The following is a 57,671-nucleotide window of genomic DNA, read 5'->3' on the forward strand; positions in this document are numbered from 1 at the left end:
GTCGTCTTTAATGTACTGTTCCTGCTTGCCTTTCTTCACTTTGTACAGCGGCGGCTGGGCAATGTAGACGTGGCCGCGCTCAACGATCTCCGGCATCTGACGATAGAAGAAGGTCAACAGCAGGGTACGAATGTGCGAGCCGTCGACGTCCGCATCGGTCATGATGATGATGCTGTGGTAGCGCAGTTTATCCGGATTGTACTCATCGCGACCGATACCGCAGCCCAGCGCGGTGATCAGCGTCGCCACTTCCTGGGAAGAGAGCATTTTATCGAAGCGGGCTTTCTCAACGTTAAGGATTTTACCCTTCAGCGGCAGGATCGCCTGGTTCTTGCGGTTACGACCCTGTTTAGCAGAGCCGCCCGCGGAGTCCCCTTCCACCAGGTACAGTTCGGACAGCGCCGGGTCGCGCTCCTGGCAATCCGCCAGTTTGCCCGGCAGGCCTGCCAGATCCAGCGCGCCTTTACGGCGAGTCATCTCACGGGCGCGACGTGCGGCCTCACGGGCGCGCGCGGCGTCAATAATTTTGCCGACCACGATTTTCGCATCGGATGGGTTTTCCAGCAGGTATTCGCTCAGCAGTTCGTTCATCTGCTGCTCCACCGCCGATTTCACCTCGGAGGAGACCAGCTTGTCTTTGGTCTGCGAGGAGAATTTCGGATCCGGCACCTTCACGGATACCACGGCAATCAGGCCTTCACGCGCATCGTCGCCGGTGGCGCTGACTTTCGCTTTTTTGCTGTAGCCCTCTTTGTCCATATAGGCGTTAAGGGTACGGGTCATCGCCGCGCGGAAGCCGGCGAGGTGAGTACCGCCGTCACGCTGCGGAATGTTGTTGGTAAAGCAGTAGATGTTTTCCTGGAAGCCGTCGTTCCACTGCAGGGCCACTTCCACGCCGATACCGTCTTTTTCGGTGGAGAAATAGAAAATATTCGGGTGGATCGGCGTTTTGTTCTTGTTGAGATACTCAACGAACGCCTTGATGCCGCCTTCGTAGTGGAAATGGTCTTCTTTGCCATCGCGCTTATCGCGCAGGCGGATAGAGACGCCGGAGTTCAGGAACGACAGCTCGCGCAGGCGTTTCGCCAGGATGTCATATTCAAATTCGGTGACATTGGTGAAGGTTTCCAGGCTTGGCCAGAAACGCACCATGGTGCCGGTTTTGTCGGTTTCGCCAGTCACGGCCAGCGGTGCCTGCGGCACACCGTGTTCGTACATCTGCTTGTGAACTTTGTTATCGCGCTGGATAACCAGCTCCAGCTTCTGCGACAGGGCGTTAACCACCGAGACGCCTACGCCGTGCAGACCGCCGGAAACTTTATAGGAGTTATCATCGAATTTACCGCCAGCGTGCAGGACGGTCATGATAACTTCCGCTGCGGAGACGCCCTCTTCCGGGTGAATGCCGGTCGGGATGCCGCGGCCGTCATCCTGGACGGAGACGGAGTTATCGCTGTGGATGGTGACAACGATATCTTTGCAGTAACCCGCGAGCGCTTCGTCGATAGCGTTATCCACAACCTCGAATACCATGTGGTGCAGACCGGTGCCGTCATCCGTGTCGCCGATATACATACCCGGGCGCTTACGCACCGCATCCAGCCCTTTCAGGACTTTGATACTGGAGGAGTCATAAGAATTCGACATCAACGTTTCTCGCTCATTTAATCTTGGGTTAATCCGTTATTTTACCTTTTTCCACGCGGAACATCTTCGAATTTTTGTCCGACATGTCCATAACGTGTTCAGCGCTGATCGCGCTGACGAAAACCTGCGACTGCGTCGCTTTCAGGCGGCTGGATAACAGACCGCGGCGGGCATCATCAAGTTCCGAGGCAAAATCATCTATCAGGTACAGGCAGCGCCGCCCGCTGACGCGGGTGAGGAATTCTCCTTGCGCCAGACGCAGGGCGCACATCAGCAGCTTAAGCTGCCCGCGCGACAAGGTATCTTCCACCGGCGCCCCGTCGGCGCGAATGCGAAAATCCGCTTTATGCGGGCCGTGGGCGGTGTAGGTTAACATTCTGTCGCGCTCGAAATTCCGCTCCAACACCTCCGCGTAGTCGGTCTCTTTTTCCCAGCCGCGCTGGAAAGAGAAGGTGAGCGTGAATTCCGGTAAAAATTGCTGACAGGTATCCGCCATGTCTTCGACGATAGCGGCGCTGTATTCGGCACGCCAGCGGCTGATCTGCTCCGCCAGCGGGATTAATTCCAGATCCCAAGGCCGCAGCTGGGCATAGCGGCTGACCTGACGCAGCGCGGCGTTGCGCTGCTTGACCAGGCGCTTCAGATTGCTCCAGGCGGTGAAGAATCCGGCTTCGTTATGAAAGCATCCCCAGTCAAGGAATGCTCTTCTGTATTTGGGGCCGCCGTTGAGTAAAGTAAACCCCTCCGGCGTAATCAGCTGCATCGGCATCAGGTGCGCCAGCTCCGCCACTTTGTGGCCGTCGGTGCCGTCGATACGCACCTTGCTGTCGCCCTGTTTGTCTTTGGTCAGGCCGATGGCGGTTTCCCGCTCTTCGCCCTGCAGACGGCCATGCAGAACAAACGCATCCTGCTCGTGGCGGATCACTCGGCCAATTTGCAAACTGCGAAATGCCCGGCCGTGGCCAAGCGTGTAGATAGCTTCCAGCACGCTGGTTTTGCCGCTGCCGTTCGCGCCAACCAGGAAGTTAAAGCCGGGAGATAAAGCGAGATCCGCATGTTCAATATTGCGGAAGTCTTTGATCAAGAGTCGGGATAGCGACATATCAGCTCGTCATCATTCAAGGGGCGTGGGTGTCGCAGCCAGTTCGTCTACCGCCAGCGCGCAGAAAGCGGAGCGTACACGAAGTACGTGAGCATTTGCTCGCTCCGCTCGTCCTTCGGACCGTCTTACAGACGTCCAAAACGCATAGCGTTTTGTCGAGCACTGCCGGAAGGCGAAATGGCAAGTAAACCAGCCCCTTTGCAGATTCTACAATCGCATAGGCATGACAACGTAGGCTGCGGATTGAGAGGCCGCATCCTCAATCTGCACGCTCGACACCGAATCCGTCAGCAGAATGCGTACATTCTCGCACTTCAGCGCATTCAGCACATCCAGCACATAGCTAACGTTGAAGCCAATCTCCATCTCCGTTCCGGCGTAGGTCACATCCAGAATCTCTTCCGCTTCTTCCTGTTCCGGGTTATTGGCGGTGATTTTCAGCTGGTTTTCGCTAACGTACAGCCGCACGCCGCGGAATTTCTCGTTGGAGAGAATCGCCGCGCGCGCAAAAGCCTGCTTCAGAATATCGCAGCCCGCTTCGAGGTGTTTATCCGGATTTTTCGGCAATACGCGGCGATAATCCGGGAAACGGCCATCCACCAGCTTAGAGGTGAAGATAAAATCGCCAACGTGGGCGCGGATATTGTTGCTGCCAATCTGCACGCGCAGCGGGGTATCGCCGCCGTCGAGCATCCGCATCAGCTCAATCACCCCTTTACGCGGCACGATCACCGAATGGTTCGGCAGCGACGCTTCCAGCGGCATCGAACAGACCGCCAGGCGGTGACCATCGGTGGCCACCGTGCGCAGTTCGCTGCCTTCGGTTTCAAACAGCATGCCGTTTAAGTAGTAACGAACATCCTGGTGCGCCATCGAGAACTGGGTGGCTTCGATCAGACGCTTCATGGTCGCCTGCGGCAGGGTAAACTCCACTTCACTCTGCCAGTCATCCAGATTCGGGAAATCGGCGGCGGGCAGGGTCGACAGCGAGAAGCGGCTGCGGCCGGAACGCACCAGCATGCGATCGCCTTCCAACTGAACCGCGATCTCCGCGCCTTCCGGCAGGCCGCGGCAGATATCAAAGAATTTCCGTGCCGGAACGGTCGTTGCGCCCGCTTCGTGCGGCTGAACCAGCGCCACGCGCGCCACCATCTCCATTTCAAGATCGGTACCGGTCAGCGACAGCGCGCCGTCCGCGACCTGAAGCAGCAGGTTACCGAGAATGGGCAGCGTCGGACGACCACCTAACGGACCGCTCACCTGTTGCAGCGGTTTTAATAAATGTTCACGTTCTACGGTAAATTTCATAGCGTCACGAGGATAATGTTCTGATTAAATTGGAAAAATCTTCTTTAATGTCGTGGCTTTCTTCACGCAGCTGCTCAATCTTGCGGCAGGCGTGCAGCACGGTGGTATGGTCTCGGCCGCCAAACGCATCGCCGATTTCCGGCAGGCTGTGGTTGGTCAGCTCTTTGGCCAGCGCCATCGCCATCTGGCGAGGACGCGCCACCGAACGGGAGCGGCGTTTGGACAGCAGATCCGCTACCTTAATCTTGTAGTACTCCGCCACCGTCTTTTGAATATTGTCGATGGTGACCAGTTTTTCCTGCAGCGCCAGCAGATCGCGCAGCGCTTCGCGCACGAAATCGATGGTGATCGCCCGGCCGGTGAAGTTGGCGTTGGCGATAACGCGGTTCAGCGCCCCCTCCAGCTCACGCACGTTCGAGCGCAGACGCTTGGCAATAAAGAACGCCACTTCGCCCGGCAGGCGGATGTCGTTCTCGTCGGCTTTTTTCATCAGGATCGCGACGCGGGTTTCCAGCTCCGGCGGCTCGATCGCCACCGTCAGCCCCCAGCCGAAGCGGGATTTTAGACGATCCTCAACGCCGTTGATCTCTTTTGGATAACGATCCGACGTCAGGATGATCTGCTGATTACCTTCCAGAAGCGCATTGAAGGTGTGGAAAAACTCTTCCTGGGATCGTTCTTTATTGGCAAAGAACTGAATGTCATCGATCAGCAGGGCGTCAACGGAGCGGTAGTAACGCTTAAACTCTTCGATGGCGTTGTTCTGCAGCGCTTTAACCATGTCCTGAACGAAACGCTCGGAGTGCATATAGACCACTTTCGCGTTCGGCTTACGCGCCACAATGCCGTTCCCCACCGCGTGCAGCAGGTGAGTTTTACCCAGACCCGTCCCGCCATAGAGGAACAGGGGGTTGTAGGCGCCGCCCGGGTTATCCGCCACCTGACGCGCCGCCGCGCGGGCCAGCTGGTTAGATTTACCTTCGACGAAGTTATCAAACGTGTGTTTCACGTTAACGTTAGAGCGGTAGGTCGGCTCCGCCGGCGCCGGGACATTATCCCAGCCAGGGCGCACGATCGTCGGCGCCGCGCGCGCGGTCTGCACCTGCGCCGCCGGAATGGCCGCCGCAGCCGGGCTTACCGCCCCTTTCTGCAGCGAGCTGGCGGGCTTAGCGCCCACCTCAAAACGCAGCTGCGGGGCGTCCGCACCGCAAAAATCATTGAGGAGTCCATTGATATTATTGAGGTATTTGTCCCTTACCCAGTCGAGCACAAAACGGTTTGGCGCATACAGTGCCAGCGTGTTATCGCTCAGTTCCGCCTGCAATGGGCGGATCCACATGCTGAATTCTGTGGCTGGTAACTCATCCTGCAATCGGGCAAGACACTGCTGCCAAAGCGAAAGTGACACGGCGGACTCCACTCGAACATAAAATCGATATCAAAGAAAAACTGAAACAATCGTGATTGTTGGCACACGTCGACAAGACCCTGCATTAGCCGAAAAGCCCCTGCACAAAAGGGGTGACGTGCGAACCGCTATCTGCGGTTATTACCCGCTGCGGATCCGGGGATCGCGATCGGGACCGGGGATCATAGCCTAAACTGAGAAAGAGATCTTGTGTTTCTCAACAGATTCTTCCCGATTTATCCACAGGAAGGATCGAAACCGGGTAAGTGTAATCGATCCTGCGGGGAGTGAAGCACGATTTCCGCCGCATATTGGAAAAATTAATGAGCTATGCCGCTTTTGGGCGGAAACGATCTAATAAAGATCCTTGCGGATCCTTGCGCTTTACTGGCCAGGCCGTATAATCCCCCACCCGGCGCGTAATGCCCGTTTTCGTCACGCGTCTCAGCTTATTTTTTGTGCGACGAGGTGCGAGAAATAAGGAAAGAGAATTGACTCCGGAGTGTACAATTATTACAATCCGGCCTCTTTAATCACCCACGCTGAGGCGTAAGTCGTTCGAAGTTCGTTCGGGTCTACGCAAAAGTCAGTGAATTTATTCAAGTTTAGGTAGAAATCGCCATGAAACGCACTTTTCAACCGTCTGTACTGAAGCGCAACCGTTCTCACGGCTTCCGTGCTCGTATGGCTACTAAAAATGGTCGTCAGGTTCTGGCACGTCGTCGTGCTAAAGGCCGCGCTCGTCTGACCGTTTCCAAGTAATAAAGCTAACCCTGCGTGGTTAAGCTCGCATTTCCCAGGGAGTTACGCTTGTTAACTCCCAGTCATTTCACTTTCGTCTTCCAGCAGCCACAACGGGCTGGCACGCCGCAAATCACCATCCTCGGCCGCCTGAATTCGCTGGGGCATCCCCGCATCGGTCTCACCGTCGCCAAGAAAAACGTGAAACGCGCACATGAACGCAATCGGATTAAACGTCTGACGCGTGAAAGTTTTCGTTTGCGTCAACATGAACTCCCGCCAATGGATTTCGTGGTGGTGGCGAAAAGAGGGGTTGCCGACCTCGATAACCGTGCTCTCTCGGAAGCGTTGGAAAAATTATGGCGCCGCCATTGTCGCCTGGCTCGCGGGTCCTGATCGGCCTGATTCGAGTTTATCAGCGCCTGATTAGTCCGCTACTCGGGCCGCATTGTCGTTTCACCCCAACCTGTTCTCAATACGGAATTGAGGCCTTACGCAGGTTTGGAGTGATAAAAGGCAGTTGGTTGACGATGAAACGCGTATTAAAATGCCACCCTTTACACCCTGGTGGTGACGATCCCGTCCCGCCTGGACCATTTGATACCAGAGAACACTAACGATGGATTCGCAACGCAATCTTCTTATCATCGCTTTGTTGTTCGTGTCTTTCATGATCTGGCAAGCCTGGGAGCAGGACAAAAATCCGCAGCCCCAGCAGCAGACCACGCAGACTACGACCACAGCAGCGGGTAGCGCCGCCGACCAGGGCGTACCGGCCAGTGGCCAGGGGAAACTGATTACGGTTAAAACCGACGTGCTTGAGCTGACTATCAACACCAACGGTGGCGATATTGAGCAGGCGCTGCTTCTGGCGTATCCAAAAACGCTGAAATCGACCGAACCGTTCCAGTTACTGGAAACCACGCCGCAGTTTGTCTACCAGGCGCAGAGCGGCTTAACCGGCCGTGACGGTCCGGATAACCCGGCAAACGGCCCGCGTCCGCTGTACAACGTCGATAAAGAGGCGTTTGTGCTGGCCGATGGCCAGGATGAGCTCGTTATCCCGCTGACCTACACTGACAAAGCCGGCAACGTCTTCACCAAAACCTTCACCCTGAAGCGCGGTGGCTATGCGGTGAACGTGGGTTACAGCGTGCAGAATGCCAGCGAGAAGCCTCTGGAAGTCTCAACCTTCGGTCAGCTGAAGCAGACCGCTGCGCTGCCGACCAGTCGCGATACGCAGACCGGTGGCCTGTCCACGATGCATACTTTCCGTGGCGCCGCGTTCTCCACTGCGGATTCGAAATACGAGAAATATAAATTCGATACCATTCTGGATAACGAAAACCTGAACGTCAGCACCAAAAACGGTTGGGTTGCCATGCTGCAGCAGTACTTCACCACCGCATGGGTGCCGCGGAATAACGGGACGAATAACTTCTACACCGCCAACCTCGGCAACGGCGTTGTCGCTATTGGCTACAAATCGCAGCCGGTACTGGTGCAGCCAGGCCAGACCGACAAACTGCAGAGCACGCTGTGGGTCGGCCCGGCTATTCAGGACAAAATGGCTGCCGTTGCGCCGCACCTGGATCTGACCGTCGACTACGGCTGGCTGTGGTTCATCTCCCAACCGCTGTTCAAGCTGCTGAAATTCATCCACAGCTTCCTCGGCAACTGGGGCTTCTCGATCATCGTTATCACCTTTATCGTTCGTGGCATCATGTACCCGCTGACCAAAGCGCAGTACACCTCCATGGCGAAGATGCGCATGCTGCAGCCGAAGATTCAGGCCATGCGTGAGCGTCTGGGCGACGATAAACAACGTCAAAGCCAGGAGATGATGGCGCTGTATAAAGCGGAAAAAGTAAACCCGCTGGGCGGCTGCTTCCCGCTGATTATTCAGATGCCGATCTTCCTTGCGCTGTACTACATGCTGAGCGCCTCGGTTGAACTGCGTCATGCGCCGTTTATCCTGTGGATCCACGACCTGTCTGCTCAGGACCCGTACTACATCCTGCCGATCATCATGGGCGCGACCATGTTCTTCATCCAGAAGATGTCGCCGACCACCGTGACCGACCCGATGCAGCAGAAGATCATGACCTTTATGCCGGTCATCTTCACGGTGTTCTTCCTGTGGTTCCCGTCTGGCCTGGTGGTGTACTACATCGTCAGCAACCTGGTCACCATTATTCAGCAGCAGCTAATTTACCGTGGTCTGGAGAAACGTGGCCTGCATAGCCGCGAGAAGAAGAAATCCTGATACTCTTCATTCTTCAAGCCAACGCATCTGCGACTTGGATAATTTAGAGTAGTTACGGTAACGTTAATGCCAGAGAAGGCGGTCAATGGACCGCCTTTTTTACATCTACATAGAGAGTCACCATGAGCCATAACGACACTATCGTCGCCCAGGCAACCCCTCCGGGACGCGGGGGTGTGGGCATCCTGCGTATCTCCGGCCTTAAGGCGCGCGACGTCGCGCAGGCGGTGCTGGGCAAGCTGCCGAAGCCGCGCTATGCCGACTACCTGCCGTTCAACGACGTTGACGGTACCCCGCTGGATCAGGGGATTGCGCTGTGGTTCCCCGGGCCGAACTCCTTTACCGGGGAAGATGTGCTTGAGCTGCAGGGCCACGGCGGCCCGGTCATTCTCGACCTGCTGCTTAAACGTATTCTGACCCTGCCGGGCCTGCGCATCGCCAGGCCGGGTGAGTTTTCCGAGCGCGCGTTCCTCAACGACAAGCTCGATCTGGCGCAGGCAGAGGCCATCGCCGACCTTATCGACGCCAGTTCAGAGCAGGCGGCGCGCTCGGCGCTGAATTCGCTGCAGGGGGTGTTCTCCGCGCGGGTGAATCATCTTGTGGAAGCGCTCACTCACCTGCGCATCTACGTGGAAGCGGCCATTGACTTCCCGGATGAAGAAATCGATTTCCTTTCCGACGGCAAAATTGAAGCCCAGCTGAACGAGGTGATGGCCGATCTCGACGCCGTCCGCGCGGAAGCTCGTCAGGGCAGCCTGCTGCGCGAAGGGATGAAAGTGGTGATCGCCGGGCGGCCAAATGCCGGTAAATCAAGCCTGCTGAACGCCCTGGCGGGCCGCGAAGCGGCGATCGTCACCGATATCGCCGGTACCACCCGCGACGTGCTACGCGAGCATATCCATATCGACGGCATGCCGCTGCATATCATCGATACCGCAGGCCTGCGCGATGCTAATGACGAAGTGGAACGTATCGGCATCGAGCGCGCCTGGCAGGAGATTGCCCAGGCCGATCGGGTGCTGTTTATGGTCGATGGCACCACCACCGGCGCCGTTGACCCGGCGGAGATCTGGCCAGACTTTATCGAGCGCCTGCCCGCTAAATTGCCGATTACCGTGGTGCGCAATAAAGCCGATGTCACCGGCGAAGCGCTCGGTATCAGCGAAGTAAATGGCCACTCACTTATTCGCCTGTCGGCACGTACCGGCGACGGCGTGGAGGTGCTACGTAACCACCTCAAGCAGAGCATGGGCTTCGATACCAATATGGAAGGCGGCTTCCTCGCCCGCCGCCGTCACCTGCAGGCCCTGGAAGAGGCGGCGAACCATCTGCAGCAAGGCAAAGCCCAGCTGCTGGGCGCCTGGGCCGGCGAGCTGCTGGCGGAAGAGCTGCGCCTCGCGCAGCAGGCGCTGAGCGAGATCACCGGGGAGTTCACTTCCGACGATCTGCTGGGCCGCATCTTCTCCAGCTTCTGTATCGGCAAGTAAGTTTTAGTCCCCCCTCGTCCGTGAACGTTCACTAACCCGTATTAACGCCGCGTTAATGCGGGTTTTTTCTTGCCCTTTGCGGCGCAACGTTCTCTACTTTTATCTCCCCCTCTGCCGCGAGACTAAAACATGACCGTTGAATATACCGTGATCGAGAAGGTGCCCTCCGCCGAAGCGTTTTGCCACCTGCGGGTAGCCGCCGGCATGTCGCCGCGCCCCCTGGAAGGCGCCAGAGCCGGACTGCCGCATAGCTGTTATGGCGTACATATCCTCTGGCAGGAGACGCCGATCGCGATGGGACGCATCGTCGGCGACGGCGCGATTAATTTCGATATTGTCGACGTCGCCGTCGATCCGGCTCACCAGGGAAAAGGCCTTGGCCGGCTGGTGATGGAGAAGCTGGTCGCCTGGCTGGACGCTAACGCCTTTGATGGCGCCTACGTTACGCTGGTGGCGGATGTGCCGGAACTGTACGCGAAGTTCGGCTTCGAAAGCGTTCGCCCGGAGAGCGAGGGGATGGCCCGCGTCTGGCGAACCCGCAGTCGTTAGCTCGCATTTCCTGCCAGGAAAAGAGCGTTGTCCAAATGGCAACTCGTCTTACGGCGCGTTCCTCACTATGCTGAACGCCATTCACATCGCGAGGATCCCATGACACGCTTTCTTCTCTGCAGCTTTGCCCTGGTTCTGCTCTACCCCTCCGGCATCGATATGTATCTGGTCGGCCTGCCGCGTATTGCTCAGGACCTGGGGGCCAGCGAGGCGCAATTACATATCGCCTTCTCGGTCTATCTGGCCGGTATGGCCTCCGCGATGCTATTTGCTGGCCGCATCGCCGACCGCTCGGGGCGTAAGCCTGTCGCTATTGTAGGTGCAGCGATCTTTGTTATCGCCTCCCTGATCTGCGCCCAGGCGCATACCAGCAGCCACTTCCTCATCGGACGCTTTATCCAGGGGATCGGCGCCGGCAGCTGCTACGTGGTGGCTTTCGCTATCCTGCGCGATACGCTGGACGACCGTCGCCGCGCCAAGGTGCTGTCGTTGCTCAACGGCATCACCTGCATTATCCCCGTCCTGGCGCCGGTGCTTGGCCACCTGATTATGCTGAAATATCCGTGGCAGAGCCTGTTCTACACGATGACCGGCATGGGCGTCATGATCGCTGTGCTGTCGGTCTTTATCCTGCGTGAAACGCGGCCGACGGCGCCTCCGCAGGCAGCGTCACCGCAGCATGACGCTGGCGAATCGCTGTTGAACCGCTTTTTCCTCAGCCGCTTACTCATTACCACCCTCAGCGTGACGGTGATCCTGACCTACGTTAACGTCTCGCCGGTACTAATGATGGAAGAGATGGGGTTCGACCGGGGAACTTACTCAATGGCGATGGCTCTGATGGCGATGATCAGCATGGCGGTCTCCTTCTCAACGCCGTTCGCCCTGTCGCTGTTTAATCCCCGCACCTTAATGCTGACCTCACAGGTGCTGTTTCTGGCGGCAGGCGTGACGCTGAGCCTCGCCACTCGCCAGGCCGTCACCCTGATCGGGCTGGGCATGATTTGCGCCGGCTTCTCCGTTGGGTTCGGCGTCGCGATGAGCCAGGCGCTGGGGCCGTTCACGCTGCGCGCGGGCGTCGCCAGCTCGGTCCTCGGCATCGCGCAGGTGTGCGGTTCATCGCTGTGGATTTGGCTCGCCGCCATCATCGGACTCAGCGCAATGAATATGCTGATCGGGATACTCATTGCCTGTAGCATAGTGAGCCTTGTTTTGTTACTGGTCGTCACCCCGCCGCGGGTTGCGCAATACGATGAAGAAGCCGCTGTCGAGTCTTGATCTTAATTTACTCCTCTGCCTGCAGCTCCTGACCCAGGAGCTCAGCGTTACCCGTACGGCGAAGCGGATGAACGTTTCGCCGTCAGCGGTGAGCAAGTCGCTGGCCAAACTGCGCGCCTGGTTTGACGATCCGCTGTTTGTGAAAACCCCGCTGGGCCTGGCGCCCACGCCGCTGGTCAGCAGCATGGAGCAGGATCTGGCGGACTGGATGCAGATGGGCAACCAAATCCTCGATAAACCGCACCATACCATGCCCAGCGGCCTCAAATTCGAACTGGCGGCGGAAGCGCCGCTGCTGATGATCCTGTTTAACACCCTCTCTCAGCGCATCTATCAGCGCTATCCGCAGGCATTGATTCGTTTGCGCAACTGGGACTACGACTCCCTGGACGCCATCATCCGCGGTGAGGTGGATATCGGCTTCTGCGGACGCGAAAGCCATCCGCAGTCGCGTGAGCTGCTGAGCCTGCTGCCGTGGTATATCGATTTTGAGGTGCTGTTCACCGACCTGCCGCAGGTCTGGCTGCGCGCCGATCATCCGGCGCTCAGGGAAGAGTGGGATCTGGCGGCATTCTTACGCTATCCGCATATCACTATCTGCTGGGAACAACGCGATACCTGGGCCCTGGACGACGTGCTGCAGGAGCTGGGGTATAAGCGTAACGTGGCGCTGACCGTGCCGGGGTTTGAGCAATCACTTTTTATGGCCGCTCAGCCGCAGCACACCATGCTGGCCACCGCGCCGCGCTACTGTCAGCACTATAATCAGCAGCACCAGCTGCCGCTCGTCTCCCGGCCGCTCCCCCTGGAGGCGCAGCATCTGGAAAAGCTGCGCGTTCCCTTCACCCTGCTATGGCATAAGCGCAACAGCTACAACCCGAAGCTTGTCTGGCTTAGAGATACGCTGAAAGCGCTCTATTCCGGTACGCTTTAAGCCTTGTTTCGTGCCCATAGCACCTTATTTGCGCAAGAATTTGTAAAATTCAAACAAATTCCCTTTTCAATGGGGGATTTCGGCATTAAAACCTGTTAATACCAGGCGATAATAGCGCCCGCAGTTTTATCCAGACCATTACTCACGGAGCGACGTATGGCAACGCATTTTGCAAGAGGGATACTCAGTACCGGGGAGCCGCTATCGACACGTTTGTCAGCGGCCTGTCATCAATCCGCACGTCTTCTCCCGACATATCGCCAGGCTCGCTTTTGCGCGTCGCGCTCGCTGCTTGCCGAGCTGCTGTTTATGCTTTACGGCATCAGCGAGCTGCCTGAAATCATCAACGAAGCCAATGGCCGACCGGTTTTTAGCGATCGCCAACTCCCCCGCTTTTCGATCGCTTATACTGGCAATATCGTTGGTGTTGCCCTCACCACCGAGGGGGATTGTGGCCTCGACATGGAACTGCAGCGCACTGTCCGCAGCCACGACGCCGACCGGCACAATTTCAGCAACAATGAGAATCTGTGGATTAACATACAGCATGATCCGGACGAAGCGCGCAGCCAGCTGGTAGCGCTGCGCCGCAGCGTGCTAAAGCTGACCGGCGAAGCATCAACGCAGCTGCAGCTGCTGCCCGGCTCTGGCCGCCTGCGCACCGCCGGCAGTCAGCCAATCGAAGCGGTATGTGACGCCGAATCGCTGCTGGTATGGTCCATTGCCGCTACCCCGAACATCGGCTCGCTGAAGGTCTGGGAATATGATGCTAAGGGAGGTGACTGGCGCAGCCTGGCGGATGCGCAGCAGCGCGCACGCGAACCGTCAGCCCGCCTGATGCGCTTTACCAGCTTACCCATGGAAAAAACCTTATCCCTCAATTGACCGGTCTTGCCGGCATCATGATCCAAAGGAGCAATCATGTCAGATACCTTGAAAGTGGTTACGTTACTCGGCAGCCTGCGTAAAGGGTCGTTTAATGGAATGGTCGCGCGCACCCTGCCCGGCATCGCGCCAGCGGGCATGGATATCTCCGCGCTGCCGTCGATCGGTGATATCCCGCTGTACGATGCTGATATGCAGGAGGAAGAAGGTTTTCCGCAGCGCGTGCAGGAGATTGCGCAACAGATCCGCGAGGCGGATGGGGTAGTGATAGTCACTCCAGAATATAACTATTCCGTGCCTGGCGGCCTGAAAAACGCCATCGACTGGCTGTCACGCCTGCCCGAGCAGCCGCTGTCCGGCAAACCGGTACTGATTCAGACCAGCTCAATGGGCGCCATCGGCGGTGCGCGCTGCCAGTATCATCTGCGGCAGATTCTGGTCTTCCTTGATGCGATGGTAATGAATAAACCGGAATTTATGGGCGGCGTCATCCAGAACAAAGTGGATCCGCAGGCGGGTGAAGTGGTCGATCAAAGCACCCTCGACCATCTGCGCGGCCAACTGACCGCTTTCGGCGACTATATTCGGCGGGTTAAAGCATAAAAAAAGCCCGGCATCGCTGCCGGGCTTTTTCATCATGCGTGCGGATTAATGTGCATCGATAAAGACAATTTTCAGCACGAACAGCAGCGAAACGATAATCACACACGGGCTGAGCTCGCGCAGCCGGCCGGTACCGATCTTCATCACGCAGTAAGAGATAAAGCCCAGGGCGATACCTTCGGTGATCGAGAAGCTAAACGGCATCATCACTGCGGTGATGAACGCAGGCACCGCCTCGGTCAGGTCGCTCCACTTCACGCGCGCGAGGCTGGAGGTCATCAGCACGCCGACGTATATCAGCGCGCCCGCGGCGGCATAGCCAGGAACCATCCCCGCCAGCGGAGAGAGGAAAATAACCAGCAGGAACAGGATACCAACGACAACGGCGGTCAGGCCGGTACGCCCGCCCACGGAAACGCCGGAAGAAGATTCGATATAGGCCGTCACCGACGAGGTACCGATGAAGGAGCCCGCCACCGACGAGACGCTATCGACAAACAGCGCTTGCTTCATGCGCGGGAATTTACCGTTGGCATCCGCGAGACCCGCTTTATCCGTCACGCCAATCAGCGTCCCGGAGGAGTCAAACAGGTTGACCAGCATAAAGGAGAAGATCACGCCGGCCAGGCCCAGGTTCAGGGAACCCGCCAGATCGACCTGACCAATCACCGAAGCCACGCTCGGCGGCGCCGAGACGATCCCGGTGTAATGCACGTCGCCCAGCATCCAGCCCAGCAGGGTGGTCACAACGATAGAGACCAGTACCGCGGCGTGAATGTTGCGCGACGCCAGAATCGCGATGATAAAGAAGCCCAGCACGCCCAGCAGTACGCTGTGGGAAGTCAAATGACCAATGCTGACCAGCGTTTCCGGATTGGCGACAATCACCCCGGCGTTTTTCAGGCCCATCATGCCGATAAACAGGCCGATACCGCTGGTGATACCTACACGCAGGCTAAGCGGAATATTGGCGATCATCCAGTAACGTACGCGGAAGATGGTCAGCAGCAGCAGGCCCACGGCGCCCCAGAAGATGGCGCCCATGCCCACCTGCCACGGCAGCCCCATCGCCTGCACCACCACAAAGGCGAAAAAGGCGTTCAGGCCCATCGCCGGCGCCAGGGCGACCGGCAGGTTCGCGAACAGACCCATCAGGATACTGCCGAAAGCGGCAATCAGACAGGTGGTCACAAACACGGCGCTGGTATCCATGCCCGCTACGCCAAGAATTTGTGGGTTAACAAAAACGATATACACCATCGTCAGGAACGTGGTGAAACCGGCGATGGCTTCGGTGCGCACCGTGGTGCCGTGCTCGCGCAGCTTAAATACGCGCTCCAGCAGACCCTCGCCAGAAGACTGGCTGGTTTGTTGTTGACTCATTATCGGTTTCCGAACGTAAGGAGGGAAAATTCGAGGCTATCCTATACCAAATTACGGCACCAGGCGCGGTTGTATGGTAATTTTTTTCATTTATTTTGCTTATACGGCAACGATTGCGTCGCGGCATTGAGCATTACGAAAACGTTAAACTTGTTAATATGGAAAGGCTATGACTCAACCAGAAGCAGTATTTTTTGACTGTGACGGCACGCTGGTCGACAGCGAGGTGATTTGCTCCCGCGCCTACGTTCACATGTTTCAGGAATTCGGCATTACGCTGGACCTCGCCGAGATTTTTAAGCGCTTCAAAGGTGTGAAGCTGTACGAAATTATCGACACCATCAACGCTGAGTATGGCGTTAATCTGCAAAAGGCCACCCTGGAGCCGATTTACCGGGCGGAGGTCGCTCGCCTGTTCGATAGCGAGCTGGAGGTGATTCCCGGAGCCCAGGCGCTGCTGGATGCGGTAAGCGTCCCGATGTGCGTGGTTTCCAATGGCCCAGTCAGTAAGATGCAGCACTCGCTCGGACGCACCGGCCTGCTGCGCCATTTCACTGACCGCTTGTACAGCGGCTACGATATTCAGCGCTGGAAGCCCGACCCAGCGCTGATGTTTCATGCGGCAGAGGCCATGCAGGTAAAAGCCGAAAACTGTATTCTGGTGGATGACTCCAGCGCCGGCGCTCAGTCGGGGATTGCCGCCGGCATGGAAGTGTTTTATTTCTGCGCCGATCCGCACAACCAGCCGATCGATCATCCCAAAGTGACGACCTTTACCGATCTGGCAGAGCTGCCGGCATTGTGGCAGGCGCGCGGCTGGGATATCACGCGTTAAGGGCCTGGTGAGCGGCACGTTGGCATCGATGCCCCCCCGCTATGCGTCTGCGTAAGCGGGGAATAGAACTAGCGGCTTTTTATTGCTGCAATTCCGCCGCCGCCGCTTTATCGGCAATAATCACCAGTGAAGGGTGCAATTTGAGCACTGAAGCCGGCACCTGCACGCTGACCGGACCTTCCACCACTTGCTTTAACGCGTGCGCTTTTGCCGCACCGCTGACAATTAGCAATAAATTTTTCGCCGCCATCACGCTTCTCGGCCCCATGGTGACATAGCTGTCTGGTACTGCCGAGATATCCCCGCCCATCTCGCTGTTAGCGATAAGAGCAATCATTTCCCCATGAATCGGCACTTCGACCGTCTGATCATGAAAGCGGGTGGTATTCGGCAGGTTGCCGCAAAAATGGCCGTCGGCCCCCAGCCCCAGCACCATCAGATCCAGACCGCCAGCCTTTTCCAGATGGCGATCGTGCTGAGCGGCGTTGTCCAGCGTCAGCTTGTGAATGTTCTCTTCTTTGATCTGCGCCGGGGTAAAAAACAGCTGGCGCAAATTAGATATCGTGACGCCTTCTCGCGACTGGCCGCGAAAAGGGATCTCATCGAAGTTGTAATAGTGCACCCGATCATAGAATACTTTGCCTTTCACGGCGGCGGTCAAATGCTCATACATCCGCTTTGGCGTGCTCCCCGCCGTCACCGCCAGATTCACCCGCCGCGGCGCCGTGATATAGCCCAGAACATGATGGCTGGCGACCAGGCTCATCTCTTCATAATCTTCGGTCACAATCATTTTCATCTTGTCGTCCTTCACAAGCACAAAACGGGGGCTGAAGGCCCCCTAAAGGTTATTTAAACAGTTTTTGCACAAACTCGGCGTAGGCCGGGCGCCAGACGTCCATTTCATGGTTCAGGCCGGGATACTGGTGGTAATCAAATTTAATCTGCTGTTTTTCCAGCTCGCTTTTCAGACCAGCAATGTCTTTACCGGTCACAGAATCTTTTTCCCCGACGACCACGGTAAAGTTACGCAGCTGCTTATTGATCGCGTCAGGCTGCTTCAGCTGCGCTTCCACGCCGGCATTCGGCACCGTGGTAGTCGTAACGCCGCTAAAGGTGGCGAGCCAGCCAAAGCTCTCCAGATGATTCATTCCGGAAACCAGCGCCTGATAACCGCCCTGCGAGAGGCCCGCCAGCGCCCGACCGTCGGCATCTTTACGCACGTTAAATCGGGCATCGATCAGCGGAATAATATCCTGCATGAGCTCTTTATCCGCCGCCTGCGCATTAAGTGGATAGAAGGTTTTGCGCCGCTCCTGCGGCGGGAAGTTTTCCGCTACCGCTTCCGGGATATCGGTTTCGGTATCCGGGACCACCACCAGCATCGGCTTAATCTTGCCCTCCGCCAGCAGGTTATCCATGATTTGCGGGATCCGCCCCTGATCGATGGCCGACAGGCCGCTGTCGCCAAAGCCATGATAGAAATAGAGCACCGGCAGCGGATCGCCGGTTCCGCTATAGCCCGGCGGCGTCCAGACATAGAGACGACGTTCGGCGTTCAGAGCCTTCGAGTGATAGGTGAGGGTGCGCAGATCGCCATGCGCAACCTCCCGATCGTCAAGAATACTGCCCGGCACCAGAATCAAACTGGTGTTCACCTGGCGCTGCGGCTTCTGATAGCGGCTGCCGGTATCTACCGAGCGGAAGCCATCCACATCGAAATAGTATTCATAGAGATTGGGCTTCATCGGCTCGCTTTTCCATGTCCAGACTCCGTCCGCTGCTTTGGTCATGTCGTGCGAGACAAAGGAGTCCGGCGTGGCGCCAGTCACTATCGAGACCCGCCGGGCATCAGGGGCAAACAAGCGGTAAGTGATACTCTTATCCGCGTTAACCTGGGTGATAAAGTGGCTCACCGGCAGGCTTGGGTCCGGCATCGCGGGTAATGGCGCCGCCTGGAGGGTAAACGCCGCGCCCGCCAGCGCCAGGGCGAAATAAATTGCATGTCGTTTCATCGTTGTTCCTCTTTCGTTGTGTCCGTTCAGTTATCGTCTCACCACCAGATTTCCGCCTGCGCCCCCACGGCAAACTGATCGTTCTTCCCGTCTTCAAAAATGCTGGTGGTATTATTCGCGGCCTTATCCAGGTCAATATCCTTCGCTTTAATATAGGTGGCATAGAAACGAATTTCCGGGCGCGAGGTCAGCATACTGGTATTGACTTTGAAGGTATGGAACAGCGTGGTCTTGTAGCCGGACTCGTTATATTTCTTGCCGGTAACATCTTTGTTTTGCTGTTTGAAGTACCCCAGCTCGACGCCGGTCTGGTTATATTTATCCCAGATATAAGCCGGTCGCAGAACCGTACGGATAGATTCAAAATCGGAGTGGGCCCCGGTTTCGTAGCTATAGACGTCGTTACCAAAAGAGTAGACGATGGCATTCGCCATAATAACGTCATCGCGTAAATAGGTTTCCCCCTGCGAGGTTAAGCGCACGGCGGTGCCATTGGTATGATCGCCATAATAGCGGCCATTAAAGGTGGTATAGGGACTGGATCCGGCATAGCGTGAGAAGCTGCTGGCAATAGAGTTATTGGCCAGTAAGAAAGAGAATTCGTTAAAGCCGCCGTTAGCAAATTTCTGCGTTAACGAGGTACCAGCCATCCAGGTATCTTTCCACGGATAATAACCTTCATTGCCCTCTTTATATTTCTCAGAGGAACTTTGGTTGGCGGCGACATAGCGTCCGCTAACCATCAGGCTGGCTTTATCCCACAGCGGAATCTCTTTGTAGCGAACGTCCAGGGTGTTGGTGTTAATTTGCTGCTTATTGCTTAAAGAACGGTCATAATCATCGACATCTTCGCGAATCAACGCGATATCGAATTTCCCGGCGCCCACCTGCCAGTTTTCCAGCCCTACGCCGGCCGCCGCATCGGTTCTCTGCGTTTTCCAGTCCAGCATCTGGATTTCAATTTTTGGCGCCCCGTGTTTGCCAACCCAGAAATCGGCTTCCGGCGCAAACGGCAGGAACCCTTTGGTGTTAACATACATATCCGAGAATTGAATGTAGTTTTCGCCGCCGGCATTGTCACCAAACCAGCCAGTGGAATACTGCTGGCCGACGTTCCCGTCGAGCATCACGATGGCGTCGACGCGTTTATCGCCTTCCTGAAACACCCGCTGCTTCAGCTGCAGATCGAACCAGCCGGAATATTCATTACCCAGGCGGCCAAGCGAACCGATCGCCCATGATTTTGGCGAGCCGTGCGAGGCGGTCCCCCAGCCGGAACGGAAGTAGCCGTTATAGCTAAAGCCAATTTCATCTTTCACGAACTTGCTAAAGTCTTTCAGCGTCATCGCGCTGTAGGCTGGCGCGCCATCGGTGACAGGTTGTTGATTTTTAACCAGCACCGCATCCGGTTTAACCGCCGTTTTCGGCCCGGCGGTCGCCCCCCCGGTCTTGCGCTTCTGACCTTCCGCAGGTGGAGACCATGAGGCCCAAATCTGGTCTCTTTTTCTTTCCTGGTCCTGGTATTTTTTGAGCTCTTTTTGCGTGTCTTTGAGCGCTTTTTCCAGCAGCTCAAGCCGTTGTTCCACCGTCAACTGGCTCGCTAGCAGATTAGTTGAATAACAAAGTGGCGCCAGCAAGACTATCGCCGAAGCGATCCTGTTTTTTCTCATCATAATATTCCCTTATATAATCATTGGCGTAAATAAAACACGACAACAACCCTATTCCGTGCCGGTGCTAATAGCCGTATCCATACCGTTTGACGTCGCGACGGCTGTTATTTTTGCGGTTAGACAAAAACAAAAAAACCTGAAGAAGACCATCTGCCTTGGCAGATAATCCTCTTCAGGTTTTGCCCGCGCATCGCGGTAGCAACCCTCATTCAGCCATTATTGGCCCGCATAAAACAAAAAACCTGATATCGCCCCCAGGAGCAATATCAGGTTTTGCCTGCTGTCGCAGTCACAATCCGTTTAAACCATCCTGAGCGTTAAAACTCAGTGAGTGGCAGCTGATTGTTACGCGATAAAATGAATAACTCAAACGGACAGATTGTTAATTGTGACGATAATCTCAGCAATCTCGCAGCCGCGGGGTAAAACATATCTAATTCTGATAAATCCATTTACCAGAATTAGACAGAATGATTATTACTCTTTCGGATCTTTGCCAGCGAGCAGTTTATCCAGCTCATCGCCGCCAACGTGACGGAAATCCTGACCTTTGACGAAGTAGAAAATATATTCGCAGATATTCTGGCAGCGGTCGCCGATACGCTCGATGGAGCGCGCGCAGAACAGCGCGGTCAGGACGCTGGGGATAGTGCGCGAGTCTTCCATCATGTAGGTCATCAGCTGACGCACGATGCCTTCATACTCCTGGTCGACTTTCTTATCTTCGCGATAGATACGTACCGCTTCGTCGAGATCCATACGCGCAAACGCATCCAGTACGTCATGCAGCATCTGCACCGTGTGGCGGCCCAGCGATTCGAGGCTCACCAGCAGCGGCTGGTGCTGCTGGGAAAACTTCTCCAGCGCGGTGCGGCAGATTTTATCCGCCACGTCGCCAATGCGTTCCAGCTCAGCGATAGTCTTGATGATCGCCATCACCAGGCGCAGGTCGCTGGCGGTCGGCTGGCGCTTGGCGATGATGCGCACGCACGCTTCATCGATAGCCACTTCCATCATGTTGACCTGCTTGTCGCCGTCGATGACGCGTTTCGCCAGATCGCTGTCCTGGTTATGCATGGCGGTGATGGCATCAGAGAGCTGCTGTTCCACCAGCCCACCCATGGTCATCACCTGGGTGCGGATATACTCCAGTTCAGCGTTGAACTGGCCGGAAATATGTTTGTTAAGATTTAGGTTGTCCATGGTGTCTCCTGATTGCCCAACTGGTGAGAGCCTGAAAGCACAAGGGCAAATCAACCGTAGCGGCCAGTAATATAATCTTCAGTTTGTTTCTTCGCGGGCTTAGTGAACAGGTCATCCGTGTTGCTGAACTCAATCAGCTCGCCAAGATACATAAATGCCGTATGGTCGGAGCAACGCGCAGCCTGCTGCATGTTGTGAGTCACGATAACGACGGTGTAGTCCTGTTTCAGCTCGGTGATCAGCTCTTCGATACGCCCGGTGGAGATCGGGTCCAGCGCGGAGCACGGCTCATCAAGCAGCAGCACTTCCGGGCGGATCGCGATACCGCGGGCAATGCACAGACGCTGCTGCTGACCACCGGAGAGAGAATACCCGCTCTGGTGCAGTTTATCTTTGGTTTCGTTCCATAATGCGGCTTTGGTCAGCGCCCACTGCACGCGCTCGTCCATATCGGCACGGGACAGCTTTTCAAACAGGCGCACGCCGAAGGCGATATTGTCGTATATGGACATCGGGAACGGCGTTGGTTTCTGGAACACCATGCCAACCTTAGCGCGCAGCAGGGCGATATCCTGGGTGTTAGTCAGAATGTTGTCGCCATCCAGCAGGATTTCACCTTCCGCGCGCTGCTCCGGATACAGTTCAAACATCTTGTTGAACGTGCGCAGCAGGGTGGATTTACCACAGCCTGACGGACCGATAAACGCCGTCACCTGGTTTTTGGTGATATCCAGGTTGATGTTCTTCAGGGCATGGAATTTGCCGTAGTAGAAGTTCAGGTTACGAACTGAAATCTTACCCGGAGCTGTATTCACCATACTCATCTCAATCTCTTCCTCATTCAGCGCAGCAGTTGCTGCGCCGCAAAAAATTAACCGTGTTTCTTCTTGGCGAAGATAACGCGCGCCAGGATGTTCAGCAGCAAGACGCACAGGGTGATAATCAACACCCCGGCCCATGCCAGTTGCTGCCACTCCGCAAACGGACTCATGGCAAATTTGAAAATGGTCACCGGCAGGTTGGCAATCGGCTGCATCATGTCGGTGCTCCAGAACTGGTTGGACAGCGCGGTGAACAGCAGCGGCGCCGTTTCCCCGGCGATACGGGCGATAGCCAGCAGGATCCCGGTCATAATCCCTGAGACGGAGGCTTTCAGGGTGATCGCCGAGATCATCTTCCACTTCGGCGTCCCCAGCGCATAGGCCGCTTCACGCAGGCTATCCGGCACCAGCTTCAGCATGTTTTCGGTGGTACGAATAACGATAGGCACCTGCAGCAGCGCCAGCGCGATAACGCCCGCCCAGCCCGAGAAGTGCTGCATCTGCGCCACCACAATGGTGTAGACGAACAGACCCACCACGATAGACGGCGCGGAAAGCAGAATGTCGTTGATAAAGCGGATGATTTCCGCCAGCACCGACTTGCGGCCATATTCCGCCAGATAAATTCCGGCGAGGATACCCAGCGGCGTACCAAATACGGTTGCCCACAGGATCAGCAGGCCGCTGCCGGCGAGGGCGTTAGCCAGTCCACCGCCCGCCGTATTCGGCGGCGGCGTCATTTCGGTGAACAGCGCCAGACTCATGCCGTCGAAACCGCGGGTTATCGTCGCCATCAGGATCCAGATAAGCCAGAACAAACCAAACGCCATGGTAGCCATCGACAGCGCCAGAGCGATACGGTTCTTCATGCGGCGTTTGGCCTGCATCTTGCGACGGGACTCCGCCAGTTCGGCGGTAGTTTGCAATTCAATGGTCGCCATTAGCGTGCCCCCTCATTCTTCGCGAGGCGCATAATCATAAACTTCGACGCGGCCAGAACGATAAAGGTGATAACGAACAGGATCAGGCCCAGCTCCATCAGCGCCGCCACGTGCAGGCCGGTTTCCGCTTCGGCGAACTCATTAGCCAGCGCGGAGGTAATACTGTTCCCCGGCATATACAACGAGATGCTGTCGAGCTGGTAGGTGTTGCCGATGATAAAGGTGACCGCCATGGTTTCACCCAGCGCGCGGCCCAGACCGAGCATCACCCCGCCGATCACCCCATTCTTGGTGAACGGTAAGACAATGCGCCAGATCACCTCCCAGGTGGTGCAGCCGATGCCATAGGCCGACTCTTTCATCATCACCGGGGTCTGTTCGAAAACATCGCGCATGACCGCGGCGATGTAAGGGATGATCATGATGGCCAGAATGACGCCAGCGGCGAGAATACCGATACCAAACGCCGGGCCGGCAAACAGCGCGCCGACGAACGGGATGGTCGACAGAACGTTGCCGACCGGCTCCTGGAAGTAAGTCGCAAACAGCGGGGCGAAAATAAACAGGCCCCACATGCCGTACACGATGCTCGGGATTGCCGCCAGCAGCTCAATCGCAATGCCCAGCGGACGCTTGAGCCAGGCGGGGGACAATTCTGTCAGAAACAGCGCGATGCCGAAGCTCACCGGAACGGCGATCAGCAGCGCGATAAAAGAGGTGACCAGGGTTCCGTAAATCGGGACCAGCGCGCCGAAGATCTCGTTAGGCGCATCCCACTCTTTGGTCCACAAAAAGGCAAAGCCAAACTTTTGAATGCTCGGCCAGGAAGAGATGATCAGGGAAACGATGATGCCGCCCAGCATCAATAGCACAATCAGCGCAGCCAGTTTTACCAGCGCACTGAAAATCATGTCACCCTTTTTCCCCGGAGGGGTAAATGCAGGCTTGGTTGCAGCCATAGATTACTCTTTACGTATTAAAACTTGTTCGAATAAATGCCCGGTGGCGCTGGCTCCCGGGCCTACAGTCTGAACCGTAGGGCGGGCAGCGCCTGAACGCCCCCGCCATCTTCGTCAAAAATCTACTGTTAGTACAGCGCTTTACCGCTGCTGTCTTTGACGTTGGTTTTCCATGCCGCGCGAACCTGCTCTACCACGCTTTCCGGCAGCGTCGCGTAATCCAGCGCATTCGCTTCTTTCCCGCCGTTTTTATACGCCCAGTCGAAGAACTTCAGCACTTCAGCGGTCTGTTCCGGCTTGTTCGTCGCCTTATGCACCAGAATGAAGGTGGTTGAGGTGATCGGCCATGCATTCTCGCCTTTCTGGTTGGTCAGGTCCTGAGCGAAAGACTTGCTCCAGTCAACGCCTTTTGCGGCGTTAGCGAAGTTGTCTTCAGTCGGGCTAACCGGCTTGCCGTCGGCAGAGACCAGTTTGGTGTAGGCCAGGTTGTTTTGCTTAGCGTAAGCGTATTCGACGTAACCAATCGAGCCCGGCAGACGCTGAACAAAGGCGGCGATACCATCGTTGCCTTTACCGCCCAAACCGGTTGGCCAGTTTACGGTAGAGCCGGCGCCGATTTTCGATTTCCACTCTTCATTCACTTTGGACAGGTAGCTGGTGAAAACGAAGGAGGTACCAGAACCATCGGCGCGGCGGACCACGGCGATGTTCTGCGACGGCAGCTTCAGGCCCGGGTTGAGCTTAGCGATCGCTTCGTCATCCCATTTTTTAATTTTACCCAGGTAGATATCACCGAGGGTTTTGCCATCCAGCACCAGCTCGCCGGATTTCACGCCAGGCAGGTTAACCGCCAGTACCACGCCGCCAATCACGGTGGGGAACTGGAACAGACCTTCCTGGGTCAGTTTGTCATCAGCCAGCGGAGCATCAGAAGCACCGAAATCAACGGTGTTGGCAATAATCTGCTTAACGCCACCAGAGGAACCAATACCCTGGTAGTTCACTTTATTGCCGGTTTCTTTCTGATAGGTATCAGCCCATTTGGCATACACCGGCGCAGGGAAAGTTGCGCCTGCGCCAGTCAGGCTTGCTGCTGCGAAGGCAGAGAAAGCGCTCATCGATAAGGTCGCGGCGACAACTGTTGCGACGGTGGTACGCATAACGTTCATAATGTCTCCTGCTGGGATTCGTAAATCATTGTTTCGAGGCTATGGTGAGCAAAATAGGTCAAAGAGGTGACAGTAAAATGTACGAATTATGACAGTTTTATGACAGGCCGGGAGAGTGGATTTTACGCCAAATAATACGCTTATAACTCAGATGGTTATCTTTAATCATGACCGTGGAATGACAAAATAATTTTCTTTTTATGACGGCGAAATCGGACCGTAAAACGATCGTTTGTCATCTACCGCCAGCCAAAATATTGCGCACGTAATCGGTGGAAAACAGCAGGTGCAAATAAAAAGGGCCGCCGTCGGCAGCCCTTTGCAGGATAGGATGCTTTACTCAACCGTTACCGATTTCGCCAGGTTACGCGGCTGGTCAACGTCAGTGCCTTTGATCAGCGCGACGTGATAAGCCAACAGCTGCAGCGGAACCGTATAGAAGATAGGGGCGATGGTCTCTTCCACATGCGGCATCTCAATGATGTGCATGTTATCGCTACCGTTGAAGCCGGCTTCACCGTCGGCGAAGACGTATAGTTCACCGCCGCGGGCACGAACCTCTTCGATGTTGGATTTCAGTTTTTCCAGCAGTTCGTTGTTCGGCGCCACCACGATCACCGGCATTTCCGCATCAATCAGCGCCAGTGGGCCGTGCTTAAGCTCGCCCGCCGCATAGGCTTCCGCGTGAATGTAGGAGATCTCTTTCAGCTTCAGCGCCCCTTCCATAGCGATCGGATACTGATCGCCACGGCCAAGGAACAGCGCATGGTGCTTATCAGAGAAGCGCTCTGCCAGCTGCTCAATACGCTTGTCCTGGGAGAGCATCTGCTCGATACGGTTCGGCAGAGCCTGAAGGCCGTGCACGATATCATGCTCGATAGACGCATCCTGACCTTTCAGTCGCGCCAGTTTCGCCACCAGCATCAACAGCACGGTTAGCTGAGTGGTAAAGGCTTTGGTCGAGGCCACGCCGATTTCCGTTCCGGCTTTGGTCATCAGCGCCAGATCGGACTCGCGCACCAGCGACGAGCCCGGCACGTTGCAGATGGCCAGCGAGCCGAGATAGCCCAGCTCTTTCGACAGACGCAGCGCCGCCAGGGTATCGGCGGTTTCACCGGACTGGGAGAGGGTGATCATCAGGCTATTGCGACGCACTGCGGACTTGCGATAGCGGAATTCGGAGGCGATTTCCACATCGCACGGGACGCCGGCTAACGCTTCGAACCAGTAGCGGGAGACCATCCCGGAGTTATAGGAAGTCCCGCAGGCAACTATCTGAATATGTTCAACCTGAGCCAGCATTTCATTGGCGTTCGGCCCCAGTTCGCTGAGATCCACTTCGCCATGGCTGATGCGCCCGGTCAGGGTGTTCTTAATCGCGTTCGGCTGCTCGAAAATCTCTTTCTGCATATAGTGGCGGTAGATACCTTTATCGCCAGCGTCATACTGCAGATTGGATTCGATCTCCTGGCGCTTCACTTGCGCAGCGGACTTATCAAAAATCACCACCGAACGGCGAGTCACTTCCGCGATATCGCCTTCTTCGAGGAAGATGAAGCGGCGGGTAACTGGCAGCAATGCCAGCTGGTCGGAGGCGATAAAGTTTTCACCCATCCCCAGGCCAATTACCAGCGGGCTACCGGAGCGGGCCGCCAGCAGAGTTCCCGGGTCACGGGTATCCATGATCACCGTACCGTAAGCGCCGCGCAGCTGCGGGATAGCGCGCAGGACGGCTTCACGCAAGGTACCGCCTTGTTCCAGCTCCCAGTGCACCAGATGGGCGATAACTTCGGTATCCGTCTCGGTGACGAAGACATAGCCGCGAGACTGCAGCAGGGCGCGCAGCGGCTCATGGTTTTCGATGATCCCGTTATGGACCACCACAATGTGTTCAGAAACATGCGGATGCGCATTGCTCTCAGACGGTTCGCCGTGCGTCGCCCAACGAGTATGGGCGATCCCGGTACCACCGTGTAACGGTTGCTCTTCTACCGCCTGAGCCAGCATCTGAACTTTACCCAGGCGACGCACGCGGGTCATATGACCTTCGCTGTCGACCACTGCCAGACCGGCAGAGTCATAGCCACGGTATTCCAGACGACGTAAACCTTCGAGAAGGATTTCAGCAATATCACGCTGCGCGACTGCGCCAACAATTCCACACATAGTTAAATTTCCTGATAATGGCGATATGCCATGCGTTGTCGCTGACCTGTATTTGCCCGTTTTCCGGGCGCCCCGAGCCTTGTAGAGAGTGGGGTTATTGTTATGGTACTGCCTGCGGACGGGGATCTATGTTGACCCTCTCATCCTGGTTCGCCGGGAAAATTTCCCCGGCGATAATCCAAATTATTTCTTCTTCACCGGACGCTGCCAGCCCTGTTTGTGGACCTGCGGTACGCGGCTCAACACCAGCTCGTTATCGGCGATATTGCGCGTAACGGTGGTGCCGGCGGCGATAGTAACGCCATTGCCTACCGTGACCGGGGCCACCAGCTGGGTATCCGAGCCGACAAAGACATCATCGCCAATAATCGTTTTATGCTTGTTCGCACCATCGTAGTTGCAGGTGATGGTGCCCGCGCCGATATTGACGTTATCGCCAATCTCCGCATCGCCCAGATAGGTCAGATGACCCGCCTTGGAGCCTTTCCCGAGACGCGCTTTTTTCATTTCCACGAAGTTACCAACGTGGGCGCCTTCCAGCAGTTCGGCGCCCGGGCGCAGACGGGCAAATGGACCGATGGTGCAGGCCGCCTGCAGCTGGGCATCTTCCACCACGCTGTAGGGGCTAATTTCGCAGTCATCGCCGATGGTGCTGTTTTTGATCACGCAGCCGGCGCCGATTTTCACTCGATCGCCCAGCACCACGTTGCCTTCCAGAATAACGTTAGTATCGATCTCTACATCGCGCCCGTGCTGCAGCGTACCGCGCAGATCGAAACGCGCCGGATCGCGCAGCATCACGCCCGCCAGCAGCAGCTTTTCCGCCTGCTCCGCCTGGTAGACGCGCTCCAGGCGCGCAAGCTGCAGGCGGTTGTTGACGCCTTCGACTTCGCTCAGGCGCTGCGGATGCACTGCGACGATCTGGTGTCCTTCCTGGTGCGCCATGGCGATGATATCGGTGATGTAGTATTCGCCCTGAGCGTTGTTATTGGTGAGTTTCGCCAGCCAGCGCTTTAGATCCGCTCCGCCGGCGATCAGGATCCCGGTGTTGATTTCCTGGATCTGGCGCTGGGCCTCGCTGGCATCTTTGTGCTCAACGATGCCCGTCACCTGGCCATTTTCACGGGTAATGCGGCCATAGCCGGTTGGGTCATCCAGCTTCACCGTTAACAGACCAATCCCACCCTGTGGTTTCGCGGCGCGCAGGCGCTGTAGCGTCTCAACGGAGATCAGCGGCACGTCGCCATAGAGCATCAGGATGTCTTCATCATCATTGAAGAATGGCGCCGCCTGCTGCATAGCGTGCCCGGTTCCGAGCTGCTCGGCCTGCAGCACCCAGTTCAGGTTGTCTTCATGCAGAGTCTGACGCAGCAGATCGCCGCCGTGGCCGTATACCAGGTGTACCGCACATGCGCCTAAATCGTTAGCGGCATCAATGACATGCTGCACCATTGGCTTCCCGGCCAGGGTATGAAGCACCTTAGGAAGATCGGAATACATGCGGGTCCCTTTGCCTGCAGCAAGGATAACCACGCTCATCGCACTATTTGACATACTCATCCTGACGGTAGTTAGAACGAAAAGTAAAAGCCTTTCACGTTGAAATTTCTACATATTTTTCATCATAAAACGAGACGTGGAGAAAACGTCCAGGCTCACTGTTTTACCCCATTTTATGACGCTATTTTTAACCACTGCAAATCAGTTTAACGCTGAAAAAGGAGGGCGGGGTGGAGAATCATTAACTATCTCACTGCTTTTGCTGTTTTTTCGCCACCTGAATAAAGCCGCAGCGGCAGGCGTTTATCAGCACCCACAGCGGGAAGAACCAGGATAAATATTCGCCAGTCGCTGGCGGGGGAGGACGGTAAAGTGATTGATGCTATCCATAAAAAACGAAAGGCCACCTATCAGGTGACCTTCTTTTCCCGGTTTCACATCGCCAGTGTTGTCGTTTTGATGGGCGATACGTCGTGTCAGCGGGCGAGATAGCGCGGAGCTTAGAAGCTCAGGACGCTAAATTTAGCGATGATTTTATGGAACAGTTTCATGATGATTTCCTGACGCAGGTGCAGTTTATAACGCTCTTTTTTGTGATATGCATCACAAAAAAGAGTTTACGCCTCATCATTTAACTAATCAATAACAATTAAGGGTGAATACTGTTTTCACTTCATCCGCTCGTCAGCAGCGGGCAATAAAAAAAGCCAGCCTGGAACCCAGACTGGCTTTTTACGTTCAAGCCGGTGTTACATCGCTTTTTTGGTCAACTCGATAACGCGCAGTTTAGCGATCGCTTTGGCCAGTTCCGCAGACGCCTGAGCGTAATCCACATCACCGTGAGAGCTCTTAATGTGCTCTTCCGCTTTGCGTTTCGCTTCCAGCGCTCGCGCTTCGTCGAGGTCCTGACCGCGAATTGCGGTATCCGCCAGGACGGTCACGCTGCCAGGCTGCACTTCAAGAATGCCGCCGGACAGATAGATAAACTCTTCATGACCGTGCTGTTTAACGATGCGAATCATACCAGGCTTAATGGCGGTGAGCAGCGGCGCGTGGCCCGGGTAAATACCCAGTTCACCTTCGCTACCCGTTACCTGGATTTTTTCGACCAGACCAGAGAACATTTGTTGCTCTGCGCTGACGACGTCCAGGTGGTAAGTCATTGCCATATCACCCTCCGATTAAGGCGTTAAAGTTTTTTGGCTTTTTCCACGGCTTCGTCAATGGAACCGACCATGTAGAACGCCTGCTCTGGCAGGTGATCGTATTCGCCTTCCATGATGCCTTTAAAGCCACGGATGGTGTCTTTCAGCGCCACGTATTTGCCCGGAGAACCGGTAAAGACTTCTGCCACGAAGAACGGCTGGGACAGGAAGCGCTGGATCTTACGCGCGCGAGCTACCACCAGTTTGTCTTCTTCAGACAGTTCGTCCATACCGAGGATGGCGATAATGTCTTTCAGTTCCTGATAACGCTGCAGGATGGACTGAACTCCACGCGCGGTGTCGTAGTGTTCCTGACCAACAACCAGCGGATCCAGCTGACGGCTGGTGGAATCCAGCGGGTCAACGGCCGGGTAAATACCCAGGGATGCGATCTGACGGCTCAGTACTACGGTTGCATCTAAGTGAGCAAAGGTAGTGGCTGGGGATGGGTCAGTTAAGTCATCCGCCGGTACGTATACCGCCTGTACGGAGGTGATAGAACCGGTTTTGGTGGAGGTGATACGTTCCTGCAGAACGCCCATCTCTTCCGCCAGGGTCGGCTGATAACCTACCGCTGAAGGCATACGACCCAGCAGTGCGGATACTTCAGTACCGGCCAGGGTGTAACGATAGATGTTATCGACGAACAGCAGTACGTCACGACCTTCGTCACGGAATTTCTCAGCCATGGTCAGGCCGGTCAGCGCAACGCGCAGACGGTTTCCCGGCGGCTCGTTCATCTGGCCGTACACCAGGGATACTTTATCGATAACGTTGGAGTCGGTCATTTCGTGGTAGAAGTCATTACCCTCACGAGTACGCTCACCTACGCCCGCAAACACAGAGTAACCGGAGTGCTCGATCGCGATGTTACGGATCAGCTCCATCATGTTTACAGTTTTACCTACACCCGCACCGCCGAACAGACCAACTTTACCGCCCTTGGCGAACGGACACATCAGGTCGATAACTTTGATGCCGGTTTCCAGCAGTTCCTGAGAGCTGGACAGCTCTTCATAGGACGGTGCCGCGCGGTGGATAGCCCAACGCTCTTCTTCGCCGATGTCGCCTTTCATGTCAACCGGTTGACCCAGTACGTTCATGATACGACCCAGCGTTGCTTTACCTACCGGGACTTCGATCGGGTGCTCGAGGTCTTTTACATCCAGACCGCGGCGCAGACCATCAGAAGAACCCATGGCGATGGTACGTACGATACCGCCGCCCAGCTGCTGCTGAACTTCCAGCACCAGAACTTCATTACCATTCTGTACCTCAAGGGCTTCGTACACGCGTGGTACGGCATCCTGAGGGAACTCGACGTCGACCACGGCGCCGATTACCTGGACAATCTTTCCAGTAGCCATCTTAAATCCTCTACGAAATAACCTGGTTAAACCGCGGCGGCCCCCGAGACGATCTCGGTGAGTTCCTGAGTAATGCTGGCCTGACGAGCTTTGTTGTATACCAACTGCAGCTCTTTAATCAGGCTGCCGCCATTATCGGTCGCGGCTTTCATCGCCACCATACGGGCGGCCTGCTCGCTGGCCAGGTTTTCAACCACGCCCTGATAAACCTGAGATTCGACGTAGCGGCGCAGGAGGGTATCCAGCAGCGCTTTCGGATCGGGCTCATACAGGTAATCCCAGGATTTACGTTTCAGATCAGCATCTTCTGATGCCGGTAACGGCAGCAGCTGAGTGATCGTCGGAACCTGAGACATGGTGTTAATAAATTTGTTGCTGACAACGTACAGCTTGTCCAGACGGCCTTCATCATAGGCCTGCAACATCACTTTTACCGGGCCGATCAGTTCGGACAGGGATGGGTTATCCCCCATACCGGTCACCTGTGCAACCACGTTGCCGCCCACGGAGTTAAAGAAAGAAACGCCCTTAGAGCCGATCATTGCGAGGTCGCACTGAACGCCTTTATCGGACCATGCTTTCATTTCCGCCAGCAGTTTCTTGAACAGGTTAATGTTCAAGCCGCCGCACAGACCACGGTCGGTCGACACCACCAGGTAGCCCACGCGCTTAACGTCGCGTTCTTCCAGGTAAGGGTGCTTATATTCCAGATTACCGTTCGCAAGGTGACCAATCACTTTGCGCATAGTATCTGCGTAAGGACGGCTGGCCGCCATGCGCTCCTGCGATTTACGCATTTTGGAAGCGGCGACCATCTCCATCGCTTTAGTGATCTTTTGCGTGTTCTGGACGCTTGCGATCTTACTACGTATCTCTTTTGCGCCGGCCATGAGCTTCTCCTCAATGCCTTGCGGCCTGCCCTAAGACAGACCGCCAGACGTTACCAGGACTGGGTTGCTTTGAAGGAATCGAGGATGCCTTTCAGCTTGCCTTCGATTTCGTCGTTATAGCCACCGGACTGGTTAATCTCTTGCATCAGCGGAGCGTGATCACGGTCGACGTAAGCCAGCAGAGCGGCTTCGAAGCTACCGATTTTCGCCAGTTCTACATCAGCCAGGTAACCACGTTCTGCTGCGAACAGAACCAGAGACTGCTGCGCGACGGACATCGGCGCATACTGTTTCTGTTTCAGCAGCTCGGTCACTTTCTGACCGTGGTCCAGCTGTTTGCGGGTTGCATCGTCAAGGTCGGATGCAAACTGGGAGAACGCCGCCAGTTCACGATACTGCGCCAGCGCGGTACGGATACCACCGGACAGTTTCTTCATGATCTTGGTCTGCGCTGCACCACCAACACGGGATACGGAGATACCCGGGTTAACCGCAGGACGAATACCGGCGTTAAACAGGTTGGTTTCCAGGAAGATCTGACCATCGGTAATAGAGATTACGTTGGTCGGAACGAATGCGGAAACGTCACCCGCCTGCGTTTCGATAATCGGCAGCGCGGTCAGAGAACCGGTTTTCCCTTTCACTTCACCTTTGGTGAAGGCTTCAACGTATTCGGCGTTAACACGCGCAGCACGCTCCAGCAGACGAGAGTGGAGGTAGAATACGTCGCCCGGGAACGCTTCACGTCCAGGCGGACGACGGAGCAGCAGGGAGATCTGGCGATAAGCAACAGCCTGTTTAGACAGATCATCGTAAACGATCAGCGCATCTTCACCGCGGTCGCGGAAGTATTCGCCCATTGCGCAACCAGCGTATGGCGCCAGGTATTGCAGTGCAGCAGATTCAGATGCAGTCGCTACCACTACGATGGTGTTAGCCAGCGCGCCGTGCTCTTCCAGTTTACGCACCACGTTAGAGATGGTGGACGCTTTCTGACCGATAGCGACATAGACGCACTTGATGCCGGAATCACGCTGGTTGATGATGGCATCGATAGCCAGCGCAGTTTTACCGGTCTGACGGTCGCCGATGATCAGTTCACGCTGACCACGACCGATTGGGATCATGGCGTCAACGGATTTGTAACCGGTCTGTACCGGCTGATCGACGGACTGACGTTCGATTACGCCCGGCGCGATCGCTTCAACGGCGGAGAAACCGTCGTTTTCCAGCGGACCTTTACCATCAATTGGCGCGCCCAGGGTGTTAACCACGCGGCCCAGCAGGCCACGGCCTACCGGAACTTCCAGGATACGGCCAGTACATTTCACCTTCATGCCTTCGGCGAGGTCAGCGTACGGACCCATTACCACCGCACCTACGGAGTCGCGCTCCAGGTTCAGTGCGATAGCGTAACGGTTACCCGGCAGGGAGATCATCTCGCCCTGCATACATTCGGCAAGGCCGTGGATGCGGATAACACCGTCACTTACAGAAACAATAGTACCTTCGTTATGAGCTTCGCTCACAACATTGAACTGAGCAATGCGCTGCTTGATCAGTTCGCTGATTTCGGTGGAATTCAGTTGCATGCTCCAGTCCCCTTAAGACTGCAAGACGTCTGCAAGGCGCTCAAGACGGCCGCGTACGCTGCCATCAATGACCATATCACCCGCACGGATGATAATACCTGCCATAACAGACTTATCGATTTTGCAATTCAGCTTAACTTTGCGTGACAGACGTTTTTCCATCGCGCTGACGATCCTGGCAAGCTGTTCATCACTCAGTTGGTTGGCAGATATTACTTCTACCTCTGCGATGGCCTCACTGGCCGCGCGCAGGTGAATGAATTGCTCAAGAACGTCCGGGAGCACCTTCAGACGATTATTTTCCGCCATCACCTTAATCAGGTTCTGGCCATTTTCGTCGAGTTGCTCGCCGCAGATAGCGATAAACGCTTCTGAGAGCGTTTCCGGCGCCAAAGCACCGGAGAGAAGCTCTGCCATTTGGTCGTTTTTGGTCACTTCGGCGGCAAACGCCAGCATATCCTGCCAGCGTTCAACACTGTTGTGTTCGACGGCAAAGTCAAAAGCTGCTTTGGCGTAGGGGCGAGCTACCGTTACAAATTCAGACATCAGCCCCTCCCTCCTTACAGTTCAGCGACAAGTTTATCCACGATGTCGCTGTTAGCAGCTTCATCCACGGAACGTTCGATGATCTTCTCGGCGCCAGCAACAGCCAGGATAGCGACCTGCTTACGCAGCTCCTCGCGTGCACGTTTACGCTCAGCATCAATTTCAGCCTGCGCTTGTGCAACGATTTTGGTGCGTTCCTGTTCTGCTTCAGCTTTAGCTTCGTCCAGAATCTGAGAGCGGCGTTTGTTCGCCTGCTCAATGATTACCTGGGCTTCCGCTTTCGCTTTTTTCAGCTGGTCGGTCGCGTTGGCCTGTGCAAGGTCCAAATCTTTCTTAGCGCGTTCTGCAGAAGCTAAACCGTCAGAAATCTCTTTCTGGCGTTTTTCGATGGCAGCCATTAAAGGCGGCCATACGTATTTCATGCAGAACCATACGAAGATAACAAACGCGATGGCCTGGCCGAGGATTGTTGCGTTCATGTTCACAGCACAATACCTCTTTAATTAACTCTGTGGCTTAGGTTTCTAACAACTTACTACGCGACGGCGAACATCACGTACAGACCCAGACCTACAGCGATCATCGGGATAGCATCCACCAGACCCATAACGATAAAGAACTGAGTACGCAGCAGAGGGATCAGATCCGGCTGACGCGCTGCGCCTTCCAGGAATTTACCTCCGAGGATGCCGATACCGATCGCAGCACCGATTGCCGCCAGACCCATCATCACAGCGGCAGCCATGTACAGCAGATCCATATTCAGGTTTTCCATGACAGTCTCCAGTTTGTTTCAGTTAAAACGTAGTAGTGTTGGTAAAAAATCAATGCTCTTCAGATGCCATCGACAGATAGACAATCGTCAGAACCATGAAGATGAAGGCTTGCAGCGTAATAATCAGGATGTGGAAAATGGCCCAAGGCACATTCAGAACCCACTGTGACCACCACGGCAACAGACCAGCAATCAGAATGAAAATCAGCTCACCGGCATACATGTTGCCGAACAGTCGCAGACCGAGAGAGACCGGTTTGGACAGCAGGCTTACCCCTTCAAGGATTAAGTTGACAGGAATGAACGCCCAGTGATTGAACGGCTGCATGGTCAGTTCTTTAACGAACCCACCAACGCCTTTCATTTTGATGCTGTAGAAAATAATCAGGATGAACACGCCAAGTGCCATCGACAGGGTGATGTTCACGTCGGCAGACGGAACCACGCGCAGTGCAGGCAGGCCGAGTATGTGCTCACCGATCCAAGGTAAGAAATCGATAGGCAAGAGGTCCATCAGGTTCATCAGGAAGACCCAGACGAACACGGTCAGCGCCAGCGGCGCGATAACCTTGCTCTTGCCATGGTACATGTCTTTGACGCTGCCATGGACGAAGCCGATGATCATTTCGATGAAGGTTTGGAATTTCCCTGGTACGCCGCTGGTCGCTTTCTTAGCAACGCTACGGAACATGGCAAGGAACAGCAGACCGAGAACCACCGAGAAGAACATGGAGTCAATGTTGAGCGTCCAGAAGGTGGCTGTGTGGTTGTGCGGATCCACCAGCGAGAATGTACGCAGGTCCAACTGAAGGTTGTTCAGATGGTGTCCTATGTAATCCTGCGGCGTCATATTTTCTGAAGCCATGATGCCTTTACCCTTTGTTGTTAATTACAGCTGGCGCCAGAACTTGTACCACCAGCACCAAAACCCACGTCACGATCAGTGGCAAAAATACCACTTTTAAAACGGCCAGCGCCACCGCCAGAAGGGCGAAGGTCAGCAACACCTTGAAGGCTTCACCGAAGGCGAAGGTCCAGGCCACACGGCCTTTTGCTGGTGTATGCGCCTGATGACGCCAGGCAAAAATTATAAACATCAGATTTGGCAAGACCACTGCCAAACCGCCGCATACAGCGGAAATGCCCCAGAAGGGGTCTTTGAGGCTGAACAGCAGTCCACTTGCCATTACTGCCAGTAACTGAATAAACAGAAGCTTGCGAGCAACGTTTCGACTCAAGAGCGACACTGACATCACGTTTTTACTCCTGCTCCCTTTGAGGTATGTCGCGTGTCGTATAAAACGTCCTTTAAGACGAAGAGTCAAGCATCAAAAAGCGGACAAATTATACGGTGACGCCCCGTGATTTCAAACAATAAGTAGCAAAATAGTGAATAAATGTTTAATTATTTTCCAACGGACAACTTTCCGTGCATTTCAGCGTTCTGTGAGCGGTCATACAAAACTGCAAATAACGAGGAAACACGGCAATTAAAGCGTGCATCAGATCACATAATAAACATTTCAAGCGCCCTTTAATGAATCAAGGACATAAAACACTATTTTTCATGCTTTTGATATTCAAGATAAAAAGTGAGGACATTATCTAAAACAACCTCACATACAATAAAAACCTTTTATTGACATTTATAATAAAAATTTAACATCACTATGCTGTTCATCATTGTCGATTTTTAGCACCCTGATATTTTCAAAGTTGACTATTTTGTCAGTGAATCACTTACACTAAGTTAACTGCAAGAAAAGCCTTAGTAAAAACAAGGTTAAATGCAGCCCGTTAATATCGGGGGACGTCCTTTATTTTTGTAACATGCGCGGGCCACATTTTTTCCACATTTTTTGATAAAAATTAACTCGATTTTGGCTTAATCACCACCAGGTGCCGCTCCCCTTCCAACCGAGGAACATGCAGCTCAATCACCTCAACAATGTCATACCCTTCCGGCAGACTTTCCATTTCTTCTTTTTGCGCTAACCCTTTGAGCGCATAGAAGTGACCATTCGCTGCCGGCAGATGATGGCACCAGCTCACCATATCATTAAGCGATGCGAAAGCGCGGCTTATCACGCCATCAAACGGCGGCTCGGCCGGGAAGGCTTCCACGCGGCTCTGCACCGGGGTGACGTTATCCAGCTTCAGCTCGTGCTGCACCTGACGCAGGAAGCGCACGCGCTTGCCAAGGCTGTCCAGCAGGGTGAAATGTGACTCCGGACATACGATGGCCAACGGGATCCCAGGCAACCCCGGGCCCGTACCAACATCGATAAAGCGCGAGCCCTGCAGATAAGGCGCCACGATGATGCTGTCGAGAATATGACGCACCAGCATCTCATTCGGATCGCGAACGGAGGTCAGGTTATAGGCTTTGTTCCACTTATCGAGCAGTCCGACGTAAGCCACCAGCTGATTTTTCTGGTGATCGGTGAGCGAAATACCCGCTTCATCCAGCAGACGAGAAAGTTTGTTGAGCACGGTAAGTACCTTCAAAAAATAATGAGCCCGGAGGCGCTAACGCTTACCGGGCTATGAATGATAAAGGCGAACGCTGATTATGCAACTGGGAAATCAGCGCGGCAGGTAGCCGCAATCAGGCGCTGCGGCGCAGCATCCCCTGCTTTTTCAGCCAAACCAGCAAAATAGAGATCGCCGCCGGGGTGATCCCGGAGATACGTGACGCCTGCCCTATCGACGACGGTTTATGGTCGTTCAGTTTGGCAATCACCTCGTTAGACAGCCCAGTGACCTGGCGGTAGTCGAGAGTCGCTGGCAGCAAGGTATTCTCATTGCGCTGTTGTTTCTCAATCTCATCCTGCTGGCGCGCGATATAGCCCTCATACTTCACCTGGATCTCTACCTGCTCAGCCGCCTGACGATCTTCCAGTCCCGGGGTGAATGGCGAGAGTTGAACCAGCTGTTCGTAGGTCATTTCCGGACGACGCAGCAGATCTTCGCCGCTGGCTTCACGCGACAACGGCGCGGTCAGGTGAGCGTTCACTTCGTTGGCGCTCTCTGCCTGCGGATTCACCCAGGTGGATTTCAGACGCTGGCGTTCACGTTCGATGCTTTCCAACTTCTCGTTGTAGCGCGCCCAGCGTTCGTCATCCACCAGACCCAGCTCGCGCCCCTGTTCGGTCAAACGCAAATCGGCGTTGTCTTCGCGCAGCATCAGACGATATTCAGCGCGGGAAGTAAACATGCGGTACGGTTCTTTGGTACCCAGGGTGCAGAGGTCATCTACCAGCACGCCGAGGTAAGCCTGATCGCGACGCGGCGCCCAGCCCTCTTTTTCCGCAGAGAAGCGGGCGGCGTTAAGTCCGGCCAGCAGCCCCTGAGCCGCCGCCTCTTCATAACCGGTGGTACCATTGATTTGGCCGGCGAAGAACAGACCCTGAATAAATTTGCTCTCAAGCGTTGGCTTCAGATCGCGCGGGTCGAAGAAATCGTACTCAATAGCGTAGCCTGGACGGACGATCCGCGCATTCTCCATCCCCTGCATCGAGCGGACGATTTGCATTTGCACATCAAAGGGCAGGCTGGTGGATATACCGTTCGGATAAATTTCGTTTGAGGTCAGTCCTTCCGGCTCGAGGAAGATCTGATGCTGGTTGCGATCGGCAAAGCGCATGACTTTGTCTTCTATCGACGGGCAATAGCGAGGTCCGATCCCTTCGATCACTCCGGCGTACATAGGACTGCGATCGAGGTTATTGCGGATCACATCGTGGGTTTTCTCGTTAGTGTGGGTGATATAGCACGGTACCTGGCGCGGATGCTGATCCGCGGATCCCATGAACGAGAAGACCGGCATCGGGTTATCGCCATGCTGCTGCGCCAGCACGCTGAAATCGATGGTGCGCGCGTCAATACGCGGCGGAGTACCGGTTTTCAGACGACTGACGCGCAGAGGCAATTCACGCAGACGACGAGACAGCGGGATAGACGGCGGATCGCCGGCGCGGCCGCCGCTGTAGTTGTCCAGACCAATATGGATTTTGCCGTCAAGGAAGGTCCCGACGGTCAGCACTACCGCTTTAGCGCGGAATTTGAGGCCCATCTGGGTGACGGCGCCCACGACGCGATCGTTTTCGACAATCAGATCTTCAACCGCCTGCTGGAAGATCATCAGGTTCGGCTGGTTCTCCAGTGCGGTACGTACTGCCTGACGATAAAGCACGCGGTCAGCCTGGGCGCGGGTGGCGCGTACTGCCGGTCCTTTGCTGGCGTTTAGTATCCTAAACTGAATACCCGCCTGATCGATCGCTTTGGCCATCAAACCGCCGAGCGCATCCACTTCTTTTACCAGGTGTCCTTTCCCAATGCCGCCAATCGCCGGGTTGCAACTCATTTGCCCCAGCGTGTCGATATTGTGTGTCAAAAGCAGGGTTTGTTGACCCATACGCGCTGCGGCCATTGCGGCCTCAGTGCCTGCATGACCCCCGCCAATGATAATGACGTCAAAAGGATCCTGATAAAACATGGTGGTCTGCCTCGCATAAAGCGGTATGAAAATGGATTGAAGCCCGGGCCGTGGATTCTACTCAACTTTCGTCTTTCGAGAAAGACTCCGGGATCCTGAGTGTTAAAAAGAAGATCTTTATATAGAGATCTGTTCTATTGTGATCTCTTATTAGGATCGACTCTCTTTGTGGATAAGTCGGATCCGCGAAGTAAGATCAAAAGCTTAAGAAGGATCACTATCTGTGAATGATCGGTGATCCTGGTCCGTATAAGCTGGGATCAGAATGAAGGGTTATGCACAGCTCAAAAACCATACTACGGTTATTCTTTGGATAACTACCGGTTGATCCAAGCTTTTAAGCATGGTTATCCACAGAAGATCGGACGATCTTTACAATTCTCAGAGCAAATTTTTCCAGGATCCCAGCCAGATTTCCGCTGGATCCTCCGGAATTTCGTGTTCAAGGACGTTGATCTTCAGCGTCTCACCGATCTGTTTTGCCCCGCAGGCCTTCAGCGCCGCTTCTAATTTATCGATCGCGCCGCAAAAGGTGTCGTATTCGCGGCTGCCGATCCCTATAGCGCCAAAGCGCACGGCGGAAAGATCGGCCTGCTTCTCCTGCAGCGCGTCATAGAAGGGAACCAGGTTGTCGGGAATGTCGCCGGCGCCATGGGTGGAAGAGATAATTAACCAGATCCCTTGCGCCTGCAGATCGTCCACCAGCGGACCGTGCTGGATTTCAGTGCTATAGCCGGCTTCTTCCAGCTTTTCCGCCAGATGCTCTGCTACATATTCCGCACTGCCCAGGGTGCTGCCGCTGATAAGTGTAATGTCTGCCATAGATCGCCGATCGCCCGCTCAACTGTTCAGAGTGGCGTATTGTACGCTGTGAGCGAGCTGGGATCTACCTGTGGAAAAATGTGGGATTAAAAAAAGCGATCAGGGCTTGATGGTGCGCATGATCGGGTTCTGCAGCACGATCAGAGTTTCAGTGGACTGAATTTCATCGATTGTTTGGATCTTGTTGATAAGTACCTGCTGCAGAGCATCGATGGATTTACACATCACCTTAATAAAGATGCTGTAGTGGCCGGTGGTGTAGTAAGCCTCGGTGACCTCCTCCAGACTTTCCAGGCGGGCGAGGGCGGAGGGATAGTCTTTGGCGCTTTTTAAAATAATGCCGATGAAGCAACCGACGTCGTAGCCCAGCTGCTTGGGGCTGACGTCAATGCGCGCGCCGGTAATGATACCCGCCTGCTTCATCTTTTCGACGCGCACGTGAATGGTGCCCGGGCTGACGCTGAACTGTTTGGCCAGTTCGGCATAGGCGGTACGGGCGTTGGCCATCAGCGCATCAAGAATGCCGCGGTCCAGATTGTCGATCTGATAATTTTCCATATCTTTTTCTTATGAAGTTTGAGGGTTCTTACTATTTTAGCGCCATATTTTAATGAATTAAAAGTTGGTGCGCCTTTTTATTGATTGATTATTGTATTGCCGCCCTGTTTTGTTGCTAAATCAATGGCAACAGGACGCAGGAGTCATAAAAATGAAAACCGCATATATCGCAAAACAACGCCAGATCAGTTTCGTTAAATCCCACTTTTCCCGTCAGCTGGAAGAGAAGCTTGGCCTGATTGAAGTCCAGGCGCCAATCTTAAGCCGCGTGGGCGATGGGACGCAGGATAACTTGTCCGGCTGCGAGAAAGCGGTTCAGGTAAAAGTGAAAACACTGCCCGACGCCCAGTTCGAAGTGGTTCATTCGCTGGCGAAGTGGAAGCGTCAAACCCTGGGACAACACGACTTCAGCGCGGGCGAAGGGCTGTACACGCACATGAAAGCCCTTCGCCCCGATGAAGACCGTCTGACGCCTATCCATTCCGTCTATGTTGACCAGTGGGACTGGGAGCGCGTGATGGGGGATGAAGAGCGTCACGTCGGCACCCTGAAGGCAACCGTCGAGGCGATCTACGCCGGGATCAAAGCCACCGAGCTGGCGGTCAGCCAGGAGTTTGGCCTGACGCCGTTCCTGCCGGAACAGATCCATTTTGTTCACAGCCAGGAGCTGCTGAGCCGCTATCCGGAGCTTGATGCCAAAGGTCGTGAGCGGGCTATTGCCAAAGAGCTGGGCGCCGTCTTCTTAATTGGTATCGGCGGCAAACTAGCTGATGGCAAGCGCCACGACGTGCGTGCGCCGGATTATGATGACTGGAGTACTGAGGTTTCTGAAGGTTTTGCCGGCCTGAACGGCGATATCCTGGTGTGGAACCCGGTGCTGGAGGATGCGTTCGAGATCTCCTCGATGGGGATCCGCGTTGACGCCGAGGCGCTAAAGCGCCAGCTGGCGCTGACCGGCGATGAAGATCGCCTGAAACTGGAGTGGCACCAGGCGCTGCTGCGCGGCGAGATGCCGCAGACTATCGGCGGCGGCATTGGCCAGTCTCGTTTGACGATGCTGTTGCTGCAGCTTGACCATATCGGTCAGGTGCAGTGCGGCGTATGGCCGGCGCAGGTTCGCGAAAGCGTTTCCGCGCTGCTGTAACGATTAGCGCCGCCAGCGTCGCAGCAGGCGGCTACGCAGCCCGGTGTCAAAGCGCCAGATATGATCGAAGATGCGCATGATGCCGGGTTTGCCGTGAACCGACATCGCCACCGCGTGAAAACGGTGCTGATGCTTACGCTGTAACTCCCCCACCTGAGCAATCACCTCATCCGGCAACCGTTGGGCAATAAAGTCGGAGATCACCACGGCATCCGCATCCACCCACTGCGGGTTTTGCAAACGTTCAATAATGGCGCGAAAACAGCTGGCCAGATCGGTGCCGCCGCGAAAACGCTGGCTCAGGAAACGGATCGCCTGCTCCAGTCCGCTCTCGCTGGTCAACTCGTAATGCACTACTTCGCTGGAAAACAGCATAATGAAGCAGCGACGGTTATCGGCCAGCGCGATGCGCATCAGGGCCAGACAAAAGGCCTTAGCGCACTGTTCGTTAAAACCGCCCATCGATCCTGACGTATCGACGCAGACAATGAACGGCCCGCGCGGTTGCTCATCAAAATCCTGCCGCGTTACCGGGCGTTCGGTAATTTTCTCGCGCCAGGCATCGCCGTGTAGCCGGTAGGTGAGCAGCTGTTTCTCCACCAGCTTGCGATAAAATTCAAACTCCAGCTCCGTGATGCCAAGCGTCGCCAGCTCCGGCGGCAGCAGGCGTAGAATGTCGTCGCTCTGCTGGAGGCCGTCGACCTGTTCAGGCACCGTTGCCGGCTCGCGTACCAGGCTGCGGAAGGTTTCCATCGGCGCATCTTTCTTCGGCACGGATTTCGCTTCCCTTGAACGCCCCAGCTGTTCCGCCAGCTGCAGCAGCTCCGGTTGCTGGTTAAGAAAATCGCCATAGCGCACGATCAGCTGGTAGTCGCCTCGTTTGAGTTCGCCGGCGCTCATATCCCACAGGCGTCCGGCGGCGGTATCATTTTCCGCCAGCACCGGATCGAGCTGACCGCTGAGCGTCATTCGTTCCTGGACCTCACTGAGCAACTGGTCGCGCTCCTCGTCCAGCAGCTGCTGGTTAAGGCTGGTGGCTTGCACCACCAGGCTCAGGCGCCAGCGCTGTAAAAACAGCGTATGCAGCGCCGGGGTAAAGGTGGCATTGTCATCCACCAGCTTCTGCGCCTGGGCGGCAAAAGGGGACTGGAGCTGGTGCAGTTTGCCGAGAATTTGCGGGAGCTGGACGATAAACTGCGAGGTAGAGAGCAGCTGAGCCTGCTGATAGGTTTGCACTTCGGCGTCCAGATCCGGCGGGATGTTAACTTCTTTTAAGCGGGCGCGAACGGCTTCCCGCCAGCGCGGAATATCCGCCGCGATGATGTTTTTCAGGCGGGGAAATTTTTCAAAGAACACCGCCAGTTGAGGAGAGGCCAACAGCGCCAGCAGCATCTCCTCGATCATTCCCTCTTCGCTGACTGCCAGCATGACATTCAGCATATCGAGCGTCATGGCTGCTTCGCCTGTTTAATCTGCGCGCCGACGTCCTGCAGGCTGGCTTCGATTCTTCCCAGCCATTCGACCGGGATAAACAGGCACTTTTGCTGCTCGCTGAAGCGGTTGTGTTGCTGGTGCCACTCATCATCCAGCGCTTCCAGCTGCTGGCGAATTTCCGCCGGCATATTCTCCTGTGCTGCGCTGCCGGGCAGCGCGAGGCGTGAGCCCTGCAGGCTCACATCGCGGACGACCAGATGCTGGCTGGTGTCGACATCCATATTGAGTAGTTGGGCAAAGCCGATCCCGTTGAGCTTACCGCGGATCTCGCCGCCCTTTTCCAGCCAGTTGGCTAACGCCTCGCGTTCAAAAGTAATGTGGATCACTTCCATATCGTGAAGTTTGAGCGGCTGCTGCAGCAGCAGCGTCAGGGGGGTCCCCTGGATCTCCGCCGGCAGTTCATAGTGCGGTTTGCGGCTAAACATCCCGCCAAGGCGGGTGACCTTCAGCGCCGTTTTGTCGCTTTGCTGTTGTTGGATCTGAATGCGTCGCTGCACAATCGCCCCCAACCGCGTCAGCATCGCCTGCTGTTGCCAGGCGTGACAGGTCATGAGCGTTTCCAGCTGCTGCGACATCAGGTTCATACTTTCGACGTTGTGCCACAGACAATCTTTCAGCAGGATTAGGTCGATCGGCGCGATGCTGTCGCGGCCGCTGAAGAAGGCGCTGGCCTGCAGCAGGCGAATAGCCTTTTTCCAGCGGCGATCCGAGACGTAGGGGGCATTTGGCAGGGCGTCCAGCTGCTGGCGGAGCTGGAATATCAGCTCAAACACCGCGTCCGGCAGTTTAATATTGCCGATCTGCTGCTGCCATTGGGTAAATTCCTCGTCGCTCACCTGCAGCGCGCTGGGCACTGGATTGCTGTTTTCATCCTGCTGGCTGACCAGCATCGAACGGAAATTACCTTTATCCTGCACTTTATCAAGCCATAGACGGATCAGCATTCGGTCATACAGCGCTTCCAGGCTGCTGTCGGCTTCCGGGAGTTCGTTCGACGCGGCCACCAGCAGGCGCATTGGGATTTTCTCTTCATGCGCGCCATTGCGGAAGTGACGTTCGTTAATCGCCGTCAGTAGGGTGTTGAGGATAGCCGGACCTGCTTTCCATATTTCATCGAGAAACACGATTTCCGCTTCCGGCAGGTAGCCGGCGGTTAAACGTTCGTAACGGCCTTCATCTTTCAGCGCCTGAATGGACAGTGGCCCAAAAACCTCTTCCGGGGTAGAGAAGCGGGTCATCAGATATTCAAAAGCGCGCGCCTGCTGGAAGGCGAATTTGAGGCGGCGGGCAATCAGGCTTTTGGCGATCCCCGGTGGACCAAGCAAAAAAACGCTCTCGCCGCTGAGCGCCGCCAGCAGGCAGAGGCGTATCGCGTGGCTGCGTTCAAAGAGTCCTTTTTCGAGTGCCGCGCTGAGCCGGGAAATTCTTTCAGCCAGTAAATGTGTTTGAGCCATAATTGAGTTGCGTGCTTTGTCATGTATCGTTATTGGGACGAGTATAGATGTTAGAGCCGGGGCGGTAATAGCCTGAAGAATCGATTTATTTTTTTTGAGCCAGGTTAATATGGTGTCTGTTAGGGGTACGATTTCACAAATAATCGTGCATACTGTGCGCTTTTTGTGGGCCAAGGGACTAGGCACACATTTGTTTTATAAACGAAAAGACTAGTCTATGAGCACTGATAATAAACAATCGTTGCCGGCGTTAACGCTGGCGGCCATCGGCGTGGTGTACGGCGATATCGGTACCAGTCCACTGTATACCCTGCGCGAATGCCTGTCAGGTCAGTTTGGCTTTGGCGTAGAGCGCGATGCCGTTTTTGGCTTTTTGTCGCTGATTTTCTGGCTGTTAATCTTTACCGTATCGATTAAATACATCACCTTCGTGATGCGGGCGGATAACGCCGGGGAAGGCGGGATCTTAACGCTGATGTCGCTGGCCGGACGTAATACTTCGGCCAGAATGACCTCCGTGCTGGTGATCCTCGGCCTTATCGGCGGCAGTTTCTTCTATGGCGAAGTGGTGATTACCCCGGCGATTTCGGTAATGTCGGCGATAGAGGGGTTAGAAATTATCGCCCCGCAGCTCGATACCTGGATTGTCCCTATCTCCATTATCGTGCTCACCCTGCTGTTTGTGATCCAGAAGCACGGGACTGGCATGGTCGGCAAGCTGTTTGCGCCGATTATGCTGATCTGGTTCCTGTTGCTGGCGGTGCTGGGCGCGCGAAGCATTTACGCTAATCCGGAAGTTCTGCAGGCGCTGAACCCCTACTGGGCTGTGCACTTCTTCCTGCAATACAAGACCGTTTCCTTTATTGCGCTTGGCGCGGTGGTGCTGTCGATTACCGGGGTGGAAGCGCTGTACGCCGATATGGGCCACTTCGGCAAACTGCCGATCCGCGTTGCCTGGTTCTCCGTCGTGCTGCCCTCGTTGGTGCTGAACTATTTTGGCCAGGGCGCGCTGCTGCTGAAGCACCCGGAAGCGATTAAAAACCCGTTCTTCCTGCTGGCGCCTGAGTGGGCGCTGATCCCGATGCTGATTATCGCCACGCTGGCGACGGTTATCGCCTCCCAGGCAGTGATTTCCGGGGTCTTCTCCCTGACCCGTCAGGCAGTGCGTCTGGGCTATCTATCGCCGATGCGCATTATCCATACCTCGGAAATGGAGTCCGGGCAGATTTACATTCCGTTCATTAACTGGCTGCTGTACGTTTCTGTGGTCATCGTTATCGTCAGCTTTGAGCATTCGTCTAACCTGGCGGCGGCGTATGGTATCGCCGTAACGGGCACCATGGTGCTGACCTCCATTCTGTCGGCGACCGTGGCGCGCAAAAACTGGCACTGGAACAAGCTGTTTGTCGGTCTGATGCTGGTGGCCTTCCTGTGCATTGATATTCCGCTGTTCTCGGCGAACCTCGATAAGATTGTCTCCGGCGGCTGGCTACCGTTGTCCCTGGGGATGGTGATGTTTACGGTGATGACGACCTGGAAGAGCGAGCGTTTCCGCCTGCTGCGCCGGATGCACGAGCATGGCAACTCGCTGGAAGCGATGATCTCTTCGCTGGAGAAGTCACCGCCAGTGCGTGTGCCGGGTACTGCGGTGTATATGTCCCGCGCCCTGAACGTGATCCCGTTTGCCCTGCTGCATAACCTGAAGCACAACAAGGTGCTGCATGAGCGAGTGATCCTCCTGACCCTGCGTACCGAAGATGCGCCTTACGTGCATAACGTTCGCCGGGTGCAGATTGAGCAGCTGTCACCGTCCTTCTGGCGGGTGGTGGCCAGCTACGGCTGGCGGGAAACGCCTAACGTTGAAGAGGTGTTCCACCGCTGTGGCCTGGAAGGACTCAGCTGCCGGATGATGGAGACCTCGTTCTTTATGTCGCATGAGTCGCTGATTATCGGTAAACGGCCATGGTATCTGCGCCTGCGCGGCAAGCTTTATCTGCTGCTGCAGCGTAACGCCCTGCGGGCGCCGGATCAGTTTGAGATCCCGCCAAACCGGGTTATCGAGCTCGGTACCCAGGTCGAAATCTGATGTCAAAAAAGCCCTTCCGTTGCGAAGGGCTTTTTGTTTCTCACTCCGGTTGTTATGTCCTGTCGCTGCCTCGCGAAACGTTTCGATGGCGATCACATTTCTCTCTTCTGGTGATGGTTTTCTGCTCACGCATTGATAATAATTATTTTAGCGAAACGTTTCGCTAGTGGAGCAAAAGAGAAAAAATGAAAAAAGGCACCGTACTTAACGCTGATATTTCCGCGGTCATTTCCCGCCTGGGCCACACCGATACGCTGGTGGTCTGCGATGCCGGATTACCGGTTCCCCGCAGCAGCACGCGCATTGATATGGCGCTGACTCAGGGCGTACCTTCATTTATGCAGGTGCTGGAAGTGGTGACGACGGAAATGCAGGTTGAAGCGGCTGTCATCGCGGAAGAGATTAAAACCCATAATCCGCAGCTCCACGCGACGTTGCTCACTCACCTCGAGCAGCTGCAGCAGCACCAGGGAAATACCATTGAAATTCGTTACACCAGCCATGAGCAGTTCAAAAAACAAACCGCAGACAGTCAGGCGGTAATTCGCAGCGGGGAGTGTTCCCCGTTTGCGAATATCATTCTCTGTGCCGGCGTCACGTTCTGAGGTCGCCGTCATGGAAGCCTTATTGCAACTGAAAGGGATCGACAAAGCGTTCCCTGGCGTCAAGGCGCTCTCCGGCGCGGCGCTGAATGTCTATGCCGGCCGGGTGATGGCGCTGGTAGGGGAAAATGGCGCCGGCAAGTCCACTATGATGAAGGTGTTGACCGGGATCTACACCCGTGATGCCGGCTCTTTGCTGTGGTTAGGCAAAGAGACGACCTTTAACGGCCCAAAATCCTCCCAGGAAGCCGGGATCGGCATTATCCATCAGGAACTGAACCTGATCCCTCAGTTGACGATCGCCGAGAACATCTTCCTTGGCCGCGAGTTCGTTAACCGTTTTGGCAAAATCGACTGGAAGCAGATGTATGCCGAAGCCGACAAGCTGTTGGCAAAGCTGAATCTCCGCTTTACCAGCCAGAAACTGGTGGGCGATCTATCGATTGGCGATCAGCAAATGGTGGAGATCGCCAAAGTGCTGAGCTTCGAATCGAAAGTCATCATTATGGATGAACCGACCGATGCGCTGACCGATACCGAAACCGAATCGCTGTTCCGCGTCATCCGAGAACTGAAGTCGCAGGGGCGCGGTATCGTCTATATCTCCCACCGTATGAAAGAGATCTTCGAGATTTGCGACGACGTGACGGTCTTTCGTGACGGGCAGTTTATCGCCGAGCGCGAGGTCTCGTCGCTGGATGAGGACCGACTTATCGAGATGATGGTCGGCCGTAAGCTGGAAGACCAATATCCCCACCTCGATAAGGCGCCCGGCGCGGTGCGCCTGAAGGTCGACAGCCTCTGCGGCCCGGGGGTGGATAACGTGACCTTTACCCTGCGCCAGGGGGAGATCCTCGGCGTTGCCGGGCTGATGGGCGCCGGGCGGACCGAACTGATGAAAGTGCTGTACGGCGCGCTGCCGCGCAGCAGCGGTTCCGTGACGCTCGATGGCCGCGAAGTGGTGACCCGTTCGCCGCAGGATGGTCTGGCGAACGGCATTGTCTATATCTCCGAAGACCGTAAGCGCGATGGTCTGGTTCTCGGGATGTCGGTAAAAGAAAACATGTCCCTGACGGCGCTGCGCTATTTCAGCCGGGCGGGCGGTAGTCTTAAGCATAAAGATGAACAGCAGGCGGTGAGTGATTTCATCCGCCTGTTTAACGTGAAAACGCCGTCCATGGAGCAGGCGATCGGTCTGCTCTCCGGCGGCAACCAGCAAAAGGTCGCCATCGCCCGCGGGCTGATGACCCGGCCGAAGGTGCTGATCCTCGATGAACCGACCCGCGGCGTCGACGTCGGGGCGAAGAAAGAGATCTACCAGCTCATCAACCAGTTCAAAGCCGACGGCCTGAGCATCATTCTGGTCTCCTCCGAGATGCCGGAAGTGTTGGGCATGAGCGATCGCATCATAGTGATGCATGAAGGGCATCTCGGCGGTGAATTCACACGCGAGCAGGCCACCCAGGAAGTATTGATGGCTGCCGCTGTGGGCAAGCTTAACCGTGTGAATCAGGAGTAAGAAAGATGACAACCCAGGCTGTTTCTGGTCGCCGCTATTTCACAAAAGCGTGGCTGATGGAGCAAAAATCGCTGATTGCCCTGCTGGTGCTGATCGCGGTGGTATCGACCATGAGCCCCAACTTTTTTACCGTCAATAACCTGTTCAATATTCTGCAGCAAACCTCCGTTAACGCCATTATGGCGGTAGGGATGACGCTGGTCATACTGACCTCGGGGATCGATCTGTCCGTCGGCTCCCTGCTGGCGCTCACCGGTGCGGTGGCAGCGTCGATCGTTGGCATTGAGGTTAATGCGCTGGTGGCGGTCGCGGCTGCCCTCGCATTAGGTGCGGCGATCGGCGCAGTCACCGGGGTGATTGTAGCGAGAGGCCGCGTGCAGGCCTTCATCGCCACCCTGGTGATGATGCTGCTGCTGCGCGGCGTAACCATGGTGTACACCAACGGCAGCCCGATCAATACCGGCTTTAGCGATAATGCCGATCTGTTCGGCTGGTTTGGCATCGGGCGTCCGCTGGGGATCCCGACGCCGGTATGGATCATGGCGATTGTCTTCCTGGCGGCCTGGTACATGCTGCACCATACTCGCCTGGGCCGTTATATTTATGCCCTGGGCGGTAATGAAGCGGCGACGCGTCTGTCCGGGATTAGCGTCAATAAAGTTAAAATTATCGTTTACGCCTTGTGCGGAATGCTGGCTTCGCTGGCCGGGATCATCGAAGTGGCGCGTCTCTCCTCCGCGCAGCCGACGGCGGGGACGGGCTATGAGCTGGACGCCATTGCGGCGGTGGTGCTCGGCGGCACCAGCCTCGCTGGTGGCAAAGGACGCATTGTCGGCACGCTGATTGGTGCGCTGATCCTTGGCTTCCTGAATAATGGTCTTAATCTTTTAGGCGTTTCTTCCTATTACCAGATGATCGTTAAAGCGGTGGTGATTTTGCTGGCGGTACTGGTAGATAACAAAAAGCAGTAACTGAGAACTCTACAGGACATCTTAACTATGAATATGAAAAAACTGGCGACCCTGGTCTCTGCTGTTGCGCTAAGTGCGACCGTTAGCGCGAACGCGATGGCCAAAGACACCATCGCTCTGGTTATCTCTACCCTCAACAACCCGTTCTTCGTGTCGCTGAAAGACGGCGCGCAAAAAGAAGCTGACAAGCTGGGCTACAACCTGGTGGTGCTGGATTCCCAGAACAACCCGGCGAAAGAGCTGGCGAACGTCCAGGATTTAACGGTGCGCGGCACCAAGCTGCTGCTGATCAACCCCACCGACTCTGATGCCGTTGGCAACGCCGTGAAGATGGCGAACCAGGCGAAAATCCCGGTCATCACTCTCGACCGTCAGGCGACAAAAGGCGATGTTGTGAGCCATATCGCCTCTGACAACGTGCAGGGTGGGAAAATGGCTGGCGATTACATCGCGAAAAAAGTGGGTGAAAGTGCAAAAGTCATTGAGCTGCAGGGCATTGCCGGAACTTCTGCGGCGCGCGAGCGTGGCGAAGGCTTTAAACAGGCCGTGGCGGCGCACAAATTCAACGTCCTGGCCAGCCAGCCGGCCGATTTCGACCGCACCAAAGGCCTGAACGTGATGCAGAACCTGCTGACCGCACATCCTGACGTCCAGGCAGTGTTCGCGCAAAATGATGAAATGGCGCTGGGCGCCCTGCGCGCGCTGCAGACTGCAGGCAAGTCCGATGTGATGGTGGTTGGATTTGACGGCACTCCGGATGGCGAAAAAGCAGTAAACAGTGGCAAACTGGCGGCGACCGTCGCACAGTTGCCGGAGCAGATCGGCGCGAAAGGCGTTGAGACTGCTGATAAGGTACTGAAGGGCGAAAAAGTGGAAGCTAACTACCCGGTTGAGCTGAAGCTGGTCGTTAAGCAGTAATATGCGATTCGGACTGGCAACGGTCCGAGGGACAATATAAAAAAAGAAAAGCAGGGCATGCGCCACCGGATCCCGGTGGCGCGCTTTCCCGGGAACAGAAATGATGAAAACTGCAGGCAAACTTGTCGTCCTTGGCAGTATCAATGCCGATCACATTCTTAACCTTGACGCTTTCCCGACGCCGGGCGAAACCGTCACCGGCCACCATTATCAGGTGGCGTTCGGTGGAAAAGGGGCCAACCAGGCGGTGGCCGCCGGGCGCAGCGGAGCGGATATCGCGTTTATCGCCTGCACCGGCGATGACGATATCGGTGAACGCATCCGTCGTCAGCTGGCGAGCGATAAAATCGACGTGGCGCCCGTGCGCGCGGTTGCCGGGGAAGCGACCGGGGTGGCATTAATTTTCGTTAACGCCGAAGGTGAGAATGTCATCGGTATTCATGCCGGCGCCAATGCGGCGCTTTCCGTCTCCCAGGTTGAGGCGGAAAAAGAGCGTATCGCCAGCGCACAGGCGTTGTTGATGCAGCTGGAGTCGCCGCTGGAGAGCGTCATAGCGGCGGCGAAAATCGCCCATCACCATCACACCACCGTGGTGCTGAACCCCGCGCCAGCGCGTGAGCTACCGGATGAACTGCTGGCGCTGGTGGATATTATTACCCCTAACGAAACCGAAGCGGAAAAGCTGACCGGTATTCGCGTTGAGAGTGACGAAGATGCGGCAAAAGCCGCCAACGTGCTGCATGCCAAAGGCATTGGTACGGTGATGATCACCCTCGGCAGCCGCGGCGTCTGGCTCAGTGCCGAAGGCGGAAGCCGCCGGATCCCAGGGTTTCGCGTACAGGCCATTGATACTATCGCGGCCGGTGATACCTTTAACGGCGCGCTGGTGACCGCGCTGCTGGAAGGGACCGCCCTGCCGGAGGCGATTCGCTTTGCGCATGCCGCAGCGGCGATCGCCGTAACCCGCAAAGGCGCTCAGCCGTCCGTGCCGTGGCGCACAGAGATCGATGAATTTTTAGCGCAACAGGGGTAATGCTTGGCTACGATGAAAGATGTGGCCCGCATCGCGGGCGTTTCCACATCGACGGTGTCACACGTCATCAATAAGGACCGCTTTGTCAGCGAGGCGATTACCGCCAAAGTTGACGCTGCGATCAAAAGCCTCAACTACGCCCCCTCTGCGCTGGCGCGTAGCCTCAAGCTCAATCAAACCCGTACCATCGGCATGCTGATCACCGCCAGTACCAATCCGTTTTATTCGGAGCTGGTGCGGGGCGTGGAGCGTAGCTGCTTTGAGCGGGGTTATAGCCTCGTGCTCTGCAATACCGAAGGTGATGAGCAGCGAATGAATCGTAATCTGGAGACGCTAATGCAAAAACGCGTCGATGGATTACTCCTGCTGTGCACGGAGACTCATCAGCCCTCCCCGGAAATCATGCAGCGCTATCCGTCGGTACCGACGGTTATGATGGACTGGGCCCCCTTTGATGGCGATAGCGATCTGATTCAGGATAACTCGCTGCTCGGCGGCGATATGGCGACCCAGTATCTGATTGACCAGGGGCATTCACGCATTGCCTGTATTGCCGGCCCGCTGGATAAAACCCCGGCGCGCCTGCGTCTTGAAGGCTATCATGCCGCGATGGCGCGCTGCGGCCTGCCGGTTGCCGAAGGATATGTGGTGACCAGTGATTTTGAGTTTGGCGGCGGGTTTAGCGCGATGCAGCAGCTGCTGGCGTTGCCGCAGCGTCCGCAGGCGGTGTTTGTCGGTAACGATGCGATGGCGGTTGGCGCTTATCAGGCGTTATACCAGGCCGGGCTGCAGATTCCGCAGGATATGGCGCTGGTGGGCTACGATGATATTGAGCTGGCACGTTATATGACGCCGCCATTGACCACCATTCACCAGCCAAAGGATGAGCTGGGGGAACTGGCCATCGACGTACTGATCCATCGCATGGCCGATCCGCAGCAAAAACAGCAGCGCGTTCAGTTAACGCCGGAGCTGGTGGTTCGCGGTTCCGCTTAGCGTTTATGCCGCTCGCTAATCAGGTTGCGGCCATCCTTCGCTCTTAACAGCATAAACATCAGCGCCGATATAATGGTTATCACGCCCATGGTTATAAAGGTGTAGTGAAACTGCTGTACCGTGCTTGCATTATCAAAACCTTCATAGAAGCGTAGCACCGCAGCGCTGATGGCCACCCCGAGACTAATTGAAAGCTGCTGGGTGACGGCCAGCAGGCTGTTGCCGCTGCTGGCATTATCATCGGTCAGATCGGCCAGGGTAATGGTATTCATGGCGGTAAACTGCGTGGACATCGCCATCCCCAGCACGAACAGCGGCAGAAGAAGCATCCACAGCGGCATCTCTGGCGACTGCAGCGAGAACTGGGCGATCATAAGGCCAATAAACACGGTGATCCCCACCAGGGTCTTACGATAGCCAAACCAGCGCAGCACCTGGGTAACGGTGGATTTCGCAATAATCGAGCCGATAGCGGTGGGGGCGATCATACAGCCGGCGATAATGGCCGGATAGCCGAAACCAACCTGCAGCATCAGCGGCATCAGAAACGGTACGCAGCCGGTACCTAACCGCGTGGCGAGGTTGCCGGCAATGCCGACCGAGAACGTATGGGTCTTAAATAAAGAGAGCGAGATAAGCGGCGTCGGATGGCGACGCGCGTGACGCACATAGGCCACGAGCAGTAACAGACTGACGGCAATCACGGCCAGCGCCTGCCATGTCGCCACGATTTTTTCCCCAAACAGTTCAATACCGCTGGAAAATAACACCAGACTTAAGCCAAATAACAGAAAACCGCCTATATCGAAGCGTCGGCGCGGCGTTGTGAAATTTGGCATGTATTTACGGGCGTACAGAATGCCAATTACGCCGATCGGAATGTTTATCAGGAAAATCCAATGCCAGCTGGCCCAGGTCACAAATACCCCGCCGAGTACCGGGCCCAGAATCGGCCCCACCAATCCCGGCATGGTGACAAAGTTCAGGACCGGCAACAGTTCGCTGCGGGGGTAGGCACGCAGCAGGGCCAGCCTCGCCACCGGCATCATCATCGCCCCACCGATCCCCTGAATTACGCGAAAAATGACCAGTTCCGTTAAGGAACTGGAGAGGGCGCAGGCGAGGGAACCGAGGGTGAACAGGCTAACGGCGATGATAAAGACCCGGCGCGTGCCGAAGCGATCGGCCAGCCAGCCGCTGACCGGGATCAGCATCGCCACCGTCAGCGTATAGCTGATAATGGCCGACTGCATCGCTAAGGGAGAACGATTAAGACTGTGGGCGATAGCCGGGAGGGCGGTGTTAAGAATGGTGGCATCCAGCGCCTGCATAAAGAAGGCCATCGCCGCGATCCACGGCAGGCCAGCCATGCTGCGCCCTTTTTTTCCGCTCATGCCAAATCCTTGTTATTGATTTACGTGGTGTGGGGCGTTCAACAATGCCTGGCAGGCGAGCAACGCCCCCGGCGCATCACTGTTAAGAATGGCATCGACAATCGCCTGGTGGAGATCGAGCTTCACCACTTCATTTTGCGTAATCGACGTGAAGTAGGTGTGGTAGACCGAATGAAACAGCGAGGCGAAAGAGCTGAGGAAAGGATTACCGCTCATTTCATAGATATGCTCATGCCAGGCCATATCGACTTCTATCCAGCGTTCGCGCTGAAAATGGCGTTTCAGAGCAATCATCTCTTCCATTAATGTATTGAGCTGCGCTTTTTGCCCGGCGGTGCCGTTGGCGGCGGCGAGAAAGCAGGCCTGTGGCTCCAGGCTGCTGCGCATGACGAGAAAGTGGCTCACCACCTCTTCGAAGTTATCTTCTGTTAGCCACCAGGAGAGCAGTTCCTTATCAAGGAAATTCCAGCTGCTGCGCGGCATCACCCGGGTGCCAATGCGAGGGCGGGGCAGCAGCATGCCTTTTGCAGTAAGCGTCTTCACCGCTTCGCGGACGGCGGTACGGCTTACGCCGAACTGCTCCCCCAACTCCATTTCGCCGGGAAGAATGCTTTCCGGCTGATATTCGCCAGTCAGTATTTTTTGGGCGAGCTTTTCGGCCAGTACCCAGGAGATGTTCTTTTGTGCCGCCAGTTGCTGTGCGCTTAAAGACATAAATGCCGTTCCTTTCTTTCCTCTACTCTAACAGTATGCCACCAGGCGCCCCGTTTCGTCGGTTAAAACGGCAAAACGGCGGTTTTTTGCGACATTCCTCGCCGCATTGTTGAAAAAAGAGACGGTTGAAAACTTTTTTTGCATTTCCCCTTGTCACCTCAGAATTACTCCCTATAATGCGCCTCCACTGACACGGAACAACGGCAAACAAGCCGCCGGGTCAGCGGGGTTCCGGTGAGGACCTCGCAGAGAAAAGCAAAAATAAATGCTTGACTCTGCAGCGGGAAAGCGTAATATGCACACCCCGCGCCGCAGCGAAAACGAAGCGGCACTGCTCTTTAACAATTTATCAGACAATCTGTGTGGGCACTCAAAGTGACATGGATTCTTAACGTCCTCGGACGAAAAATGAATACCAAGTCTCAAGAGTGAACACGTAATTCATTACGAAGTTTAATTCTTTGAGCATCAAACTTAAATTGAAGAGTTTGATCATGGCTCAGATTGAACGCTGGCGGCAGGCCTAACACATGCAAGTCGAGCGGTAGCACAGAGAGCTTGCTCTCGGGTGACGAGCGGCGGACGGGTGAGTAATGTCTGGGAAACTGCCTGATGGAGGGGGATAACTACTGGAAACGGTAGCTAATACCGCATAATGTCGCAAGACCAAAGTGGGGGACCTTCGGGCCTCATGCCATCAGATGTGCCCAGATGGGATTAGCTAGTAGGTGGGGTAACGGCTCACCTAGGCGACGATCCCTAGCTGGTCTGAGAGGATGACCAGCCACACTGGAACTGAGACACGGTCCAGACTCCTACGGGAGGCAGCAGTGGGGAATATTGCACAATGGGCGCAAGCCTGATGCAGCCATGCCGCGTGTGTGAAGAAGGCCTTCGGGTTGTAAAGCACTTTCAGCGGGGAGGAAGGCGGTGAGGTTAATAACCTCACCGATTGACGTTACCCGCAGAAGAAGCACCGGCTAACTCCGTGCCAGCAGCCGCGGTAATACGGAGGGTGCAAGCGTTAATCGGAATTACTGGGCGTAAAGCGCACGCAGGCGGTCTGTCAAGTCGGATGTGAAATCCCCGGGCTCAACCTGGGAACTGCATTCGAAACTGGCAGGCTAGAGTCTTGTAGAGGGGGGTAGAATTCCAGGTGTAGCGGTGAAATGCGTAGAGATCTGGAGGAATACCGGTGGCGAAGGCGGCCCCCTGGACAAAGACTGACGCTCAGGTGCGAAAGCGTGGGGAGCAAACAGGATTAGATACCCTGGTAGTCCACGCCGTAAACGATGTCGATTTGGAGGTTGTGCCCTTGAGGCGTGGCTTCCGGAGCTAACGCGTTAAATCGACCGCCTGGGGAGTACGGCCGCAAGGTTAAAACTCAAATGAATTGACGGGGGCCCGCACAAGCGGTGGAGCATGTGGTTTAATTCGATGCAACGCGAAGAACCTTACCTGGTCTTGACATCCACAGAACTTTCCAGAGATGGATTGGTGCCTTCGGGAACTGTGAGACAGGTGCTGCATGGCTGTCGTCAGCTCGTGTTGTGAAATGTTGGGTTAAGTCCCGCAACGAGCGCAACCCTTATCCTTTGTTGCCAGCGGTCCGGCCGGGAACTCAAAGGAGACTGCCAGTGATAAACTGGAGGAAGGTGGGGATGACGTCAAGTCATCATGGCCCTTACGACCAGGGCTACACACGTGCTACAATGGCATATACAAAGAGAAGCGACCTCGCGAGAGCAAGCGGACCTCATAAAGTATGTCGTAGTCCGGATTGGAGTCTGCAACTCGACTCCATGAAGTCGGAATCGCTAGTAATCGTAGATCAGAATGCTACGGTGAATACGTTCCCGGGCCTTGTACACACCGCCCGTCACACCATGGGAGTGGGTTGCAAAAGAAGTAGGTAGCTTAACCTTCGGGAGGGCGCTTACCACTTTGTGATTCATGACTGGGGTGAAGTCGTAACAAGGTAACCGTAGGGGAACCTGCGGTTGGATCACCTCCTTACCTTAAAGAACCTGACTTTGTAGTGCTCACACAGATTGTCTGATGAACGTAAAGAAGCAAGGCGTCTTGCGATTGAGACTTCAGTGTCCCCTTCGTCTAGAGGCCCAGGACACCGCCCTTTCACGGCGGTAACAGGGGTTCGAATCCCCTAGGGGACGCCACTTGCTGGTTCGTGAGTGAAAGACGCGTGCCGATGTATCTCAA

At 55.5% G+C, this 57,671-nt stretch carries 51 protein-coding genes, 1 tRNA gene and 1 rRNA gene (1 of these 53 running past the window's edge); 21 read left to right on the forward strand and 32 right to left on the reverse strand.

Features of this window, described 5'->3' with window-relative positions; translation table 11 throughout:
* The 4 genes from gyrB to dnaA all read right to left on the reverse strand — a co-directional run.
* Positions 1-1,647: the 5' portion of a DNA topoisomerase (ATP-hydrolyzing) subunit B gene (gyrB, locus tag DR88_RS02405; RefSeq protein WP_004173845.1), read on the reverse strand. 768 nt of this gene lie to the left of the window's left edge; 1,647 of the gene's 2,415 nt are visible here — the first part of the coding sequence; its start codon is at positions 1,645-1,647; its stop codon lies off the left edge, out of view.
* 28 nt (positions 1,648-1,675) lie between these two features.
* Positions 1,676-2,749 (reverse strand): DNA replication/repair protein RecF, encoded by a 1,074-nt coding sequence (gene recF, locus DR88_RS02400; RefSeq protein ID WP_004150293.1) that lies wholly within the window; start codon positions 2,747-2,749, stop codon positions 1,676-1,678.
* A 207-nt stretch (positions 2,750-2,956) separates the two neighbouring features.
* Positions 2,957-4,057: a DNA polymerase III subunit beta gene (gene dnaN / locus DR88_RS02395; protein ID WP_004145090.1), complete on the reverse strand. Its 1,101-nt coding sequence runs from the start codon at positions 4,055-4,057 to the stop codon at positions 2,957-2,959.
* A gap of 4 nt (positions 4,058-4,061) precedes the next feature.
* On the reverse strand, positions 4,062-5,465 hold the full coding sequence (gene dnaA, locus DR88_RS02390) for a chromosomal replication initiator protein DnaA (protein WP_004151534.1): 1,404 nt from the start codon (positions 5,463-5,465) through the stop codon (positions 4,062-4,064).
* 621 nt (positions 5,466-6,086) lie between these two features.
* Between dnaA and rpmH the strand changes: the two genes are divergently transcribed.
* From rpmH to DR88_RS02350, 10 genes are all read left to right on the forward strand, one after another.
* Complete coding sequence (gene rpmH / locus DR88_RS0126760) at positions 6,087-6,227, forward strand: 50S ribosomal protein L34 (protein WP_000831330.1); 141 nt, start codon at positions 6,087-6,089, stop codon at positions 6,225-6,227.
* A gap of 15 nt (positions 6,228-6,242) precedes the next feature.
* Positions 6,243-6,602, forward strand: coding sequence for a ribonuclease P protein component (rnpA, locus tag DR88_RS28680; RefSeq protein ID WP_004151535.1), 360 nt, complete (start codon positions 6,243-6,245; stop codon positions 6,600-6,602).
* Positions 6,566-6,823 carry a membrane protein insertion efficiency factor YidD gene (yidD, locus tag DR88_RS0126765; RefSeq protein ID WP_004151536.1) on the forward strand — a complete coding sequence of 86 codons (258 nt, stop codon included), beginning with the start codon at positions 6,566-6,568 and terminating at the stop codon, positions 6,821-6,823. The genes rnpA and yidD overlap by 37 nt, the downstream gene beginning before the upstream one ends.
* Before the next feature lie 2 nt (positions 6,824-6,825).
* Entirely contained in the window at positions 6,826-8,472 is a 1,647-nt protein-coding gene (gene yidC / locus DR88_RS02380) for a membrane protein insertase YidC (RefSeq protein ID WP_004150295.1), read from the forward strand.
* A gap of 122 nt (positions 8,473-8,594) precedes the next feature.
* Positions 8,595-9,959, forward strand: a complete 1,365-nt coding sequence (mnmE, locus tag DR88_RS02375) for a tRNA uridine-5-carboxymethylaminomethyl(34) synthesis GTPase MnmE (protein WP_004150297.1) — start codon at positions 8,595-8,597, stop codon at positions 9,957-9,959.
* A 129-nt stretch (positions 9,960-10,088) separates the two neighbouring features.
* Positions 10,089-10,508, forward strand: a complete 420-nt coding sequence (locus tag DR88_RS02370) for a GNAT family N-acetyltransferase (protein WP_004151539.1) — start codon at positions 10,089-10,091, stop codon at positions 10,506-10,508.
* A gap of 99 nt (positions 10,509-10,607) precedes the next feature.
* Positions 10,608-11,786 carry an MFS transporter gene (locus tag DR88_RS02365; protein ID WP_025861338.1) on the forward strand — a complete coding sequence of 393 codons (1,179 nt, stop codon included), beginning with the start codon at positions 10,608-10,610 and terminating at the stop codon, positions 11,784-11,786.
* Positions 11,761-12,720 carry an HTH-type transcriptional regulator YidZ gene (gene yidZ, locus DR88_RS02360; RefSeq protein WP_004150300.1) on the forward strand — a complete coding sequence of 320 codons (960 nt, stop codon included), beginning with the start codon at positions 11,761-11,763 and terminating at the stop codon, positions 12,718-12,720. Before DR88_RS02365 ends, yidZ begins: the two co-directional genes overlap by 26 nt.
* A 309-nt stretch (positions 12,721-13,029) precedes the next feature.
* A complete protein-coding gene (locus DR88_RS02355; RefSeq protein WP_004145098.1) occupies positions 13,030-13,605 on the forward strand; it encodes a 4'-phosphopantetheinyl transferase family protein in 576 nt (191 codons plus the stop codon).
* A gap of 36 nt (positions 13,606-13,641) precedes the next feature.
* Positions 13,642-14,208, forward strand: coding sequence for an NADPH-dependent FMN reductase (locus DR88_RS02350; RefSeq protein ID WP_004151543.1), 567 nt, complete (start codon positions 13,642-13,644; stop codon positions 14,206-14,208).
* A 45-nt stretch (positions 14,209-14,253) separates the two neighbouring features.
* On the opposite strand, the gene DR88_RS02345 is transcribed toward DR88_RS02350, so the two are convergent.
* Positions 14,254-15,591, reverse strand: coding sequence for an NCS2 family permease (locus DR88_RS02345; RefSeq protein WP_009308842.1), 1,338 nt, complete (start codon positions 15,589-15,591; stop codon positions 14,254-14,256).
* A 169-nt stretch (positions 15,592-15,760) separates the two neighbouring features.
* Here DR88_RS02345 and yieH point away from each other — a divergent pair, with 169 nt between their 5' ends.
* Complete coding sequence (yieH, locus tag DR88_RS02340) at positions 15,761-16,426, forward strand: 6-phosphogluconate phosphatase (RefSeq protein ID WP_004145102.1); 666 nt, start codon at positions 15,761-15,763, stop codon at positions 16,424-16,426.
* 79 nt (positions 16,427-16,505) lie between these two features.
* On the opposite strand, the gene DR88_RS02335 is transcribed toward yieH, so the two are convergent.
* From DR88_RS02335 to asnC, 23 genes are all read right to left on the reverse strand, one after another.
* A complete protein-coding gene (locus DR88_RS02335) occupies positions 16,506-17,225 on the reverse strand; it encodes a glucosamine-6-phosphate deaminase (RefSeq protein ID WP_025861343.1) in 720 nt (239 codons plus the stop codon).
* A 49-nt stretch (positions 17,226-17,274) separates the two neighbouring features.
* The gene (locus DR88_RS02330; protein ID WP_004145104.1) at positions 17,275-18,441 is read right to left on the reverse strand and encodes an alpha/beta hydrolase-fold protein; all 1,167 of its coding nucleotides are present in this window, start codon (positions 18,439-18,441) and stop codon (positions 17,275-17,277) included.
* A gap of 38 nt (positions 18,442-18,479) precedes the next feature.
* The gene (locus tag DR88_RS02325; protein ID WP_004150305.1) at positions 18,480-20,114 is read right to left on the reverse strand and encodes a carbohydrate porin; all 1,635 of its coding nucleotides are present in this window, start codon (positions 20,112-20,114) and stop codon (positions 18,480-18,482) included.
* Between the two features lie 477 nt (positions 20,115-20,591).
* Positions 20,592-21,317 (reverse strand): phosphate signaling complex protein PhoU, encoded by a 726-nt coding sequence (gene phoU, locus DR88_RS02320; protein ID WP_004145007.1) that lies wholly within the window; start codon positions 21,315-21,317, stop codon positions 20,592-20,594.
* A gap of 50 nt (positions 21,318-21,367) precedes the next feature.
* On the reverse strand, positions 21,368-22,141 hold the full coding sequence (gene pstB, locus DR88_RS02315; RefSeq protein ID WP_004145006.1) for a phosphate ABC transporter ATP-binding protein PstB: 774 nt from the start codon (positions 22,139-22,141) through the stop codon (positions 21,368-21,370).
* A 47-nt stretch (positions 22,142-22,188) separates the two neighbouring features.
* Positions 22,189-23,079, reverse strand: coding sequence for a phosphate ABC transporter permease PstA (gene pstA / locus DR88_RS02310; RefSeq protein WP_004151547.1), 891 nt, complete (start codon positions 23,077-23,079; stop codon positions 22,189-22,191).
* Positions 23,079-24,038 (reverse strand): phosphate ABC transporter permease PstC, encoded by a 960-nt coding sequence (gene pstC, locus DR88_RS02305; RefSeq protein WP_004145004.1) that lies wholly within the window; start codon positions 24,036-24,038, stop codon positions 23,079-23,081. Before pstC ends, pstA begins: the two co-directional genes overlap by 1 nt.
* A 128-nt stretch (positions 24,039-24,166) precedes the next feature.
* Positions 24,167-25,207, reverse strand: a complete 1,041-nt coding sequence (gene pstS, locus DR88_RS02300; protein ID WP_004150308.1) for a phosphate ABC transporter substrate-binding protein PstS — start codon at positions 25,205-25,207, stop codon at positions 24,167-24,169.
* Between the two features lie 336 nt (positions 25,208-25,543).
* Positions 25,544-27,373, reverse strand: a complete 1,830-nt coding sequence (gene glmS / locus DR88_RS02295; protein ID WP_004150309.1) for a glutamine--fructose-6-phosphate transaminase (isomerizing) — start codon at positions 27,371-27,373, stop codon at positions 25,544-25,546.
* 183 nt (positions 27,374-27,556) lie between these two features.
* Positions 27,557-28,927 carry a bifunctional UDP-N-acetylglucosamine diphosphorylase/glucosamine-1-phosphate N-acetyltransferase GlmU gene (gene glmU, locus DR88_RS02290; protein WP_004173839.1) on the reverse strand — a complete coding sequence of 457 codons (1,371 nt, stop codon included), beginning with the start codon at positions 28,925-28,927 and terminating at the stop codon, positions 27,557-27,559.
* 695 nt (positions 28,928-29,622) lie between these two features.
* Positions 29,623-30,042 (reverse strand): F0F1 ATP synthase subunit epsilon, encoded by a 420-nt coding sequence (locus DR88_RS02285; RefSeq protein WP_001251971.1) that lies wholly within the window; start codon positions 30,040-30,042, stop codon positions 29,623-29,625.
* 20 nt (positions 30,043-30,062) lie between these two features.
* On the reverse strand, positions 30,063-31,445 hold the full coding sequence (atpD, locus tag DR88_RS02280) for a F0F1 ATP synthase subunit beta (RefSeq protein ID WP_004144997.1): 1,383 nt from the start codon (positions 31,443-31,445) through the stop codon (positions 30,063-30,065).
* Between the two features lie 26 nt (positions 31,446-31,471).
* Positions 31,472-32,335 carry a F0F1 ATP synthase subunit gamma gene (gene atpG / locus DR88_RS02275; protein ID WP_004144996.1) on the reverse strand — a complete coding sequence of 288 codons (864 nt, stop codon included), beginning with the start codon at positions 32,333-32,335 and terminating at the stop codon, positions 31,472-31,474.
* 50 nt (positions 32,336-32,385) lie between these two features.
* Complete coding sequence (gene atpA, locus DR88_RS02270; protein WP_004144995.1) at positions 32,386-33,927, reverse strand: F0F1 ATP synthase subunit alpha; 1,542 nt, start codon at positions 33,925-33,927, stop codon at positions 32,386-32,388.
* 12 nt (positions 33,928-33,939) lie between these two features.
* Complete coding sequence (atpH, locus tag DR88_RS02265; protein ID WP_004144994.1) at positions 33,940-34,473, reverse strand: F0F1 ATP synthase subunit delta; 534 nt, start codon at positions 34,471-34,473, stop codon at positions 33,940-33,942.
* Between the two features lie 14 nt (positions 34,474-34,487).
* The gene (gene atpF, locus DR88_RS02260) at positions 34,488-34,958 is read right to left on the reverse strand and encodes a F0F1 ATP synthase subunit B (RefSeq protein ID WP_004107293.1); all 471 of its coding nucleotides are present in this window, start codon (positions 34,956-34,958) and stop codon (positions 34,488-34,490) included.
* 50 nt (positions 34,959-35,008) lie between these two features.
* Positions 35,009-35,248, reverse strand: coding sequence for a F0F1 ATP synthase subunit C (gene atpE / locus DR88_RS02255; RefSeq protein WP_000429386.1), 240 nt, complete (start codon positions 35,246-35,248; stop codon positions 35,009-35,011).
* A gap of 49 nt (positions 35,249-35,297) precedes the next feature.
* Positions 35,298-36,113, reverse strand: coding sequence for a F0F1 ATP synthase subunit A (gene atpB / locus DR88_RS02250; RefSeq protein ID WP_004173838.1), 816 nt, complete (start codon positions 36,111-36,113; stop codon positions 35,298-35,300).
* 7 nt (positions 36,114-36,120) lie between these two features.
* Positions 36,121-36,501: a F0F1 ATP synthase subunit I gene (gene atpI / locus DR88_RS02245; protein ID WP_004144991.1), complete on the reverse strand. Its 381-nt coding sequence runs from the start codon at positions 36,499-36,501 to the stop codon at positions 36,121-36,123.
* Between the two features lie 616 nt (positions 36,502-37,117).
* On the reverse strand, positions 37,118-37,741 hold the full coding sequence (gene rsmG, locus DR88_RS02240; RefSeq protein WP_004151554.1) for a 16S rRNA (guanine(527)-N(7))-methyltransferase RsmG: 624 nt from the start codon (positions 37,739-37,741) through the stop codon (positions 37,118-37,120).
* Positions 37,742-37,856: 115 nt separating this feature from the next.
* On the reverse strand, positions 37,857-39,746 hold the full coding sequence (gene mnmG, locus DR88_RS02235) for a tRNA uridine-5-carboxymethylaminomethyl(34) synthesis enzyme MnmG (protein ID WP_004144989.1): 1,890 nt from the start codon (positions 39,744-39,746) through the stop codon (positions 37,857-37,859).
* Positions 39,747-40,127: 381 nt separating this feature from the next.
* Positions 40,128-40,568 carry an FMN-binding protein MioC gene (mioC, locus tag DR88_RS02230; protein ID WP_004144988.1) on the reverse strand — a complete coding sequence of 147 codons (441 nt, stop codon included), beginning with the start codon at positions 40,566-40,568 and terminating at the stop codon, positions 40,128-40,130.
* Between the two features lie 99 nt (positions 40,569-40,667).
* Positions 40,668-41,126, reverse strand: a complete 459-nt coding sequence (gene asnC / locus DR88_RS02225) for a transcriptional regulator AsnC (RefSeq protein WP_002882510.1) — start codon at positions 41,124-41,126, stop codon at positions 40,668-40,670.
* 151 nt (positions 41,127-41,277) lie between these two features.
* Here asnC and asnA point away from each other — a divergent pair, with 151 nt between their 5' ends.
* Positions 41,278-42,270: an aspartate--ammonia ligase gene (asnA, locus tag DR88_RS02220; RefSeq protein ID WP_002882514.1), complete on the forward strand. Its 993-nt coding sequence runs from the start codon at positions 41,278-41,280 to the stop codon at positions 42,268-42,270.
* Positions 42,271-42,273: 3 nt separating this feature from the next.
* On the opposite strand, the gene viaA is transcribed toward asnA, so the two are convergent.
* Positions 42,274-43,722: an ATPase RavA stimulator ViaA gene (viaA, locus tag DR88_RS02215; RefSeq protein ID WP_002882517.1), complete on the reverse strand. Its 1,449-nt coding sequence runs from the start codon at positions 43,720-43,722 to the stop codon at positions 42,274-42,276.
* Positions 43,719-45,218, reverse strand: a complete 1,500-nt coding sequence (gene ravA / locus DR88_RS02210) for an ATPase RavA (RefSeq protein ID WP_004150324.1) — start codon at positions 45,216-45,218, stop codon at positions 43,719-43,721. Before ravA ends, viaA begins: the two co-directional genes overlap by 4 nt.
* 217 nt (positions 45,219-45,435) lie before the next feature.
* Between ravA and kup the strand changes: the two genes are divergently transcribed.
* The 7 genes from kup (at position 45,436) to rbsR (ending at position 53,343) form a co-directional block, all read left to right on the forward strand.
* Positions 45,436-47,304 (forward strand): low affinity potassium transporter Kup, encoded by a 1,869-nt coding sequence (kup, locus tag DR88_RS02205; RefSeq protein ID WP_002882520.1) that lies wholly within the window; start codon positions 45,436-45,438, stop codon positions 47,302-47,304.
* 185 nt (positions 47,305-47,489) lie between these two features.
* A complete protein-coding gene (gene rbsD, locus DR88_RS02200) occupies positions 47,490-47,909 on the forward strand; it encodes a D-ribose pyranase (protein WP_002882527.1) in 420 nt (139 codons plus the stop codon).
* A gap of 10 nt (positions 47,910-47,919) precedes the next feature.
* The gene (rbsA, locus tag DR88_RS02195) at positions 47,920-49,425 is read left to right on the forward strand and encodes a ribose ABC transporter ATP-binding protein RbsA (protein WP_023283098.1); all 1,506 of its coding nucleotides are present in this window, start codon (positions 47,920-47,922) and stop codon (positions 49,423-49,425) included.
* Positions 49,426-49,430: 5 nt separating this feature from the next.
* Complete coding sequence (rbsC, locus tag DR88_RS02190; RefSeq protein WP_002882531.1) at positions 49,431-50,396, forward strand: ribose ABC transporter permease; 966 nt, start codon at positions 49,431-49,433, stop codon at positions 50,394-50,396.
* 27 nt (positions 50,397-50,423) lie between these two features.
* A complete protein-coding gene (rbsB, locus tag DR88_RS02185; RefSeq protein WP_002882536.1) occupies positions 50,424-51,314 on the forward strand; it encodes a ribose ABC transporter substrate-binding protein RbsB in 891 nt (296 codons plus the stop codon).
* Between the two features lie 100 nt (positions 51,315-51,414).
* On the forward strand, positions 51,415-52,347 hold the full coding sequence (gene rbsK / locus DR88_RS02180; RefSeq protein ID WP_004150329.1) for a ribokinase: 933 nt from the start codon (positions 51,415-51,417) through the stop codon (positions 52,345-52,347).
* A gap of 3 nt (positions 52,348-52,350) precedes the next feature.
* A complete protein-coding gene (gene rbsR / locus DR88_RS02175; RefSeq protein WP_004187944.1) occupies positions 52,351-53,343 on the forward strand; it encodes a ribose operon transcriptional repressor RbsR in 993 nt (330 codons plus the stop codon).
* On the opposite strand, the gene mdtD is transcribed toward rbsR, so the two are convergent.
* Both mdtD and DR88_RS02165 read right to left on the reverse strand, forming a co-directional pair.
* Positions 53,340-54,737: a multidrug transporter subunit MdtD gene (gene mdtD, locus DR88_RS02170; RefSeq protein WP_002882539.1), complete on the reverse strand. Its 1,398-nt coding sequence runs from the start codon at positions 54,735-54,737 to the stop codon at positions 53,340-53,342. The two genes, rbsR and mdtD, sit on opposite strands and share 4 nt — an antisense overlap.
* 12 nt (positions 54,738-54,749) lie before the next feature.
* Positions 54,750-55,451, reverse strand: a complete 702-nt coding sequence (locus DR88_RS02165) for a FadR/GntR family transcriptional regulator (RefSeq protein WP_002882540.1) — start codon at positions 55,449-55,451, stop codon at positions 54,750-54,752.
* 476 nt (positions 55,452-55,927) lie between these two features.
* Between DR88_RS02165 and DR88_RS02160 the strand changes: the two genes are divergently transcribed.
* Positions 55,928-57,467: ribosomal RNA gene (locus DR88_RS02160) — 16S ribosomal RNA — on the forward strand.
* A gap of 85 nt (positions 57,468-57,552) precedes the next feature.
* Positions 57,553-57,628: transfer RNA gene (locus DR88_RS02155), tRNA-Glu, on the forward strand.
* Positions 57,629-57,671 lie beyond the last annotated feature (43 nt).

The organism is Klebsiella pneumoniae, from assembly GCF_000742135.1.
Classification (GTDB): domain Bacteria; phylum Pseudomonadota; class Gammaproteobacteria; order Enterobacterales; family Enterobacteriaceae; genus Klebsiella; species Klebsiella pneumoniae.

Bases quoted from the DNA above. Each gene is read 5' to 3' on its own strand.
- recF (WP_004150293.1), bottom strand. From the start codon at position 2,749: ATGTCGCTATCCCGACTCTTGATCAAAGACTTCCGCAATATTGAACAT.
- dnaN (WP_004145090.1), bottom strand. From the start codon at position 4,057: ATGAAATTTACCGTAGAACGTGAACATTTATTAAAACCGCTGCAACAG.
- rpmH (WP_000831330.1), top strand. From the start codon at position 6,087: ATGAAACGCACTTTTCAACCGTCTGTACTGAAGCGCAACCGTTCTCAC.
- yidD (WP_004151536.1), top strand. From the start codon at position 6,566: ATGGCGCCGCCATTGTCGCCTGGCTCGCGGGTCCTGATCGGCCTGATT.
- yidC (WP_004150295.1), top strand. From the start codon at position 6,826: ATGGATTCGCAACGCAATCTTCTTATCATCGCTTTGTTGTTCGTGTCT.
- mnmE (WP_004150297.1), top strand. From the start codon at position 8,595: ATGAGCCATAACGACACTATCGTCGCCCAGGCAACCCCTCCGGGACGC.
- DR88_RS02370 (WP_004151539.1), top strand. From the start codon at position 10,089: ATGACCGTTGAATATACCGTGATCGAGAAGGTGCCCTCCGCCGAAGCG.
- DR88_RS02365 (WP_025861338.1), top strand. From the start codon at position 10,608: ATGACACGCTTTCTTCTCTGCAGCTTTGCCCTGGTTCTGCTCTACCCC.
- yidZ (WP_004150300.1), top strand. From the start codon at position 11,761: ATGAAGAAGCCGCTGTCGAGTCTTGATCTTAATTTACTCCTCTGCCTG.
- DR88_RS02355 (WP_004145098.1), top strand. From the start codon at position 13,030: ATGCTTTACGGCATCAGCGAGCTGCCTGAAATCATCAACGAAGCCAAT.
- DR88_RS02350 (WP_004151543.1), top strand. From the start codon at position 13,642: ATGTCAGATACCTTGAAAGTGGTTACGTTACTCGGCAGCCTGCGTAAA.
- DR88_RS02345 (WP_009308842.1), bottom strand. From the start codon at position 15,591: ATGAGTCAACAACAAACCAGCCAGTCTTCTGGCGAGGGTCTGCTGGAG.
- yieH (WP_004145102.1), top strand. From the start codon at position 15,761: ATGACTCAACCAGAAGCAGTATTTTTTGACTGTGACGGCACGCTGGTC.
- DR88_RS02335 (WP_025861343.1), bottom strand. From the start codon at position 17,225: ATGAAAATGATTGTGACCGAAGATTATGAAGAGATGAGCCTGGTCGCC.
- DR88_RS02330 (WP_004145104.1), bottom strand. From the start codon at position 18,441: ATGAAACGACATGCAATTTATTTCGCCCTGGCGCTGGCGGGCGCGGCG.
- DR88_RS02325 (WP_004150305.1), bottom strand. From the start codon at position 20,114: ATGATGAGAAAAAACAGGATCGCTTCGGCGATAGTCTTGCTGGCGCCA.
- phoU (WP_004145007.1), bottom strand. From the start codon at position 21,317: ATGGACAACCTAAATCTTAACAAACATATTTCCGGCCAGTTCAACGCT.
- pstB (WP_004145006.1), bottom strand. From the start codon at position 22,141: ATGAGTATGGTGAATACAGCTCCGGGTAAGATTTCAGTTCGTAACCTG.
- pstA (WP_004151547.1), bottom strand. From the start codon at position 23,079: ATGGCGACCATTGAATTGCAAACTACCGCCGAACTGGCGGAGTCCCGT.
- pstC (WP_004145004.1), bottom strand. From the start codon at position 24,038: ATGGCTGCAACCAAGCCTGCATTTACCCCTCCGGGGAAAAAGGGTGAC.
- pstS (WP_004150308.1), bottom strand. From the start codon at position 25,207: ATGAACGTTATGCGTACCACCGTCGCAACAGTTGTCGCCGCGACCTTA.
- glmS (WP_004150309.1), bottom strand. From the start codon at position 27,373: ATGTGTGGAATTGTTGGCGCAGTCGCGCAGCGTGATATTGCTGAAATC.
- glmU (WP_004173839.1), bottom strand. From the start codon at position 28,927: ATGTCAAATAGTGCGATGAGCGTGGTTATCCTTGCTGCAGGCAAAGGG.
- DR88_RS02285 (WP_001251971.1), bottom strand. From the start codon at position 30,042: ATGGCAATGACTTACCACCTGGACGTCGTCAGCGCAGAGCAACAAATG.
- atpD (WP_004144997.1), bottom strand. From the start codon at position 31,445: ATGGCTACTGGAAAGATTGTCCAGGTAATCGGCGCCGTGGTCGACGTC.
- atpG (WP_004144996.1), bottom strand. From the start codon at position 32,335: ATGGCCGGCGCAAAAGAGATACGTAGTAAGATCGCAAGCGTCCAGAAC.
- atpA (WP_004144995.1), bottom strand. From the start codon at position 33,927: ATGCAACTGAATTCCACCGAAATCAGCGAACTGATCAAGCAGCGCATT.
- atpH (WP_004144994.1), bottom strand. From the start codon at position 34,473: ATGTCTGAATTTGTAACGGTAGCTCGCCCCTACGCCAAAGCAGCTTTT.
- atpE (WP_000429386.1), bottom strand. From the start codon at position 35,248: ATGGAAAACCTGAATATGGATCTGCTGTACATGGCTGCCGCTGTGATG.
- atpB (WP_004173838.1), bottom strand. From the start codon at position 36,113: ATGGCTTCAGAAAATATGACGCCGCAGGATTACATAGGACACCATCTG.
- atpI (WP_004144991.1), bottom strand. From the start codon at position 36,501: ATGTCAGTGTCGCTCTTGAGTCGAAACGTTGCTCGCAAGCTTCTGTTT.
- mnmG (WP_004144989.1), bottom strand. From the start codon at position 39,746: ATGTTTTATCAGGATCCTTTTGACGTCATTATCATTGGCGGGGGTCAT.
- mioC (WP_004144988.1), bottom strand. From the start codon at position 40,568: ATGGCAGACATTACACTTATCAGCGGCAGCACCCTGGGCAGTGCGGAA.
- asnC (WP_002882510.1), bottom strand. From the start codon at position 41,126: ATGGAAAATTATCAGATCGACAATCTGGACCGCGGCATTCTTGATGCG.
- asnA (WP_002882514.1), top strand. From the start codon at position 41,278: ATGAAAACCGCATATATCGCAAAACAACGCCAGATCAGTTTCGTTAAA.
- viaA (WP_002882517.1), bottom strand. From the start codon at position 43,722: ATGACGCTCGATATGCTGAATGTCATGCTGGCAGTCAGCGAAGAGGGA.
- ravA (WP_004150324.1), bottom strand. From the start codon at position 45,218: ATGGCTCAAACACATTTACTGGCTGAAAGAATTTCCCGGCTCAGCGCG.
- kup (WP_002882520.1), top strand. From the start codon at position 45,436: ATGAGCACTGATAATAAACAATCGTTGCCGGCGTTAACGCTGGCGGCC.
- rbsD (WP_002882527.1), top strand. From the start codon at position 47,490: ATGAAAAAAGGCACCGTACTTAACGCTGATATTTCCGCGGTCATTTCC.
- rbsA (WP_023283098.1), top strand. From the start codon at position 47,920: ATGGAAGCCTTATTGCAACTGAAAGGGATCGACAAAGCGTTCCCTGGC.
- rbsC (WP_002882531.1), top strand. From the start codon at position 49,431: ATGACAACCCAGGCTGTTTCTGGTCGCCGCTATTTCACAAAAGCGTGG.
- rbsB (WP_002882536.1), top strand. From the start codon at position 50,424: ATGAATATGAAAAAACTGGCGACCCTGGTCTCTGCTGTTGCGCTAAGT.
- rbsK (WP_004150329.1), top strand. From the start codon at position 51,415: ATGATGAAAACTGCAGGCAAACTTGTCGTCCTTGGCAGTATCAATGCC.
- mdtD (WP_002882539.1), bottom strand. From the start codon at position 54,737: ATGAGCGGAAAAAAAGGGCGCAGCATGGCTGGCCTGCCGTGGATCGCG.
- DR88_RS02165 (WP_002882540.1), bottom strand. From the start codon at position 55,451: ATGTCTTTAAGCGCACAGCAACTGGCGGCACAAAAGAACATCTCCTGG.